Origin of the sequence: Oxynema mangrovii CENA135, assembly GCF_016632315.1 — a bacterium.
GTDB lineage: Bacteria > Cyanobacteriota > Cyanobacteriia > Cyanobacteriales > Laspinemataceae > Oxynema > Oxynema aestuarii.
Genome location: NZ_JAEOXH010000001.1, coordinates 3,123,079 through 3,180,749 on the forward strand (window position 1 = coordinate 3,123,079; position 57,671 = coordinate 3,180,749).

General features: G+C 46.0%; 46 protein-coding genes and 1 tRNA gene (1 of these 47 running past the window's edge). 6 read left to right on the forward strand and 41 right to left on the reverse strand.

All coding sequences use genetic code 11. The features are described 5' to 3' along the window. Nucleotides 1-155: 155 nt before the first annotated feature. The 3 genes from JJD41_RS12220 to JJD41_RS12230 form a co-directional block, all read right to left on the reverse strand. The gene (locus JJD41_RS12220; RefSeq protein WP_200666235.1) at nt 156-719 is read right to left on the reverse strand and encodes a Uma2 family endonuclease; all 564 of its coding nucleotides are present in this window, start codon (nt 717-719) and stop codon (nt 156-158) included. 315 nt (nt 720-1,034) lie between these two features. Continuing rightward, the gene (locus tag JJD41_RS12225) at nt 1,035-1,616 is read right to left on the reverse strand and encodes a hypothetical protein (RefSeq protein WP_234488610.1); all 582 of its coding nucleotides are present in this window, start codon (nt 1,614-1,616) and stop codon (nt 1,035-1,037) included. Between the two features lie 240 nt (nt 1,617-1,856). After that, the gene (locus JJD41_RS12230) at nt 1,857-2,117 is read right to left on the reverse strand and encodes a hypothetical protein (protein ID WP_200666239.1); all 261 of its coding nucleotides are present in this window, start codon (nt 2,115-2,117) and stop codon (nt 1,857-1,859) included. Nucleotides 2,118-2,574: 457 nt separating this feature from the next. On the opposite strand from JJD41_RS12230, the gene JJD41_RS12235 reads away from it, so the two are divergent. After that, nucleotides 2,575-2,847, forward strand: coding sequence for a hypothetical protein (locus JJD41_RS12235; RefSeq protein ID WP_200666241.1), 273 nt, complete (start codon nt 2,575-2,577; stop codon nt 2,845-2,847). A gap of 61 nt (nt 2,848-2,908) precedes the next feature. Here JJD41_RS12235 and JJD41_RS12240 read toward each other — a convergent pair whose 3' ends face one another. The 33 genes from JJD41_RS12240 to JJD41_RS12400 form a co-directional block, all read right to left on the reverse strand. Next, nucleotides 2,909-3,619 (reverse strand): phosphoribosyltransferase, encoded by a 711-nt coding sequence (locus JJD41_RS12240; protein WP_200666243.1) that lies wholly within the window; start codon nt 3,617-3,619, stop codon nt 2,909-2,911. Between the two features lie 81 nt (nt 3,620-3,700). Continuing rightward, on the reverse strand, nt 3,701-4,018 hold the full coding sequence (locus tag JJD41_RS12245; RefSeq protein ID WP_234488611.1) for a hypothetical protein: 318 nt from the start codon (nt 4,016-4,018) through the stop codon (nt 3,701-3,703). Then, nucleotides 3,963-5,135, reverse strand: coding sequence for a DegT/DnrJ/EryC1/StrS family aminotransferase (locus JJD41_RS12250; protein ID WP_200666245.1), 1,173 nt, complete (start codon nt 5,133-5,135; stop codon nt 3,963-3,965). The genes JJD41_RS12245 and JJD41_RS12250 overlap by 56 nt, the downstream gene beginning before the upstream one ends. A 25-nt stretch (nt 5,136-5,160) precedes the next feature. Then, a complete protein-coding gene (locus JJD41_RS12255) occupies nt 5,161-5,751 on the reverse strand; it encodes a sugar transferase (protein WP_200666247.1) in 591 nt (196 codons plus the stop codon). Nucleotides 5,752-5,828: 77 nt separating this feature from the next. Beyond that, nucleotides 5,829-6,704, reverse strand: a complete 876-nt coding sequence (locus JJD41_RS12260; protein WP_200666249.1) for a sulfotransferase family protein — start codon at nt 6,702-6,704, stop codon at nt 5,829-5,831. A gap of 30 nt (nt 6,705-6,734) precedes the next feature. Beyond that, entirely contained in the window at nt 6,735-7,949 is a 1,215-nt protein-coding gene (locus JJD41_RS12265; protein WP_200666251.1) for a glycosyltransferase family 4 protein, read from the reverse strand. Between the two features lie 11 nt (nt 7,950-7,960). Beyond that, nucleotides 7,961-9,019: a glycosyltransferase family 4 protein gene (locus tag JJD41_RS12270; protein ID WP_200666253.1), complete on the reverse strand. Its 1,059-nt coding sequence runs from the start codon at nt 9,017-9,019 to the stop codon at nt 7,961-7,963. An 84-nt stretch (nt 9,020-9,103) separates the two neighbouring features. Further along, a complete protein-coding gene (locus JJD41_RS12275; RefSeq protein WP_200666255.1) occupies nt 9,104-10,243 on the reverse strand; it encodes a glycosyltransferase in 1,140 nt (379 codons plus the stop codon). Nucleotides 10,244-10,295: 52 nt separating this feature from the next. After that, nucleotides 10,296-11,732 carry a hypothetical protein gene (locus JJD41_RS12280; RefSeq protein WP_200666257.1) on the reverse strand — a complete coding sequence of 479 codons (1,437 nt, stop codon included), beginning with the start codon at nt 11,730-11,732 and terminating at the stop codon, nt 10,296-10,298. Between the two features lie 59 nt (nt 11,733-11,791). Beyond that, nucleotides 11,792-12,802, reverse strand: a complete 1,011-nt coding sequence (locus JJD41_RS12285; protein WP_200666259.1) for a sulfotransferase family protein — start codon at nt 12,800-12,802, stop codon at nt 11,792-11,794. Nucleotides 12,803-12,921: 119 nt separating this feature from the next. After that, nucleotides 12,922-14,484, reverse strand: coding sequence for a hypothetical protein (locus tag JJD41_RS12290; RefSeq protein ID WP_200666261.1), 1,563 nt, complete (start codon nt 14,482-14,484; stop codon nt 12,922-12,924). Nucleotides 14,485-14,523: 39 nt separating this feature from the next. Then, nucleotides 14,524-15,582 carry a pseudaminic acid synthase gene (gene pseI / locus JJD41_RS12295; RefSeq protein ID WP_200666263.1) on the reverse strand — a complete coding sequence of 353 codons (1,059 nt, stop codon included), beginning with the start codon at nt 15,580-15,582 and terminating at the stop codon, nt 14,524-14,526. Further along, nucleotides 15,575-16,162: a formyltransferase family protein gene (locus JJD41_RS12300; protein ID WP_200666265.1), complete on the reverse strand. Its 588-nt coding sequence runs from the start codon at nt 16,160-16,162 to the stop codon at nt 15,575-15,577. Before JJD41_RS12300 ends, pseI begins: the two co-directional genes overlap by 8 nt. A gap of 51 nt (nt 16,163-16,213) precedes the next feature. Further along, complete coding sequence (gene pseG / locus JJD41_RS12305) at nt 16,214-17,239, reverse strand: UDP-2,4-diacetamido-2,4,6-trideoxy-beta-L-altropyranose hydrolase (protein ID WP_200666267.1); 1,026 nt, start codon at nt 17,237-17,239, stop codon at nt 16,214-16,216. Then, on the reverse strand, nt 17,239-17,568 hold the full coding sequence (locus tag JJD41_RS12310; protein ID WP_200666270.1) for a pseudaminic acid biosynthesis-associated methylase: 330 nt from the start codon (nt 17,566-17,568) through the stop codon (nt 17,239-17,241). Before JJD41_RS12310 ends, pseG begins: the two co-directional genes overlap by 1 nt. Before the next feature lie 20 nt (nt 17,569-17,588). Continuing rightward, nucleotides 17,589-17,897, reverse strand: coding sequence for a class I SAM-dependent methyltransferase (locus JJD41_RS12315; protein WP_200666272.1), 309 nt, complete (start codon nt 17,895-17,897; stop codon nt 17,589-17,591). Beyond that, nucleotides 17,887-18,624 carry a cytidylyltransferase domain-containing protein gene (locus JJD41_RS12320; RefSeq protein WP_255547281.1) on the reverse strand — a complete coding sequence of 246 codons (738 nt, stop codon included), beginning with the start codon at nt 18,622-18,624 and terminating at the stop codon, nt 17,887-17,889. Before JJD41_RS12320 ends, JJD41_RS12315 begins: the two co-directional genes overlap by 11 nt. Nucleotides 18,625-18,682: 58 nt before the next feature. Beyond that, on the reverse strand, nt 18,683-18,913 hold the full coding sequence (locus tag JJD41_RS12325) for a UPF0175 family protein (RefSeq protein ID WP_200666276.1): 231 nt from the start codon (nt 18,911-18,913) through the stop codon (nt 18,683-18,685). Between the two features lie 96 nt (nt 18,914-19,009). Then, nucleotides 19,010-19,903 (reverse strand): DUF4910 domain-containing protein, encoded by an 894-nt coding sequence (locus JJD41_RS12330; protein ID WP_255547311.1) that lies wholly within the window; start codon nt 19,901-19,903, stop codon nt 19,010-19,012. An 18-nt stretch (nt 19,904-19,921) separates the two neighbouring features. Continuing rightward, nucleotides 19,922-20,317 (reverse strand): DUF2172 domain-containing protein, encoded by a 396-nt coding sequence (locus JJD41_RS12335; RefSeq protein ID WP_200666280.1) that lies wholly within the window; start codon nt 20,315-20,317, stop codon nt 19,922-19,924. 146 nt (nt 20,318-20,463) lie between these two features. Further along, the gene (locus JJD41_RS12340; protein ID WP_200667279.1) at nt 20,464-21,012 is read right to left on the reverse strand and encodes an AAC(3) family N-acetyltransferase; all 549 of its coding nucleotides are present in this window, start codon (nt 21,010-21,012) and stop codon (nt 20,464-20,466) included. A gap of 70 nt (nt 21,013-21,082) precedes the next feature. Further along, complete coding sequence (gene pseC / locus JJD41_RS12345) at nt 21,083-22,285, reverse strand: UDP-4-amino-4,6-dideoxy-N-acetyl-beta-L-altrosamine transaminase (protein ID WP_200666282.1); 1,203 nt, start codon at nt 22,283-22,285, stop codon at nt 21,083-21,085. Further along, nucleotides 22,285-23,280: a UDP-N-acetylglucosamine 4,6-dehydratase (inverting) gene (pseB, locus tag JJD41_RS12350; RefSeq protein WP_234488612.1), complete on the reverse strand. Its 996-nt coding sequence runs from the start codon at nt 23,278-23,280 to the stop codon at nt 22,285-22,287. Before pseB ends, pseC begins: the two co-directional genes overlap by 1 nt. 122 nt (nt 23,281-23,402) lie before the next feature. Beyond that, nucleotides 23,403-25,502 (reverse strand): right-handed parallel beta-helix repeat-containing protein, encoded by a 2,100-nt coding sequence (locus tag JJD41_RS12355; RefSeq protein ID WP_200666284.1) that lies wholly within the window; start codon nt 25,500-25,502, stop codon nt 23,403-23,405. Nucleotides 25,503-25,606: 104 nt separating this feature from the next. Next, nucleotides 25,607-27,415 (reverse strand): ABC transporter ATP-binding protein, encoded by a 1,809-nt coding sequence (locus JJD41_RS12360; RefSeq protein ID WP_200666286.1) that lies wholly within the window; start codon nt 27,413-27,415, stop codon nt 25,607-25,609. A gap of 399 nt (nt 27,416-27,814) precedes the next feature. Then, nucleotides 27,815-28,873 (reverse strand): zinc-dependent dehydrogenase, encoded by a 1,059-nt coding sequence (locus JJD41_RS12365; protein ID WP_200666288.1) that lies wholly within the window; start codon nt 28,871-28,873, stop codon nt 27,815-27,817. Between the two features lie 49 nt (nt 28,874-28,922). Beyond that, on the reverse strand, nt 28,923-29,600 hold the full coding sequence (locus JJD41_RS12370) for a Uma2 family endonuclease (RefSeq protein WP_200666290.1): 678 nt from the start codon (nt 29,598-29,600) through the stop codon (nt 28,923-28,925). Between the two features lie 78 nt (nt 29,601-29,678). Beyond that, nucleotides 29,679-30,524, reverse strand: a complete 846-nt coding sequence (locus tag JJD41_RS12375) for a DUF2887 domain-containing protein (protein ID WP_200666293.1) — start codon at nt 30,522-30,524, stop codon at nt 29,679-29,681. A 124-nt stretch (nt 30,525-30,648) separates the two neighbouring features. After that, nucleotides 30,649-31,593: a DUF2887 domain-containing protein gene (locus tag JJD41_RS12380; protein WP_200666295.1), complete on the reverse strand. Its 945-nt coding sequence runs from the start codon at nt 31,591-31,593 to the stop codon at nt 30,649-30,651. A 51-nt stretch (nt 31,594-31,644) separates the two neighbouring features. Continuing rightward, nucleotides 31,645-32,007, reverse strand: coding sequence for a DUF1823 family protein (locus tag JJD41_RS12385; RefSeq protein ID WP_200666297.1), 363 nt, complete (start codon nt 32,005-32,007; stop codon nt 31,645-31,647). Between the two features lie 39 nt (nt 32,008-32,046). Further along, the gene (locus JJD41_RS25720) at nt 32,047-37,188 is read right to left on the reverse strand and encodes a WD40 domain-containing protein (RefSeq protein ID WP_200666299.1); all 5,142 of its coding nucleotides are present in this window, start codon (nt 37,186-37,188) and stop codon (nt 32,047-32,049) included. Next, complete coding sequence (locus JJD41_RS12395; protein ID WP_459543060.1) at nt 37,189-38,472, reverse strand: RNA-guided endonuclease InsQ/TnpB family protein; 1,284 nt, start codon at nt 38,470-38,472, stop codon at nt 37,189-37,191. It lies immediately after the preceding gene. Nucleotides 38,473-38,866: 394 nt separating this feature from the next. Continuing rightward, a complete protein-coding gene (locus JJD41_RS12400; RefSeq protein ID WP_200666303.1) occupies nt 38,867-40,240 on the reverse strand; it encodes a P-loop NTPase fold protein in 1,374 nt (457 codons plus the stop codon). 328 nt (nt 40,241-40,568) lie between these two features. Between JJD41_RS12400 and JJD41_RS12405 the strand changes: the two genes are divergently transcribed. Further along, nucleotides 40,569-40,642: transfer RNA gene (locus JJD41_RS12405), tRNA-Val, on the forward strand. A 110-nt stretch (nt 40,643-40,752) separates the two neighbouring features. Here JJD41_RS12405 and JJD41_RS12410 read toward each other — a convergent pair. Continuing rightward, entirely contained in the window at nt 40,753-42,456 is a 1,704-nt protein-coding gene (locus JJD41_RS12410; RefSeq protein WP_200666305.1) for a transglutaminase-like domain-containing protein, read from the reverse strand. Between the two features lie 68 nt (nt 42,457-42,524). On the opposite strand from JJD41_RS12410, the gene JJD41_RS12415 reads away from it, so the two are divergent. From JJD41_RS12415 to JJD41_RS12425, 3 genes are all read left to right on the forward strand, one after another. Further along, a complete protein-coding gene (locus JJD41_RS12415; RefSeq protein WP_200666307.1) occupies nt 42,525-43,025 on the forward strand; it encodes a helix-turn-helix domain-containing protein in 501 nt (166 codons plus the stop codon). Between the two features lie 337 nt (nt 43,026-43,362). Then, the gene (locus tag JJD41_RS12420; protein ID WP_200666309.1) at nt 43,363-44,178 is read left to right on the forward strand and encodes a DUF928 domain-containing protein; all 816 of its coding nucleotides are present in this window, start codon (nt 43,363-43,365) and stop codon (nt 44,176-44,178) included. Nucleotides 44,179-44,300: 122 nt separating this feature from the next. Continuing rightward, nucleotides 44,301-45,101: a DUF928 domain-containing protein gene (locus JJD41_RS12425; protein WP_200666311.1), complete on the forward strand. Its 801-nt coding sequence runs from the start codon at nt 44,301-44,303 to the stop codon at nt 45,099-45,101. Between the two features lie 58 nt (nt 45,102-45,159). Here the strand turns inward: JJD41_RS12425 and JJD41_RS12430 are convergent, their stop codons facing one another. Both JJD41_RS12430 and JJD41_RS12435 read right to left on the reverse strand, forming a co-directional pair. Then, nucleotides 45,160-46,998 (reverse strand): ShlB/FhaC/HecB family hemolysin secretion/activation protein, encoded by a 1,839-nt coding sequence (locus JJD41_RS12430; RefSeq protein WP_200666313.1) that lies wholly within the window; start codon nt 46,996-46,998, stop codon nt 45,160-45,162. Between the two features lie 72 nt (nt 46,999-47,070). Next, entirely contained in the window at nt 47,071-54,297 is a 7,227-nt protein-coding gene (locus tag JJD41_RS12435; RefSeq protein ID WP_200666315.1) for a tetratricopeptide repeat protein, read from the reverse strand. 124 nt (nt 54,298-54,421) lie between these two features. Here JJD41_RS12435 and dacB point away from each other — a divergent pair, with 124 nt between their 5' ends. Next, on the forward strand, nt 54,422-55,876 hold the full coding sequence (gene dacB / locus JJD41_RS12440) for a D-alanyl-D-alanine carboxypeptidase/D-alanyl-D-alanine endopeptidase (RefSeq protein WP_200666317.1): 1,455 nt from the start codon (nt 54,422-54,424) through the stop codon (nt 55,874-55,876). Between the two features lie 92 nt (nt 55,877-55,968). Here the strand turns inward: dacB and JJD41_RS12445 are convergent, their stop codons facing one another. Further along, a complete protein-coding gene (locus JJD41_RS12445) occupies nt 55,969-56,913 on the reverse strand; it encodes a homogentisate phytyltransferase (RefSeq protein WP_200666319.1) in 945 nt (314 codons plus the stop codon). A 90-nt stretch (nt 56,914-57,003) separates the two neighbouring features. Further along, nucleotides 57,004-57,671 carry the 3' portion of a methyltransferase domain-containing protein gene (locus JJD41_RS12450; RefSeq protein WP_200666322.1) on the reverse strand. The gene runs 196 nt beyond the window's last position, so the window shows 668 of its 864 coding nt (coding positions 197-864); the start codon falls outside the window, past its right edge — the gene reads right to left on this strand; it ends in the stop codon at nt 57,004-57,006.

A 57,671-nucleotide genomic window follows, 5' to 3' on the forward strand; every position in this document is an offset into this window, starting at 1 on the left:
GGAATGGTCGTCTCTGCCAATCTCATATTGGTGGGGTGGCCAATAATGGCTAGAGAGTCACCCCATGCCATTTCCCTAGCTTTCATCGGCATTATTCCCGATCGCGTAGGGTGTGTTGCGTTTATCAAATGAAAGCATTAGGGTGTTTAATCTGGTTAAGCCCCCATTTTTAGCCAACTAAATACCTGCTCGACGGTGAGGTTTAGCTCGATTCCTTCTAGTACGGGAAGAGTGTCGTTCTGTTCCAAGAGTCTGGGTTGGCGATCGCGGAAAAAGACCAGAATGCTGCGATCGTCTGGGTCGAGAAACCAACCGAGTTGGCTACCCCGTTCGATGCAGTACAGAATATTACCAATCACTTTGTTGGGTTTTTGTTGGGGGGAGAGAATTTCTATAATGCAATCTGGGGGGAGGTCAAAGCGATCGGGTACTTCCCCATCAGGAAGAAATGGAATCTGTTGCCACCGGAAGACGGCAATATCCGGAACGATAGAGCGATTTCCAAAACTGCACCGCAGTTCGGGAAAGGCGTAGGCTATTTTGGGAGCTTCAGCTACGAGATTAATTTCGCTACCTAGCTTGCCCTGCAAGCGGCTGTGTCTTCCTTTTGGCATGGGTTTTTGGATGATTTCTCCGTCGATGAATTCACTAGCAGGTTTGGTTTCTGGCTGTTGGAGGAATTCTTCTAGGGTAAGAGATTTTTCGGCAGTAGCAGTCATAGGCTTAAGCCAGTTGCGTGAGCTTCGTTTCTGATTTTATCAGTAGGACTTAGACCATTTTTCTTTAAGGATGATAGGGAAGCCCCCCTTTTTAAGGATGATAGGAAAGCCCCCCTTTTTAAGGGGGGTTGGGGGGATCCAACACCATCATTGACGAGTATAGGGGTAGTGGGTAGGGTGGGCAGGGTGGCTCAGGTTCTTTACGGGAAGGGACTAATTCTTACCACCCTTCCCACCCTACTGTTGCTGGCTCTAGTGGCAATGCTTTTATTGCTCTTGTAAAACCGCGATCGCCCTATTTTCTTGGGATCCCTGTCAACGTTCTCCTGGCGGTCTTCGTTCTAACTGACCTAAGACAATTAGGCTTTCCAAATCCTCTAATGCTCCAGGCAAATATTTGGAGATCGCCTGTTTAACTTCGGCAATTTCATCGGGGTTTGCCGCGCCCATCATCCGACTCACATCACTCAAATCTTGGGTTCGTGCCGATTGTAATTTCATCAGAACTAGATAGGGTAAGGCAATGATGGGCAAGCCATTTGGAGCTATGTTCGGAGTAGCGATCGCTTCGGGAAACCAATCCGCATTTGATTCGAGGACATCGAGAGAAGTTCCATCCGGTAATTCCCACTGACTCCTTGGAAGGGCTAATTCTCCAATTTTTTGACTGCCTGCTTTTGTTAGTTCTGCATACAGGGTTTTTGCATCTCGAACGCAAACTAAAATATCCAAATCTAAAGTCATTCGTTCGGGCATATAAAGCCTTGTGGCAATCCCACCCACGATCGCAAATGGAGTTTTAGTAACGATTGCTTTAATATCGGTCACGGGATAAGTCCAGGTGCGTTTGTTGAGAAAATCCAGACCGCTACCCGTCCCCGGCTGAACTCGTTTCATCACCAGAGTAATGAATTGTCTTCGCCGTTGAGCGTTTATATCAATTTGGGTGTTAAAGGTCATCAGATAGGGATGGAGATTTACATATAATCTGCATTATAGGGGTCTCTACCAAAACCCGTAGGGACACAGCAGTGCTGTATCCCGATCGCGATATTCTTTCTGTGTGCTGTCTGTCCGACTCGTTATGAGCGATCGCAATTTATGGTATTTGGTATCTAGCAAGATAGACCGCACAATTTATTGCCATTGCTGTGGGTCAATGTTGCTAAAGCAGGCGGTATTAGCCTCAAATTCCTCTGCTTCCTGTTGGCTCCAAGCACCAGCTAATTCGCTCAGGTCTTCATGTCGCTGGTAGAGGGGTTTTTCCGGGCTGACACCAACACTGCGATCGAGCAGACGCAGAACTAAGGCATTGAAGCTGGTGTTTTCTTTTTTTGCCAGTGCTTTCAGCTTAGAGAGGGTTTCCGGTTCAAGTCCTCGGATACTGATATTCGCCATGTTGGAAGCTATGCTATCATTCTGCTTTCATCTGGTGATAGCATTAAACGGCTCATAAAGCGGCTTTGCGATCTTCCAATCTTGGCTTACCTCCCGACTCAAATAAACCTCAGCTTTACTCGATCTAGGACTAGGCGATACCCTGTCCTCTGCGAGGGTGCGATCGCTTTTCATCCATAGTTTTAACCTTGGGGCGTAAACAGGCGATCTCCCATCCATACCTCTGTTTCCGACAAAAGAGGACACAGCAATGCTATGTCCCTACCAGGTATGTCGATCGATGTTTTAGAAAAACGGTATCATTTTCACAGCCTCGGAACGTTCTCGTTATAGTGCTAGAATCTAGGCGTTGTAACGAGTCCGGAGGTCGCGATGGAAGCTCTGCGAATTATTAGGGGATTGCAAAATATAAATCATTCAAACGTTCGTAGTAACCCCTTCAGGGGTTTCTTTAAAGATGACTCCTGAAGGAGTCACTACGAACGTTTTAGAGGTTTTATTTTTTTGGAGTTCCCTTACCAAACCCGTCAATGGTCAACTGGTTATCGACCTGCCACCTTCACTGACCAGCGATCGCCAATATGAAGCGATCGTCCTCCCAGTCATGTCTGAGGATGCCATTGCCACTCCACGACGTCGCCAACCTTCTCAAAAACTAGCGGGTACAATTCGCTTGCTTGACGATTTAATCGCACCGGCCACCCCTGAATCAGATTGGGAATTATTCTAAATGCTGTTAATGCTGCGTCGTTTTATTTAACTCGGAAAGCTCAATCACCCGCTTGGCGATTTCAGCTTTGCTCTGCCTGAGTAATTCTATCTCGGATTCGGTCAATTGTCGGGGTTTTGAGCAAGTAACGTGCTTCAGACTCTGTAAGGCAGTCAAAGTTGAAGCCGAATCGGTTTTGCCACCATTGTTCAAGTTCGCATCCATGTTTTAACCTCAGTGCATTCAGAGTGGGTTCTGTTAAAGCGAGATTTGCGGAATAGGGTTTGCCCGTTAGTACGGTTGCACCTATGACCCTTCCTTCACCATGAATAATATGAGAGCGGAGGTTAGCCAAGGTTCCACCTTGTCCAACAAAGTCGTCAACTAAAAGATAACATTTGCCTGGGATAACTTTTCCCTCAAACTTAGCTTGTCGGGCAAGTCGAGAAAACCCATCGGCTCCTGTATGGGCGACAATATTCGTTTGAACGATACCGCTGTCGGCTCGCCAATGTAGTTTCTGAGCTAGGCAATTGGCTAATGCTTCAGGAATCGCGTTCACACCGACATTCTCAATCGCGTGGGCTGAAACTAATGTCACCTCGGTGCCCTCAAATGTAGATGCCAACTGCTCTACTACTTGTTCTGACAGCATCTCATTCACCAACTGATAAGCAGCATCAGGGTCTCCTGATTTGGCTCCACGGTAGGCAAAATGCTTTTTGACTTCTAATTCTGGGGCATGAATCCATACCGATGGAAATTCATCCCAAGGAAATCGCACAACTGTCATTAGCAAAACAACCTCCAGTGAATAGCCCCTGAGAAAATGGCTTTCTTGTCAGAATTCTAGCCAACCACCCAATCTTTACGTCTAGAAAGCAGATTTCTGACCCGTTTCCCGTTCTCCCCTCAAATAAACCTCTCCCCCTACCATCCCTACAACTACAACGGCTAACCCTATCCAAGCGCCCATCGCACCCCAAACCAGAACACTCCCAGCAATCAACACAGTAACCCCAATATAGGTACTGGCAACTTGGGCGTGAGTCCAACCGGACTGCTGCAATCGTTGATACAAATGACTCCGATGGGCTTTGAAGATGTTTTCCCGGCGGATGAGGGTATAAATGGCGTCAGCCGTGAGGGGGAGGGTGATGGTGAGGGCGGTCCAGGAGTCTCTGTTTCTCAAGCCTTATAATTACTTCAATCACTCGCTCTAAGTCTTCTGGCGTTAAGTTAGAACCAGAGGGCAAGCATAAACCAGTTTTAAATAAGGATTCTGCAACTTCACCCCCAATACATTCACATCCAGCAAACACAGGTTGTACGTGCAGGGGTTTCCATACGGGACGGGCTTCGATTTGCTGTTCGGCGAGGGCTAGGCGGACTTGTTCGCGATCGCACCCAAATGCTTTTGGATCGATAGTCAAGCAAGTTAGCCAGTGAGTCGCTCTGCCAAAAGACGCTTCTGGCATGAATTCGATTCCAGGTAAGTTGCCTAATGCCTGTTGATAAACTTCAAAATTATGGCGTCTGGCTTCTACACGGTCTTTCAAGACCTGCAACTGACCCCGACCAATTCCAGCGAGAACATTGCTGAGGCGATAGTTATAGCCGATTTCTGAATGTTGGTAATGAGGGGCGGGGTCACGGGCTTGGGTTGCCAGGAAGCGGGCTTTAGCAACGAGGTCGGGGTCATGGGAAACTAGCATTCCCCCGCCAGAGGTGGTGATGATTTTGTTGCCGTTGAAGGAATAGATGCCAATTTTGCCAAAGGTTCCGGGGGAACGTTCTTTATAAGTTGCACCGAGGGATTCTGCTGCGTCTTCGATGAGGGGGATATTATAGTGGTTGCAGGCTTCGAGAATGGGGTCAAGGTCAGCACTTTGTCCGTAGAGATGGACGAGTACCAATGCTTTGGGGAGTTTGCCTATTTTAGCCCGTTGGTCTAAGGAGTCTCGCAGTAAGTCTGGATTCATATTCCAGGAGGTGCGATCGCTGTCGATAAAGACAGGTTTCGCACCTAAGTAGGTAATGGGGCTGGCAGTGGCAATGAAGGTGAGAGTGGAGCAAAACACTTCATCCCCAGGCTGAACACCAATCAGTTGGAGAGCAAGATGCAGGGCAGCCGTACCAGAACTGACAGCAGCAGCATGGGAGGTGCTGACGACTTGGCAGAATTCTTGCTCGAAGGCATCTACATGGGGACCGACTGGGGCGATCCAATTGGTGTCAAAGGCTTCTTTGACAAATTCCAGTTCGGAGTTGCCAATATGTGGAGTTGAGAGGAGGATTGGTTTAGCCACGAGTCGAGCCACTTATGAAATAACATCAAGAAAATATCGTTTTCCAGATGTAGTATAGGTCTTTTGAGAAGGAACAGTTTTGTATGTATTCTAAATTCAGCCGGACTTTATCGGGGTAAATGACTTCATCGTTGTATTTAACGGGGTCATCAACATTATCCAGAATTTCTTCCTCATTGCGATAAGCTAAGGTAGCTGGGCCTGTAATTCCAGGTCGCACAGATAGGATTTTACGAGCATCTCCCTCTAATTTATCCGCATAGCCTGGTACGTCCGGTCGGGGGCCTACCAAACTCATGTCACCCACTAGGACGTTCCATAACTGAGGTAGTTCGTCTAATTTCCAGCGACGTAGGTAACGACCTATAGGGGTAATACGAGCGTCTCCCGACACAGTAATCGTGCTGCTGTTAGTTTGCAGCACTCTCATGGTGCGAAATTTATTAATTTGAAATATTTTCCCATCTTTGCCAACTCGACTTTGAGTAAATAAGACTGAACTACCAGAGTCGATCAAAATTAAAATAGCAATCAGTACCATCGGAATAGTCGCAACCAGTAGTCCAAGGAAAGATACTATTAAATCAAAAAAGCGTTTCCAAACTTTTAAATACATCCAGTCACAATTCTAGCTTTATAAATTTATAAACTTTATAAGCGGCAAGTTTTCTAAAACTTAATTGGGCCTAAGCCTTATAAATATCCATGTTTTCTTAATGTATCTTCAATTATAGGGTATATAAGCTTTAAAATACTTTCGTCTAAATCATCCTGCCATTTGCCTACATTTGTTTTTGATATATCTTGCACTATTTTTGTACTAAGTTCTTCGGAAATATCAACTTGTAAAAAATTCCTGATTTTTACCAACTCAGTTGCGGGATTATAGACAAAATCTTCGTAGCGTAGATAAAGCACTCGCTCCGATTCTAACTGACTGAATTCCATATCTGCTTTTTCTACACAGCGTTGCCATTGCATAGCACAGACCTCTGGAAGAGAATATTGTTTTAAAGCTTCATCCATGTCATTAAATTTTGGTCCCCAAAAAGCCAACCGACGTTCGGAAGAAAGAAAACGATAAACTCGACTACCAAGATATTTGTAAGCATAATATGGAATATCAGCCATTGGGACAAAGCGTGCCTTTCGTAAAATATATGGAATATCTAAAGAAGCTGTCCATCGCTTTTGGGCTGAAGCAACTACATCTCTTCCATCGCGAATAATCCAGATAAATTTAGCATTTGGAAAAACTTTATTGATAAATCCCACGCGAAGGGAGTTAGCACAAGTTTTCTCCACTACATACGAAATATTTTGAGCTTTAGCCAACTCATTGAATTTTGTTTGTATAAATTTCTTTGCTCTTGGCGTTGCGAGTTCTGGACTAAATTCATCATTAACTTTTCTAGTGTTACCATGCCTCCATATGTAGTTGATTTCATCACAAGGCCAAGTGCCAAATCCAGGTAATTGTGCTAGAGTGTCTCGCAACATATTCGTACCCGATCTGCCAGCGCCTATGATTATTACAGGTTGATAGCCTTTAATTTCACCATTATTCATAAGCAATTTATTATTATTTATTTTGATATCCTAAGAACTACTGGAAAATTTATCCGTTGCTTTACCAAAGTAGATCGTAAGAGCATTTAGATATTTTTCTAAGCTTAATTCTTGTTTGTATAGAGTATTGTGTGCATTCCAGGCTCGATTTCCATCGCCAATAGTAACGGATGAATTTTCATAGTAATACAATATTTTTTCATAAAGTTGCTGGCTATTTCCTGGCTCTATTACTTCTCCACAGCCAATTTCCTGTATAGCTCGCGCTATTTCTCCGCGACTATTTCCTTCATAAAGGATTGGACGACCTGATGCCAAAGCTCCGTAAAATTTGCTGGGGACTACAATGCCTTCAAATCCATCTTTCAAGGAAATAAAGTGAACGCTTGCAGCAGATAAGGAATGTGCCAGTAAATCTTGAGGCTGGTAGTCTAACAATTGAATGTTATCAGTACCCGCAGCGATCGCTTTTTCTACTTCAGATCTTCTAGCGCCTGTTCCTATAAATACAAATACAATTTTATCGTATTTTTCTAAATTTTTAGCAACTTCTAATATCGTTTCAAATTTATGGGGTAAACCCATATTTCCAGAATACATAACAACAAACTTGTTGTATAAATCATGTTTTTTTAGAAAAATATTATCTTTGACTTCAACTGGATAGATGCTATCATCTGCCCAATTTGAAACCAGTGTAATTTTACCAGCATCAATTTCCTGATGAATGAGGTCTTCCTTCATACAGCGCCCGATCGCTATAATTCCATCTGCATTTTTCATGGAATTTATGGACATTTTAGATAAACATTTGTATAACCGGCTTTCCTGTTTAAGGATGTTTACACCAGAAAGCAATTCAGGATGTCTATCCATGATATGAATGACATAAGGAATTTTTCGACAACGAGCAATTTTTGTACCTAAAATATAAAAGAGGGGAGGTTGTGTCAAAAAAACACAACCAGACAGATTTTTTGCAAAAATTATTTCTAGAGGAGCCAATACCCAATAAAATATACTACACCATCTTTTGTTTTTTCTTAAAAAAGCAGGAATCCATACCCATTTTGTATTTTTCTTAATAATATTTGATGTATCATCAGTCTGATATTCACGATAATTACCTTGACTTTGAATAAAACATGGTTTCCAGCCTTCTAAAGGCCAATGAGAAGCTAAACCTCTATACAAGGGTATAACTGGATTAAATGTATTAATAAAAAATAAATACTTGTTTTGCATAGTTAACAAGGCTAATCTTTTTCAATCAATTTTTTATAAATTTTTAAGTGTTCTTCAGCTACCTTGTCCCAACTAAATAATTTTGAACGCTTCAATCCTTTGTTTATATAACTTTGCCTTAAATGAGGATCTAAAAATTTATTTAAAGCATCACTAATAGCATCATAATTATCTGGATGAACCATAACACCAGTATCACCGACCACTTCGGGTATTGAAGAAGTGCAAGACGCAATCACAGGACAGCCACAGCTCATCGCTTCAAGAGGAGGTAAGCCAAATCCTTCGTACAGAGACGGATAAACTAAAGCAAAAGCATTTTGGTATAAATAACTAAGTTCTTGATTGTTAGCCTTCTCTACAACAAAAATTGTATCTTTTAACCCAAGACTTGAGAACAAATCTTTTTCATCTTCTAAAAATTGATCTCCCGTACAAACCATTGAGTATCCTCGTTGAGGAAGTTGAGAACCCGCAAAACCTAGTAATGCTGACTTAAAATTTTTACGTACTGTTCGTCGTCCTACATATAAAACATAAAGATTATTGACCTGTTCAATCAGTTTCAATATCCGATGAAATTTTTTAGTTTTATTGAGCGTATTGATAGGATGTAAAGAATTCGCTAAATGAACTACATTAACTTTATTTGAATCTATATCATTTGGGTATAGTTTTAGTAAATCTTGTTTAGTGCTTTCCGAAATACAAATGATAGCATCTGCGGCTTTTACTGCTAATTTTCTTTGAAAAATATTCAGCTGGCTCCCTAAAGTTTTATAAATATCTAATTCTTCCGCGAAATCATAACAGGTAACAACGTTTTTAGTTTTTTTTGATAAAGAAAACCGATAATAACTAGAATGAAAAATTGCTTCATTAGAAATCACTGGAAAATATCTGCTACTTTTTTTTCCAGTGATATGTGAAACTCTAAAACTTCTATCAGCCAGAACTCTAGACGTTAGTTCTTGCCAATAAACAGAAATACCCCCATGACCTTGAAGTTGGTAAATTATATCATCAAATTTTAGTGAATACTTGTTATGGCTGACCATATATTGTTTCAAATTATTTATTCAAAATACTTGATTTAATTTAATTTATTGTTTATACAGATATTCACTTTTTTATTAAAAAAGCATTGAAACTCACTAAGTTTCTGAGAGCCATTTTAAATAATCTAAACATCTTTTTTCCCATGTATGAAGTGGGAGGAGAGAACTTGCATCATAACTTTCAGAATCAGATAAAGCAGACAGTACCGCTTTCTCAAAACTTTCTAGGTTATTAAAATCATAATAGTAACCATAATTACCTAAAGCTTCCTCTACCTCCCCTACTCGGTTAGTGACAATTGGTCGATTAGCTCCAATGTATTGAAAAGTTTTATTTGGACATCGGGCTTGATTTGGAATACTATTTTGAATGGGAAATAATAGTACATCTGCTGCCATTAAGTGACTATACATAATTTCATTTGGTGGTAAATACCCCACAACATAAACAAAATCTTCTAAACATTTTTCTAATACCCATTCCTTGGTCAGTTTTAATTCAGAACCTCCTCCTATTAATAAAAAAACTATTTGATCTCGCTTGGATTGCATCCGCTCCGCTAATTCTAAAACTTGATGACTTTGATATTCCTTACTTAAAGTTCCCATATAAACGAGTATTTTTCTAAATTTATATTCAGTTTTAACTTTTTGAATTTCAATTTCACCGTTGTTAAAGAAATTTTGACTATATGCATAAGGAAGATATAAAATTTTTTGACTACCTTTATGGGTTTTAGAAAAATAATTAACTAAAAACTTACTAGCACAAATGACTCTATTACTAAGCTGTAAAGCTCTATTTTCTATATATCGATATAATAACTTTTGCCAAAGTGATGATGCTTTTGCAGAATATAACTCATCAAAATCAGCAATATAAGTAGGAGAAGAGATTTTATGAGTTTTTAAAGGGATTGTAAATAAATTTTTCCAACCAATCGCCAAAAGATGCACAAAATCTGGTTGAATTGTATCAATCAATTGACGACGTTCGACTAAATAAGACTTTAAATCTTGCCAAGATGCATATCTAGACTGATAATGCTCATAAACTCCAGGAAGATTTTTAGCGACCCACTGACGATTAGCTGGGTCATCTTCTAATAAAATATGGACTTCATGCCCATACTCAACTAAATAACGAGCAAGTAAAGCTCTAAATAAAGAAGCATTTGTTTGAATGCTCGAACAGCCTAAAAATAAAAATTTATATTTTTTGTATTTTAGATTCATACCTAAAGCAATAATAGTTTTTTGATATAAATTATCGATGCCACATTAGACATTAAGTGTTGGAAAAATTTTTTTCTCTAATAAGATGACCTTTAATGGCAATCATTTTTGTTTGCTTCTGTGGACGGGCGATCGCTAAAACCGACGCTAACGATATCATTAACCCATAATCCAGCGGTTTAGCAATCAAAGGACATCCATGAATATAGGCTAATAAAGAAAACATTAAACTTCCAGAACAAATCATATAGATATTTTTTTCCCAAGGAAGCTTAATCGTAAGATATTTGTAAATTACAGATACAACAAACATTATGGCAAAGATCAAACCAACAAGACCTACTCGGTTCGCCAACATAATCCACCACTTATCAACGATCGCAGTCGCTCTTTGTGTTTGAACAAGAAGATGACCAGTCGCCAGAAAAACTCCTTGGCCAAAAAATATATCTCTTAATCCGTAACTACGGATATCTTCATAAGCCCACGCCAAAAAAGCGTTACTTAAATACGATACAATGTTAGAGTGAGTAGTTACACCTATTATTTCTAGAGGGAAAAGAAAGGCTCCTAAAATAGCTAAAACAATAAAGCTAATAATTATATTAAATTTACGTTGTATATTTTTTATCTGGGTAGTTCTTAATTTTCTAGCATAAACTGCACAGTTACCAAAAACTACGGCACCCAAAGCAGAAATTGAAACCGTCAAGGTAGAAGCAAACGCCAGAATACAGGTACTAACTAACAAAAATCTTTTTAATACTTGATTATTGCACAGATATTTAGCGCAAAAAAAACTGGTCACCGCAAGAGAAGCATTATAAACTGCTCCTCCACCTGGTGGTATGCAGTACAAAGAAATCATCCGAGGAATCGGGATTCCTAATAAAGCTCTATCACCTCGTAAGGTTACGATATTACATAAAGAAGAAAAGGGAATGATCTGAACCCCCAATAATTCCTGATAATAAATAATAATATTAAAAGTGGCAACTAATGCTCCTCCTAAGCAGAAAAAAGTTAATATCAAACCTATTAATCTATAGTTCTTTTCCAACAGAGGAATAACAAAGGGAAATAGAAACCAAACTAATAAATTTTCTCTAATGGCGAGTACTAGCTCAATAGTACTGCTAGAATTAGCGATCAGAGATATTAGACACCACAGAAAAAAATAATAAAATAAAATGGATTTGAGGCTAAAAACTTTTAACTTTTGTTTAAATAGTTTTCTCAATAAAATACAACTTATAAAAATAAAAATGATTTCCGTTCTAAATCCGGCTAAAAGAATGGTATCTGGAGATTTTATTCTAATTAAATTATAGGAACTGATAATAAATGAAAAAGGAATTAATGTTTCAGCAGGCCATTTATAGCTAGAAATTGCTAAACCCAGCCAAAGAATTAAAAGACCAATTTGATAAGGAATTCCGGGGATGAGCAATAAAAGATATGGCGTAAAAATTAAAATAAAAGGATTCATTTATGAAGTTTTGATTATATATTCATACGATTTTTAATTGTGCAAAGTTCAATATTCTATTACATATGAGGATATATAGAACTCCAATTTGAAAAACTTTTAAATTTATTTTTTATGGATTGGGGTTCTAAGGCACAGTAAAGTAAGCCGTAAGACATCCGACTTACATCCGAGTAAATATTTTTAATTCCAACGGGGATAGAATTTAGTTCTTGGAGTAATTCATCAAAATCATATCCCATAAAACTCAAATTTTCTTCTCCTATCCAATATAAATATCGCCTGTACCAAAGTTTTCGCACTGGATTAACTACACTCAATTTCCATTTATCTAAAGACGATGAATTAATTGTTGTATATTCCTTGATTCCTGTTGGATCTCCCATTTTTCCTTGGAGTTTTAATTTATTAAAACTATATACAATTTCTGGGTTAAATGGTAGCTCTAAATAATTAAAAAGATTCTGACATTCTTGTTCAGGACTTGCTAAGAGATTTTCATAGCATAAAGCGTATGATTGATTAGCATATTTTTGATAAGTGGTCAGTAAATTTAGTAATCCTTCAAAAAGATCGATTTTCCATTCATAAAGATTCCATGTGCTTTGGGTCCAAGTTTCTAAAATTGAAGAAACAACTGCCAATGGTTGACGCCACAAAAATATAAACTTAGCTTGGGGAAATAATTTAATAATATCTTCTGCTATTATACTATACCTTGGAGTTTTATCTAAAAAGTATTTAGCATCACTTTTTTGGTTGTTGACAGCAACCTTAGAATATAAACGAAGAATTAATTGTTGTATTTCTTCCAAGTAGTCATCTTGACCATTGGGCAGTTCCTTACAAAAATCTTCAATAGCCATCACACTACGCTTATGCCAATAAGCGGTGTAAACCCCTCGGCTTTTTAAGGTATATATATAAGGCAGTAAAATCCAAGGTTCTGACGTTGTAGCAATCTTCTCATCAGACCCTAAAATACGTTGCAATAAAGTAGAACCCGATCGAGGTAAGGAAAAAATAAATAATGGTTTAATGCCATTGTTCAAGTTCAAGGAATTTTTCATAGTAATAATAATTTTTTATAGTTTTATTTTTAATTAAAGTTATAAGCTTTAACTTTACAATAATTGGTTAGTAAAGAAGAGGATGAATTTTATTTAATTAAACTGGTTAGCTTCATGTGTTAATTTTGAAATAAGTAAAACTCTATACTTTCCATTATGAGTTGTTCAAAGTAGTCTTTTCCTTCTGTAAATTTATTACTTTGAGTTTTAAAAACATCTAAAACTTCATTGGACATATTTTGACATTCTAAATCAGATAGGGGATTTCTGTCAAAAGCAATCCTAAATAGTTTATCCGCATACAATGCTCCATTCGATCTCTTATTAAATTTAAGATAATAGTAATAAGCAAATTTTAGTAAAGATTCCTCACACACTTGAAATTTTAAACAGTCTTCTAAACTATTTAAAATATCAGCATAGTCGTCTTTATTCTTCCAGGTTATGAGAAAGTCATTGCAATTCTTCCAAGGTGCATGAAAAGAGGCTATTACTGGCTTACCTAAAAATGCTAGCTCTGGAGCAACGTTACCATGATGAGTAATTGCAATAAAATTTGGTAATTTTGTTAACTCTATATTTGAGGTAGATGCTGGAATAAACTTAACTTTATTATTAGACTGATGTAATTTCTCTAGATATTCATAGGTTAAATAGTCTTTTTGAAGAACAGTAGATTTAATATCTTTATTCAAAAAAATATTTGGATGAGGCTTGATTAAAATATTTATTGGCTTTTTTTGACTGTAAAAGAGAAGATTTTCAATAGTAAAGGTTAACCAATGCCAAATATCATTGAATGAATCAGGACCACAAATAAATAAAGCATCAGCAAAAGAATGTAAAAAAATACAAACGTTTATTGTATTTTTTGGATTTTTATTTAGCTCTAAAATATTTAAACTATTTTTCGTTTCTTTTGTGGATTCAATATCTACTTTCATGTACGGAAGAATATTTTTAGGAGTATCAACCCTTTGAGTTAGATAATTTTTTACCATTTCTTTTTCTTTTATTAAAAGAGAGTCAAATTTATGTAATGGTAAAATAAACGGATAATAAGGAGATGATATCTTTGAATCAACTATTACTGAAAACGGAAACTTTCCAACATATAAATACTTGGCGCCATTTTTTAAAATGACTCGACTAAAGATAGACGAACAATACATATTATGAGAAAGCATCAAAGTCTCAACCTTTTTCTCCACCATAAGCCATTCAGCGTACTTAAAAGTAAGATATCCTTGAATCAAGCTTTTAAACAAGAATTTATCAAATCTTAGTTGGCTTGGGGATTGATTAGAAACTCGAACGCTTTGAGCTACAATCGAATCTCCAATTGTTACACCTTTAATATGAAGTTCAAATATGTTTTTTGTTTTTATTAAAATTAAACAATAATTTTTTAATGTCCAAAAAAAAGATTTTATACTCCAGGCAATACACTGAAGTAGTGACGGGGAAGAGTAGGTGTTAGTATTACAAATTTTTGTTTTTTTAAATTTGTTTTTAATAAGAATAATAGGATTAGAATGAAAATATACTATAGTGCATCCTAATTTTTCAAAATAACATTTTGCTAAATAACTCAATGGTTCAAATCCCCAGTCTTTAGCATATTCAATAGCAATATTTTTTCCTAAATATGCTGTAGTAATATTTTCAGGCTTTATAATCATAAATGGCTGTTTTAATTCAATAAATTAGAATTTTTTATATTACTTCAATAATTCAAAAGACAAAGGGGTTCCCCCTTTAATATCTTTCTTAACAGTTAAACCTAGTAATGATTCTAAATACTTGGGTGGTAAACCCAACCCTGGACGAATTGCTCTAACATTTTCAGTTGTCAACACGTCCCCAGCTTTCATATCTTTAGCCACATATAAACTGCGCCTAAATATTTTAGAGACTTTCTCCGCCTCAGTCGAACCATACTGAACCTGACCCAAAGCCTGCCAAGCTCTTTCGGACTCTACAACAAGTTGCCCCATTTCTTCTGGTTCCATCGAAAAAGCGGAATCAACTCCACCATCTGCACGACGGAGGGTAAAGTGCTTTTCTATGACTGTTGCACCCAGGGCCACACTGGCAATGGCGGCTCCAATACCCATTGTGTGGTCGGAAAGACCCACTTGCACGTTAAAGAGTTCCTGCAAATGAGGAATGGTTAAGAGATTTGTATTTTCTGGAGTAGCGGGATAGGTGCTGGTGCATTTGAGCAAAATAATATCCTGACACCCTGCTTCTCTTGCAGTTCGGACGGTTTCATCTAATTCGGCAACGGTTGCCATTCCTGTAGAAATTATCAGGGGCTTGCCTGTGCTGGCAACTTTGCGAATGAGGGGCAAGTCGGTATTTTCAAAGGAGGCAATTTTGTAGCAAGGCACATCTAAGGATTCGAGAAAATCAACGGCAGTGGCGTCAAAGGGGGTGCTAAAGCCAATGATGCCGAGTTCTTGACAGCGTTTCAGGATGGGTTCATGCCATTCCCAAGGGGTATGGGCTTGTTGATATAGTTCGTAGAGGGAGTGGCCATACCATAAGCTATTGGAGTCATCAATAAAAAACTCCCCTTGCTTAATGTCTAAGGTCATGGTATCGGCAGTGTAGGTTTGCAGCTTGAGTCCATGTGCGCCTGTTTTGGCTGCCGCTTCTACAATTTCTAAGGCTCTTTCTAAAGATTGATTGTGATTGCCGGACATTTCGGCAATAATGAAGGGTGGGTGATTAATACCAATCTGGCGATCGCTAATAAAAATACTGCTCTTATTCATAAGTTTTTTCCTCTATTGCCTTACCTATTAAATTACGAACTGGAGTATCCCATCCCTGAGTCAATAAGTGTTCGTAGGACTGGCGATCTCGTAAGCGATGATACGAGCCACCAGAAGGTTGTACACTTGGCTGTATTTTAGCCTCACGGATATCTGGCCAATATTTTTTTAATAAATTTTCTGCTATATTAGACAGTTTTTCATAACTTGTTCTTAATGTCTCTTCTGGGGTAAAGCTAACCTCCTCTTGAACCAGAATATCTCCCGTATCAATTCCCGGATCTAAATAATGAATTGTAACCCCTTTGGGAGTATTTTCTAAAAAACTCCACAGATTAGGATCGGCTCCTTTATTCCAAGGTAATAACGAAATATGAATATTAATTGCCTTTTTAAAAAATCTTTCTAGAACTTCTTTTTTTAAAATATGTCTATAGCCGTAGCTAATGATAAACTCAACTTTTTGAAATAAATCACTATCTACTGGGATTTTTTCTTCAGTGTATTTCACTTGCTCGCCATAGGTTTCTAAAAAATCGACTAACTCTGGGCGATTTGGTCCTAACAACAATACATTCATATTTGACTTTAAGTAAGGTTTTTATCTTTTGACTGGTTTTAAATTCAAGCGTTAACTCAACAAACTCACTACTTTAAATGATCCTTGACCATCTACTATTTGCTGACTCACTTCTATCATATTTGTTCGTTCTTCTTCCGATTGCAATAGTGTAGAAAGTGTATCAGCCATGTTTTGGGCTTTGACATCTTGATGCCACCCTAGATTAACTACTTGGTTAAGAATTGCTAGTTTTTGCGCGATAGCCCTCTGATTCTCCGCCAAAATCAACAAAATACTCGGCAGACCCATAAAAGCTAGTTCCCAGCAAGTGCTACCCCCAGCAGAAATTGCCACATCTGCCCAAGCCATCAACTCTGGCATATTGGGTACATTCCGTTGTAACTGGATAGGATAACGTGAATCCTGCATAGCCATTTTGAGATTTTCATAATGGGGATTACTTCCTCCCACCACTACTACTGCCTCTAGTTCCTCAACTTCCACAAGCTGTAAAGCTTGAATCACTTTTAGGGTCACATTGTCAGGGTCAGCACCTCCTAAAGTCACTAAAACTTTTTTAGCTATGGGTGGTATGGTTCGCTGCAATCCTCGCCATTGCCAAAACTCCCGCCGCAACAGGGCGTAACGAGTGCCCAGTAATAGCTGAGTATTAGGATCGCGATGCTGATACCATTGCTCATTAGCCGAAATATTTTGATTTAGGACAAAATCAGCATAATAATGTTCCGTGTGTCCGTAATCATCGATAAATAATAGACGTAATCCAGAAGATTTTATAATTTTTTGATAATCGGCACTGAAATGATACCCATCCACCACAAGCCAACTTGCCTCAAACTGATGAGCTAGTGCAGTAGTTTCCTGGGCATCCTCTAAACTCCCTAGTGCTGTTGTCAAGAGGACAACTTCCATTCCTTCTGATTTAAGGCGTTTCTCTAAGGCTGGGACAAAATTTGCCATGATAAAAATAGGCTGTCCTTGGGTGTCTTGCCATGCTTGAGCTAATGCCAAGCAACGCATGACGTGACCTGACCCTATTTGAATAGAAGCATCTACTCGAATTACTAAATTCATTATTCGGTAGTTTTTTCTAGCAAAAACCACGTTAGATCGTCTTGTGAAAAATGGCGATCGCGATGATAAACAAACCCATAATCTATTAGTTGTAAATCTTTAAACCGATCGAGAATTTCTCCAGCAAAATCTCGCTTAAATAATTTACCTTGATGACCTCTGTAAGTCACTTCAACAGGAGTGGGGTTATAATACTCTACCAGACAAATATAGCGATCGCTACTTTGGTAGAGGCAATCGTAAACTTGCTCTAAATAATCAGGATTAATATGGATCAAAACTCCTTTAATTAAAACAAAATCCCATTTGCGTGTAGGGGTAAAATTCAAAATTGATTGATGATAGATTTCTATCTCACCCCCCCCATTTTTTGCAGTTCTTCAACAGCTACATGGTTAATTTCAATCGCAGATACTTTCACTTCTGGTAGGAGTTGTTTTATGGCTTCTATATTTAAGCCTCTATTTGCTCCAAATTCAATCAATGAATTAAATTTTTTGGTTCTAGAAAAAATCTGGGAAAATAAAGCTAAATTACCAGCAATTGAATTCTTCCCTTGATTGCGGTGAGTATATTCATCCCCAAATTCTTGGAGCCAAAATTTTTCTTGTTCCGTCTGAAACTCTGGATTGTGGGGATTCATGGTTTTACTGTCCATAATTTTTCTGTTCTATATGACTATTAATAAAGTACCAGTCTGGATGTTGTTGCAGCAATCCCAAGCAATCTTCTAATGTAAAATACGGTTCGTTAGGATAAACAGTTTCAATTATTTTTTTAATTAACTCAAAATCTTCAGGAGTATCTACTGTCCATCGATGGTGACTACAATCTTCAGAGTAAGTCACATGACCCAAACGATATCGTTGTGGTTGTCGATAAATAAAAGGTGTAACGTGCTCGCGGTCTGGTTGTGCTGTGGCTTCTAAAAAAGCTTGTTCTAATACTGAATAAGAAAACACTTCAGTATCCATCCCTCTAGGATAGGTTCGCTTTATAGAATTTGAGACATAATCATAGTTTGATTGACTTTGCAGATAATAATCAATCACCTGATTTATAACCTGCGGGTCAATTAAGGGACAATCAGAAGTGACTCGAATCACAACATCTGCTTTATGTGCTGTAGCAGCTTGATAATATCTCTCTAAAACATCTTGTTCAGAACCGCGAAAGTAAGCGACTGAGAGACGATCGCATAAATTAACAATTGGATCGTCAGTTTGATTAGTTGTCGTAGCGATGACGATTTCATCGGCTAGTTTAACCCGTCGCAATCTTTCAATTTGGTATTCCAGCAAGGGTTTCCCCAATACCTGCTTTAGTACCTTTCCAGGTAAGCGGGTAGAGGTCATTCTGGCTTGAACAATTATCACGATTCGCATTTAATAATATCCCTTACTTTTCTCCATATCTTGATAACAAAGCTCAGAAATGACAACTTTAGGCATTTTTAATGTCCGATTCTAAATCTTCCACTAATCCACTAAAAACTGAAACATTATAATTGCCAATGACTTCAATAAATTCTCTTTTACTTAAACTTGCTAATTCCGCAGCTTGTCCTGATGTTAAGGTGCCCTTTTCATATAATTTAGCAGCTATCAATAACCGCAATTCCTCGTCGCTTTGTTCAATGTTAGGAAAATTTAGTTGTAAAGTTCGCCGATTCATGGTCATATTTTACTCCCGTATATGACCCATCATCACCTTTCCAGGTAAGAGGGTAGAGGTCATTCTGGCTTGAACAATTACAGGTTTTATGAAGTATTACTGCTCAATCTGCATATCAATTACTTCTAACAGATCTGCATCTATAAGTTTTTGAACAATTGGGATTAGTTGTATAGCTGAAACTCCAATGATTTCAGCAACTTGAATCAGATCGTGTTCTCCATCAGCATAAGCAATTAAATTCATCATATCCCTAACTTGCTTGCCACTTTCTTTGGTTGAAAGAGTTGGATAAAGACCCCGCTTACCTAGTTGTGGTTCACACAATACCTTGATTTTGTATTTAAGATTATATTCCAAAAGTAAAATACATTGTTGTAAAACTTTATAAGCTCCTTGTAATCCTTCTGGACTTATCAGGCTTAAATCATCCAAAGATGTATGATACTCTGTGTATTCTCCGTATTTAGAACGACATATAGAACAAACGGATAAATCAATTCCTGGACTGCAATATTGACGCTCATCACTTCCTCTGTCCAGAAAAGAGTATTGTTTAAAACTAGGAACTTGATGATTAAGAGTATGTAAAGCTACTCTATCTGCCAAAGTGTTTCCTAAACGGGAAGGAATATAAGAATAAGTGCGATCATTCCCAACACAAGTAACCACAAAACCAGCGATCGTGTTCTGTTTCAGATATTCCCAATGTTTACTCAAATAAACAATGGAACCAATGGTTTCTGGTATAAACACAATCCGATAAGTGTAGCGGTTAGAGCTTTGGTTTAAAAGATATTCAGCTAAAGCTGTTGTCACTACAGGACCAGATAATTCATTATTCGCCTTTGAGGGATGACAAATATAGGTAGATAAAAGAATTTCTTGTTCTGTTTCTCCAGGAATAATCAATTCGCCATAAGTTAAATTACCAGGCTGGAGGCTGGAATCAATTTTGACATAATATTTAGCTTGGGGATTTTGACGCAGTTCATTACGCTGATTTTCTCACACACAAAACCCCCAACGCCGTTTATAGTAAGAAGTAATGTAGGGAATCGCTGTAGGCTGTTCAGGAAGAGAGAATAAATGTCGATCCAGTTCTTCAAAAGTTATCCAGCAATCTACCGGATCTGAATAACCAACAACATGAAGGTTATTTTGAGAAAAATCAACTATTTTCAGACCCTGATCATCAGAAATAAAAGCATCTTTAATATTCCATTCATCCGGTACAGTCCAGTCAAAGGCTTTTGTACCGGATGGAACTTCATGAATCTTAAGAGTTGGCAACAGATTTTGGAAATAATTTAGAGTTTGACGCACTCCATTTCCTGTGATGCTACGGCATATTGGAAATAAATCAGTTGCCCACTGATACATTTTTAAGCCCAATTCGTTCATTTATCTTCACCTTCTATGCGATACAGCAACCCCTTAGCTTTTCCCGATGCTATGATTTCTGAAACAAAGTCAAACATTTTTTGTGCAGATACTACTCTTAATCCACAATCTTCGCTAGGTCTATAGCCAGAGTATAAACCTTTTTTCTACATTAATTCTCCCGCTGGATTTACATGAGTTATTACACCAGCTTCAATATTCCTGACAAATAATCCATACATTCTGAGTTCCTTACATCCATTTAAATCTGTGTATTCTCCAGTAAAAGTTTTATGATATCTGTAAGAAACACAGTTCATTTCCTCAATGTGATGATAGAAAGTCATGCTGTTTTGATCGGGTAAATCCAAAACTGCTATTTTTCCATTCATTTCGCGAAGAATTGCAAAAGGTGAATCCTCACCATAGCCACTAAAGTTATTAATTTCTCTAAATTTTTCAGATTGATTTCCTATAACTGCAAATGAGTAAATCGGATGACCTGTCCTGATTGCATTGGGATGCTTTCTCGCTACTTCCGTAAGAATTCCCATTTGAGAAGGTGTATTTTTGTAGTCAAAAGGAATACCCTTGGTAAAGTCAAAATTAAATAAAGGCAACAATAATGTTCCTGATGAACCAACAGCTTCAAGAAAAGAATCAAGAATCGTATCAGGACTAATTTTTACCCCTTGTTTTATGAGTTTTTTTTTAATGTTCTTTTTAAACTGCTATGAATTAATACTGTATGGCCTGGGTTAATCCCAGCTTTCTGCCATTCGTTTGCTAACTGTTTGACAACCATGTTTTACCTACAATTTGTTTTTTTATAACAGCATTTAAAGCTAAAATCACTGCCTTCTGGTCTGCTTCCGTTAAGTCGTAGTACAAAGGAAGACTGATGGCTTCCTGATAGTATTGTTCTGCTTGAGGAAAATCACCCAATTTAAAACCTAATTTTTCATAATAGGGCTGAGTATGAACAGGAATATAGTGCAAATTAACGCCTATCCCAGCCTGTCGTAATTCCTCAAATACTTGTCGATGAGTTTTAGCAATTTTATCCAGTTGCAGGCGAATGACATAAAGATGCCAGCTAGATTCCGTATCAGAATGTTGCCACGGTAAAGTCACAGGTAAATTGGCCAACATCTGATTATAGCGATCGCTCAAAAGACGACGACGGGACACAAACTTATCTAAACGCTGCATTTGACTCGCACCCAATGCCGCTTGAATGTCTGTGATGCGGTAGTTAAACCCCAACTCTAGCTGCTGGTAATACCACAACCCCTGCGACTCCCCCTGCATTAGATCAGGATTGCGCGTAATCCCGTGAGTTCGCAAGCGAATCAGCTTCTCATACAAGTCCGAGCGATTTGTCACCACCATGCCCCCTTCTCCAGTAGTGATAATCTTCACCGGATGAAAGCTAAACACGGCCATGTCTGAAAACTGACAATTCCCTACCGGACTGCCTTGATATTTCGCCCCGATCGCATGAGAAGCATCTTCTAAAACTGTACAACCATACTTTCGCGATAAAGCCCCTATCTTTTCCATCTCACAAGATTGTCCTGCCAGATGAACGGGGACAACCACCTTGGGCAGTTTCCCTTCCCGTTCAGCCTGAGTGAGTTTCTGTTCTAAGGCTGCCACACTCAGATTGTAAGTCTGGGGGTCAATGTCCACAAAATCGACATTTGCACCACAATATAACCCACAATTTGCTGAAGCGACAAAAGTATTGGGAGAAGTCCACAGAATATCTCCTGCACCTAAACCTGCGGCTAAACAAGCAATATGTAATGCGGCGGTGGCACTGGAAACAGCCACAGCATACTTGACCCCGCAATACTCAGCCACAGACTGCTCAAATCCTTCTATAGCAGGCCCTTGAGTTAGCCAATCTGATCGCAGCACTTCGATTACAGCATCGATATCTTGCTGATTGATGTTTTGCCGTCCGTAGGGAATAAACTTACTCATTATTGTTTAAGCATCTCAAGTAGTTGCACAGGAGATAGCCATTCTGTATTGTTATCAGAACTGTACTCAAATTCTTCTGGCACGGGAACGCCTTTTTCTCCCAAAGCATTCGAGCTAAAATCTACCTTACTGCTAAATTGGATAGTCGGAGTAATCACATAATGGTCAGAAAACTCCCAAGTTAAATGATAGTCATCTTTAGGACACATCACCTCATGGAGTTTTTCCCCAGGACGAATACCTATAACTTTGGTGGGAATTCCTGGGGCTAGGGCTTCGGCTAAATCAGTAATCTTCATGGATGGAATTTTGGGAACAAATATTTCTCCACCCTGCATCCTCTGAAGATTTTTAATTACAAAATCTACACCCTGTGGCAGCGTAATCCAAAATCGAGTCATGCGGGGATCGGTAATCGGAATTTCCGTTGCTCTTTCCCGTACCAACCTCTGAAAGAATGGCACTACCGAACCCCTAGAACCAACCACATTGCCATATCGCACTACCGCAAAGCGAGTTTTCAGTTCCCCAACTACATTATTAGCAGCAACAAATAATTTATCCGATGCCAACTTAGTTGCCCCATAAAGGTTAATGGGATTGGCAGCCTTATCAGTGGAAAGGGCAATGACTTTTTCTACCCCACAAGCCATTGCTGCATCAATGACATTGCTGGCTCCATTAATATTGGTTTTAATACATTCCATCGGGTTATATTCAGCGATGGGAACGTGCTTTAAGGCAGCCGCATGAATGACATAATCTACATTTCGCATCGCGAGGGTAAGGCGATCTCTGTCTCGCACATCCCCGATAAAAAAGCGCATACAATCTTGGGGAAAAGCCTGCGCCATTTCATACTGCTTTAACTCATCCCGTGAATAGACAATGATTTTTTTAGGCTGATAGTTGGCCAATAACGTAGAGACACAGTGCTTCCCAAATGAACCGGTACCGCCTGTAATTAAAATAGATTTATTGTTAAATTCCATCATAGAAAATATTGCTACAAATTATGACAATTTTATTTAGTTTTTATCAAGTTGATTGAAAATTTATTTTGATTTTTGAAAAACAACTTTTTTTATATACACTGATATTATCCTACATTTTTAAACTAAATAGGCTGAAAACCTAGCTTAAATGCTGGTGATTGTAAACTTAAAGTAAAATTATCTTTGTCAATGTCTACAAAGAGTGGATCCTTAATTAATGAGTGGTTATCCATTCCTTTTTTTTGCCAATCATTCCAATCCATCCCATTAGGCTGAATTATTCCATTTTCATTCCAGTAAAGATTGTAGTCAAATACAAATCCATCATTTCCGTGAGGAGATACAAATAAATCTCCTTCAGACCAATACACAATATTCCGCTCAAAAGTAAAACTTAAATGATTTTCTTCTTTTAGGCGTCGAAGCTGGAATACTCGACCCAAACAAAAAATATTGTTGCGAATAATATTTTCTCTTCCATAGTGTAAATTCAAACCCGCATAGGTTCGATAAACCAAGTTGTTTTCTATAAGGATTTGAGAACTCCCTTGATCCAAGTGAATTCCGAACCCACCATTACGCAAACCATCCACATCATGTATTAGATTAGAAATAATTTGAGTGCCTGGCTGTACGCCTAAAACATAAATAGCTCCAAAATCTTTTAGAATTGGACCGTCACCATTTAAAAGCTTTCCTATATGATGAATGTGATTTTTCTTGATTATATTATCTCTTACTTTCGTATTCTGATAATGCCAATTCCAACCTACACTCACTCCCGTATAGTAGAAATTGTAAATGTGATTACCAGCGATCAAATTTCGATAACTTTGTCCAACCCAAATTCCTACAGCACTATGAAAAATTTTACCTCCATCATATATGTGGCATTCAGTTACTTGATTATCATAGGTGTCTGGACTTTCAGTATTATAAGCAATTGATTCACCAATTTTAACTCCACCTGCTCCTAAGTCAAAAAGTTCGCATCGAATAACCTGATTAGAGTAACACCCACGAGACAACTCAATTGCATAGTTGCTGATATGTGATATTTTGCATTCTTCTATATTGCAATAACGAATACCTTCGCCCTGTAATGCTCCAGGAACATTATTCGCTGATTGGATAGATCCGAGGACATCAGGATGAGGCCAAGGTCCGACTCTGGGGTAAGGAGCTACTTGAAAATTATCAGAATAATACCATTCAGCATGGTTGAAATTTAATTGTCTAAAGGTCAGATATTCAATAAATTTATTTTGATCGGGTTTTCCTTCAAATTTAATAATAAAATCATGTAGAGGAGCAATAAACTCTGCATTCTCTATATTTTCACCATCTCTCGGTAAATAGTAAATTTTTCCACTTTTTTGATTTAAATACCATTCACCAGGATTTTCTAAAATTTCTAAACAATTTTCAATATAGTAGGGATCTTTTCTATCGATCTGAAATACACTACGATTACTGAAATTAATAAGCTGTTTTTCTTCATCCACAGTGGTAATAGGTAAGCGAGATTCTACCCAGCGAGTCATAATGACTACTTCAGCATCAGAGATCGATGCCCACGCTTTCACATCGCCCCTATGAAAACGAAAGCGCGTTTGTCCTTCGTGCCATTTTGTTTGAGATGTAACATCAGGTACGTTGGCTACTTGTAAATAACCATGTTTTGGGTAGCGGGATCGAATACATCTTTCTCCATTGACCCAAAGTTGTCGAAAAAACCACTTTCCTTCTCTAACCTGCGAAATGTCGGAAACCCAAAGTATTCTTCCATTAACTGATTCTTGTCTAAAGTCTACAATTCTTCGCCCCCCACTAATAATTACATTTTCATTTGGATAACATAGATAAACAATAGGGCAGTTTTCCGTACCCGAATCTTCAGGCGTAAAAACCCAAGGTTCAGTTAAAAAATAAATTCCCTCCCGGATAAAAACGGTAACTTCATTTGTAAGATTGCCATTTTGCCGGTACTTGATCTCACGAATAGCATCCCTTGCTCTTTGAATTGTTGCAAATGGTCCATCGCTATTCATCCTATTGGGGTTGGCTAATGTTCCCGACCAAGCATCATTGCCATCAAGCGCTACATAAAAAACTATTTTATCCCCATTCGAGGACAGGGTTGATTTGGTTAATTTTATATGAAAATTATCTCTCAATATCGCAGCATTCACTTTATGTGAAACACTTGCTAACCAAGCCAAAGTTATCCAGCTTATAAAAGTTCGACGATCCATAACTAAACTGATTTTATGAATGAAAACCTCAGCTTACTTCATTAGATATATATAGATATGCACTAATTGAGTTAATTGATTGAATTAACCACCTGAGCCATACGCTGAAATTCTTGATTACGTTGACAGAGTTCATCATAAGTGCCTGAATCTACAATTTCCCCCTGATTCATAAAATAAAGGCGATCGCAATTTTTCACTGTACTCAAACGGTGAGCGATCATAATTAGAGTTTTCTCCCCGCTTAACTTCTCCACAGCTTCCATGACCCCAGCTTCAGTTTGGTTATCTAAAGCTGCTGTTGCCTCATCCATAACCAAAACCTCTGGATTATGATACAAAGCTCTGGCAATACCAACCCGTTGCCTCTGCCCCCCTGACAACCTCACCCCTCGTTCCCCTACCAAGGTATCCAACCCTTGAGGTAAACTTTTAATCAATTCAGTTAACTTAGCTGACTTAATTGCAGACTCAATCGAAGCTTCATTAATCTCATGTGCGGGAATGCCAAAAGCAATATTATTTCTCAAAGTGTCATCACACAAATAAATACTTTGGGGAATATAACCGATCGACATCTGCCACGCAGATAAATCATCATGAATATCGCGATTATCCACTAAAACTTGCCCCTGAGTGGGTGGCAATAGCCCCAGAATCACATCTATAATCGTTGTCTTTCCCGCACCCGAAGACCCTACAAACCCTACTGATGTTCCTTTAGGAATGGTCAGAGAAATGCCTCGAAGTGAAGCATCACTAGCACCTGGGTACTGATAAACAACATTTCGTAAGGCGACCGTGGTTTCCAGTCCCTGCCGCCTTACCTTTGTTTTGCTCCAACTTACCCTGTTCTCTTCAACAGCTTTTAGTTCCATGAAATCATGGCAAAGAACATAAACGCTATGAGCGCTAAAACGTATTTGAGTAAGTGCCCTCAAAATCCGATTGATTGACGGCATCAAGCGAAAAGCTGCTGCCGCAAATAAAGATAGGGTTGGAAGTACTGCACTTAAACTTCTCCCTTGAGTCAAAACTGACACCACAATTAACATCAAGCCCACAATGGCGATCGATTCAACAAAAAATCGAGGCAATTGACTTATTACTTGAGAAAACTGTAAAGCCCGACTAAAAGACACATTATGCCTTTGAAACTCATCAATAAACAATTGCTCTCGCCCTAAAACTTTCGCTTCTTTTACCCCTCCCAATCCTTGATTAATCGTTTGAATTACCTGTCCCTGATGATATTGACGCTGCTTACCCAAATGACTTAACTTTAAGCGAACCACGCGATAAAAAATCATCGTTGCTATACCAATTCCTCCTGCTGCTGCTAAAGAAGTCACAGGATCGACAACCAATAAAAATAAAGCAATGCAAGCCAGAATAGTCACTTCAGTCAGTGCCAATAATCCTGGTGTTAGAACAGTAGTAAAAAATTGTGCAGTTTCAGTCGTTAAATTCCGAATTAATTGGGCAGTGTTACGCTGTAAGTGAAAAGTATAGGGACTATATAAATAAGATCGAAATAATCGCGAACACAATTCAACCTGCTTATCATAAATAAAGCGACATTGTACATAGGTCAACCCCGTTAAATAAGCATTTTTAATTAAATAAATTCCAATAAATCCTAAAACAGACCCAATTAAAAACTGTTGCAGTTCAGGTTCGCCAACTACTTGATAAACCCATCGCAACAGTCCTGCTTCTTGAACCCGTTGCGGACTTTCCAGCAGAGATATAAAGGGAAGAACTAAGCCTACTCCTAAAGTCTCAAAGCCAGCCCCAATCAGAATCAGGATAAAAAGCCCTACGATTTGCCATCGTTCTCTAGTGGTGAATAAATAGAGTAATCTACTTAAAAAAATCATTAATTGCTATGAGGAATAGTTAACTTGATTTATATTGAACTCACTTAACTTTTGGATAAATTATCATGACTCCGAAAAGTAGGATTTAGCTTCAATTATGATATTTTAGCTATGATATTTTAATGTTGAAAAGCCAATCTATTAACTGTCAACTTAAAAAAACTAATAACTCTACAAATCCTAAGTTATTTGTAACAGTAAGTAAATAGAATTTGCATTTGGTTCTAAAGTTTTTCGATTAAGAAATCTATGGGGGATGATCACTCCCACGGAAATAAAAAGTTGAGTGAGTCCGTTAAATAAAAGCATCGACCTTTATTAATCATTCGCTATGTTGTGTTTGTCGTTCTCGACCGACTCAATTTTTTCTGATATTTAATCTGTAAAAGCAAGCTATTCTCAGTCCTTGCCGCCAGCTTCCAGTAAAATCTTATAAGTTTCTGGATTGGGCTGAATCGCCCGGGCTACGGCGCCCGAAAGTTGACTCAGATCGTACTTATCGCTGACCAACTTATCTACATCGATGCGCTTCTCAAACACAATTTGTGCGGCCAAATTTTGCAAACGATAGGAAGAACTGTAGCTCCCCATCAAATCAATTTCACGACGATAGAGAACGTTCGGGTTGAGAGGAATCTCGACTTCATTGGGAAACTCTGCAAAAAATAGGATTTTACCTCCTTTTTTCGTGCAATCCAGTCCTTGGAAAAATGCTTTTTCGCTCGGAACGGCCAAGAGCGTGAGATCGACTCCTAAGCCTCCAGTCAGCTTTTGAACTTTTTGAGGTAAATCGGGGTCTCGGGCGTCTAAAGCCGCTTGGGCGCCCACTTCCAAGGCTTTTTCGATACGGGAGGGTATTAGATCGGTGGCGATCGCCCGCGCCCCAAAATAGCGCAGTAACATCACGAACATCAAGCCAATCGGCCCTGCACCCGTGACCAACACCGTATCCCCTGCTTGCACCCCCGCCTTCTTGATCGCCTTCAAACAGCAATTGGTGGGTTCGACAAAACTCGCTTGCTCGAACGTCACCCCGTCGGGAATCGGAATCAAACCGCCATTGCGGACGATATGACCCGGAACCTTGACATATTCGGCAAAACCGCCCCCACTGGGAGCAAACCCCGCCGTTGTCGTGACATTTTTGTAGGTGTCACACATCGAGAAATTGTCGTTGAGGCAGTAAGCGCAACGCATACAAGGAATGTGATGCATGACGGCAACGCGCTGACCGAGTTCCCATCCTTCCACCTCGTCGCCCATTTTGGCAATCACCCCAGCCATTTCATGTCCGAAGATGCGCGGGGGGTCGTAAAGCGGATAGCAAATTTTTTTAATATCCGACTGACACAATCCCACGACCCTGACGCGGACTAAAACCTCGTCCGCTTCGAGTTCGGGAATGGGGACTTCTTCGTAACTGAGTTGATTGACGCCTCGGAAGACTTGGGCTTTCATCGGCTACAGGGTTAGGCTGGATTCGACGGTTTTTAGGTCTTGGGTTGGGTTAGCCACGGTTCAGACGGGCGACAAACTCCTGATGTTCTGGCGAACTAAGCCCTTGCTGCAGTGCGGCTAACACTTGCTGCATGTTGCCTGTCAGCAAGGCTCGGACATCCAGGCGCAATCCGGGAAAAAACGGACTGGCGCACAGACCCGCCGCATCGGGTTGCTGTTGTCGGTAGGTTCCCTCATCGAGAATATACCAGCGAAACTCGCTTTCTTGCACCACCCAGACCAGATATTCGCGAACGCCATTGCGGCGATAAGCCTGGAGTTTATCATAAAGGTCGTAGGATGCACTACTGCTCGCGACTTCGACGATGAACTCGGGGGCGCCTTCGATGTAGTCGTCTTCACTAATGCGCGATTGTCCGCCGCACGCTTCATCGAGGCGCAGGAGGGCGTCGGGTTGAGGTTCGTTATCGAAATCGAGGCGGACGGTAGCGTTATCGGCGAGCATTACCCCTGGGGTCGCCACTTTATAAGTTCCCAACCAAATCATGAGATTGGCATGAGGTTCGGCATGAGATTTAAGTCTGACAGGAGAGGCCACGTAAACGGTTCCTTCGATTAATTCGGCTTTTTTAAGATGGGGCATGAGGTGATAACGCCGCTCGAATTCGCTGCGCGTGAGGCGATCGCCGTTCTCAAAAGCTGGAATGAATTGACGAGCCGCATTCATAAAATTATCCCTCGCTCGGCTTTCTATATGGGTTGAGGTGGGTTAGGGTGGGCTAAGTTGTACCTACCGACATTTTGCCTACCCTTGATGCGCTTGCAACCAAGCCTCTAAATCTTCAATTCCTTGAAAATCTAACAGCGCTTCCCCCAGAGACTCTAATTGCGGAATCGAAAGACCCCGCACGGTATCGATGCGATCGGGCGTTACTTCTCCAAATCGGCGATCGAGCAGCCGCAAAATCAGATTCGCTCTTCCAAGTTGCTCTCCTTCTTGGCGTCCAATTTCGCGAACTTCCTGATAAAAACGAGTTTGGGTGACATCTGCAGTTTTGAGATCCAACATATTGCGTATCTCCTCAATGCTTAAAGTGGTAAACTTGTTTACCAGTATAGCTTCCACCACATCTAGGTATTTCTCAAACTCTTCGGGCGTTTGGGCGCGGTTTAAAATCGATCGCGCTAATGCAGAAGCTTCCCCATCGGGAACCACCACTAATTTGAGTAGGGATAAATTTGGACTGAGATCTTCTCGGGAAACTAAATCTTCTAAATACAACCGCGTTACTGAACTGGATAACAAGTTTTGATAAGGAACTGGCGAGCCTAAGTTCACTGTTCGATTTCGTAGGATTAGAAACCCTTGCCAAGGCCGGGTAATGTCGTATTGCAGAAAATAGCCAAAGATGCTGGCAAAATACCGGGCGTAAAATCGGCGATCGCTTTCCATTTGCGCTTCGAGAAACACCAATGGCAAATTCAGATCTTCCGAGACCGGGGTCAGTAACCCATCGAGTCGCAGTTCTTTTTTTTGAAACACTGGAACACTATAGTCAAATTCGCAGTCCCGAAGAATCCCTTCTAAGAGTTCAAAAATTAGACTGGGTTGCGTCAAGAAAACCCGATAAAATAGTTTGTCGGTTTTCATTTAACTAATTTTTTCTAAATCATTTGTTCGGTCTTCCAGCATAATTATAGTCCGGTGAGCCAAGCTGCCGGACGATTAGATAACTTTAAAAACGTAGAGTCAGGACACTATCTTGTCCTGACAATTAGGATTCTCCGTTCTCTTGCAACCAGGTGTTAAAATCGCCAATTTCTTGAAAATCTAACAGCGCTTCCCCCAGAGACTCTAATTGGGGAATAGAGAGTTGCCGCACTACAGCAATTTGCTCGGGCGTTACTTCTCCAAATCGGCGAGAGAGCAGCCGTAAAATCAGATTCGCTCTTCCAAGTTGCTCTCCTTCTTGACGTCCTTCTTGGCGTCCTTCCTGGCGTCCTTCTTGGCGTCCTTCTTGGCGTCCTTCTTGACGTCCTTCCTGGCGTCCTTCCTGGCGTCCTTCTTGACGTCCAATCTCGTGAACTTCCTGATAAAAACGAGTTTGGGTGACATCTGCAGTTTTGAGATCCAACATATTGCGTATCTCCTCAATGCTTAAAGTGGTAAACTTATTTACTAGTATAGCTTCCACCACATCTAGGTATTTCTCAAACTCTTCGGGGGTTTGGGCGCGGTTTAAAATCGATCGCGCTAATCCAGAAGCTTCCCCATCGGGAACCACCACTAATTTGAGTAGGGATAAATTCGGACTGAGATTTTCTTGAGAGAGTAAATCTTCTAAATACAACCGCCCCACTGAACTAGATAACAAGTTTTGATAAGGAAGTGGGGAACCTAAGTTCACTGTTCGATTTCGCAGAATTAACAACCCTTGCCAGGGTCGGGTAATGTCGTATTGTAGAAGGTAGCCAAAGATGCTGGAAAAATACCGGGCGTAAAATCGGCGATCGCTTTCCATTTGCGCTTCGAGAAACACCAATGGCAAATTCAGATCTTCCGATACCGGGGTCAGTAACCCATCGAGTCGCAGTTCTTTTTCTTTCACCACTGGAGCGCTATAGTCAAATTCGCAGTCCGGAGGAATGTCTGGCAATAATTCAGCCATTAGACTGGGCTGATTTAAAAAAATTCGATAAAATAACTTATCAGTTTTCATTTTATAAGCCACAAGTAGGGTGGGCAAGATTTTGCCCACCTTACCCTATTTTCAAGCAGATTCCATATAACTGAGGAGCCAGTTAGTCATGGTGGCACGGCGGGTGAGGCGGGGAATCAGTTCGCCGACTTTATAGCCTTTAAACCCGAGTTTTTCTTTTAGTAATTGTTTGTGCTCTTTGGGAATAGAACGGGTTAATTTGACGGTGGCGGGACGACTGGCGATAAAATCTGGAGGTTCGGGATAGTTTTCTTGCCAAAGGGGATCGGTTTGGCTGGCGTCCCAGGTTTGAGTGGTTTCGTCGTAGCGGTAGCCTAAGTAGTACCAAACGAGACGATTGACGGTTTCGTCGTCGAGGTTGTCGTTGAGGATATCCCAGAGTGTTTCTTCGGTTAAGGGGGGAAGTTCGGACATGGTGGAGAATTTTAGAGTTTAGAGTTGAGATGGAAGAGTTCAGGGAATCTCTCGAATAGGGATTCCTTCACAAAGATTGCGGTCTTCTTCACTGATGTTGGTGGAATGTTCTAAATAGTCATTTAACCAACTACAGGCGCGAATCACCAGATCGTCTAAGTCGAGGTTCCAGACGATGATGTGGTTGTCGGCGCCTGCGGAGGCGATCGCCATTTCCCCCGCCGGACTGAAGGCGACATCTAACACGCCGGAGGTATGACCTTGGAGGGTTTTGATCAAATTCCCATTGTTCAAACTCCAGAGTTTGACGGTGGTATCCCAACTGGCGGAGGCGAGGATTTCGCCGTTGGGGGAAAAACTGACACTTTCGACACTATCGCTATATCCCTGTAGTAGGGTGCGCGGTTCGCCGCCTTCCAAGGGCCACAGTTTGACGGTATTGTCCCAACTGGCGGAGGCGATCGTTTTGCCGTCGGGAGAGAAGCTAACGTCGGTTACGTAAGAGTCGTGACCTGCTCTTCCGGACAAGGTACGCACTAACTTTGTCTGGCGGGTATCCCAGAGTTTAATGGTTTTATCGTCGCTTCCAGAGGCGAGATAGCGTCCGTTGGGAGAGAAGCTGACGCTGTTGACCCGATCGCCGTGACCTTCCAATGTCGCCAGCAAACTCCCATCGACTCCCCAGAGTTTCACGGTACGATCGCGACTTCCGGAGGCGATTGTTTGACCGTCTGGCGAAAAACTCACCGCATAGACGCGATCGCCGTGACTGGAAGCCCCGTTACAATCCTCATTCCCTTCATCCTCCATACTCGTCACGGGGGATAACGAGACTTCTACCCTTTCCAACTTCGGATCCACCAAGGTCGTTAACAACTCCCCCTGACGATTCCAAATTTTGACCGTGCAGTCTTGCGAAGCGGTTGCAATCGACTCTCCATCGGGGGAAAACGAGACCCCAAACACCCGTTTTTGATGCCCTTGCGCCTCGTCGAGAGTCGTCAGCAAATTCCCCTGTCGATCCCATAGCTTTGCCGTATTATCCCAACTCGCCGAGGCGATCGTTTCGCCATCGGGGGCAAAACTGACACTAGAAACGCGACTGTCATGACCTTTCAAAACCGTCAACAAACTTCGTCGGTACCGCCACAAGCGCACGGTTTTATCGAAACTTCCCGAGGCGAGGGTTTCGCCGTCGGGGGCAAAACTGACGCTGGTCACGCGACCGCTATGACCTTTGAGAGTACGAACTAAGGTCCCGTCCAGTTCCCACAGTTTGATCGTGTTGTCGTCGGACGAGGAAGCGAACAGATTACTATTCGGGGCGAAAGCGAGGCTGAAAATCTCGCCCTCGTGGGCTTTCCAAATTCTCGGCGGGCGCCCGTCTAGGTGCCAGACCCGAATCATCTTATCGATCCCCGCAGAAACGATACTTTTGCCATCCTTAGAAAAAGCAACGGCGATCGCCCAATCGTTATGGGGGGGTAAAGTCGTCATCAGCTTACCGTTGCGGCGCCAGACTTTCACTGTTTTATCGTCGGACGCCGACGCAATCAGTTGACCGTCCGGAGAAAACGTCACCCAGGTAACCGGACCGTCGTGACCGCGAATTGTTTTGACCAATTGACCGTCAGAACGGCGCCACAGTTTGATCGTGCGATCGTGACTGGCGGTGGCGACCAGTTCCCCATCCGGAGAAAAGGTAACGCAGTAAACACTATCGTCGTGACCGTCGAGAATCGCCAGCAACCTGCCATCTTCAGCATTCCAGAGTTTGACCGTGCGATCGCGACTCGCAGAAGCGATCGTCTTCCCATCCGGGGAAAAACTGACGCTGGTGAGGGCTTCGAGATGTCCGGGTAAAAGCAGATAGAGACTCCCGTCCGGCTTCCAAACTCTGATCTCGCCGTCATTCCCTGCAGAAGCAATTAAATCCCCCCGTGGGGAATAACTCACACTCCAAACTTCGGCGCCGTGACCTTCGAGACGGTTGCGTTCTCGCACGCCGTAAACCGCTTGTTGCAATGCCGTCGCCACCCGCATTTTAGTTTCCACATCCGGCTGTTTTGCCTGTTTGAATTCCCCCCACGCCCTCAAACTTTCCATGAGCGCATCAAATTCCCGATTTAAAACGAAAAGCGCCTCGTTGGCGGCACTCATGGCGATAATTTGCGCCCGTTCTTTTTGAACTTCTAGGAACCGTTTTTGTACTTCTGCTTGCTGCCAATTGCGGAAAGCAAACAAGCTGACAATTCCCAAACCCACCGCTAACACCATCAATCCCTGGCGTTGTTGTTTGAGTTTTTGATTGCTCTGTTCGAGTTTGACTTGAGATTGCTTTTTTTCTTCTTCTAAAGCTTTCGCCAAACTGGCTTGAACGCCGAAATCTTTTTCATATTTCTGGCGGACGGGATTGACGAGATAATCGTGAACTAACTGATAGCGTTCGGCAGGTTCTTCGTGGTGAAGAAACACCAAACCGGAACCGACTAAAATTTCGAGAATGAGGTTGAGCCGTTCTTCTCCCGGCGCCGCTTCGCCGACGATTTCCCCGGAACAAACTTGGAGGAATTCTTGTTTAGTTTTGAGGGGGCGGGTGTTTTTGCGATCGGTGAGGTTGTAAAGAATTTCCCAAGCAATGCGCTCGTTTTGCGGGCCGCAATCGCGCACGACTTGGACGAGCGATCGCTCGATCAAGGTCGATTTCGGCGCGCTTCCCAGTTGTCGATAGGCTTTGAGCGTGGTGATTTTATCGTCTTGCAATTGAGCGCCGACCAGTTGCAATTCAATCGGGCGAACTTCTCCGGTATCGTCGGCGAGATCGTTGACGAGGGCATCGATCAACTCGGGTTCTAAATAAAACTGCGATCGCCCGCTCAACCCTTCAAAAACTTCGATCGCTTTTTGACGGGAAAAGTCCCCGAGATAGTAGCGATTTTCTTTATTGAGAATATCGTTATTGACGATACCGAATTTTTGCGATCGCTCTAACTCCAATAAATAATGTAAAAAATCGATTCTCAACGAGAGAATCACTTTCACAAAAGGAACGTCGAGAGCTGTTTTTAAAAAGTCGTAAAATTGCTCGCGAGTTTCGCGGGATTTGATCGCGAAAAAAAACTCTTCAAATTGATCGAAAATGAGAATCGTCAGCAAGTTGCGTTCTGCATTTTCGCGCAACTGCCGGACGATCGCCTGTGCTGTCGCGACGGGTTCGCCCGTACTGGCGGCGATCGCGATCGCCCCGTCCTCGGAACCGGACCGGTCCCCCGCAGAAGCGTCCCGACCGAATGCCTCGCCGAGGGTGCGCGCCAAGGTGCCGACCCAATCGAGATAGGCGGACACGATCGCGGTCAGGGCCAAGCGATCGCCCACCGGACGCTGTTCGAGGGCCGGAACCAATCCCGCTTTGACCAACGACGATTTGCCGACCCCGGACTGACCGTAAAGAATCGTTAACTTGCGATCGGCCCGGCTCATCCGTTCGCACAGCCGTTCGACATCCTGCTGGCGTCCGGCGGCGGCAATTTCTTGAGAAGGCAATCGAAACTCATGGCCGTGCGACGAGGCCCAGGACGGGCGAGAACCGCCAGCCGTCCCGGTTTGGGAGGGTTGGAGTTGTCCGGCGCCGATAAAGGCGCGAAACCCGTAGAGGGTCTCGATCGCCCGTTGTTCTTGTTTGATCCGAAAAGCTTGCAAATACTGACCGCGTTGGAAATAGAGCGATCGCAATTCGTTCAAAATCTCCACGTGCAAGCCCGGATCTTCCGACGGAACGCTCACCTGACGGGCGAGTTTCAAATGACGCAAGGCTTCGGCTTGGCGAATGCGGAAAAAGCGCACCAAGGCGTTACTATCGCCAGAAATCGGCGATTTTTGTAAAGCCTGCCCCAGCAAAAACAAATACAGCCCCCGTTCGCTGCCGATCGCCTCGACAACGGGCGCCAGGGTATCGATCGCGCTAGCCGCTTGCAGGCGGCAGATTTCCCAATCGCCGCGAACCCGGGCGACTTGCGCCAAAAAACCGTAATCGCGCGCCAGTTGCACGGGATCGTTGGCGTGCAGGTCGAGGGCATATTGCGCCAACTGTTCCAACTCGTCCCACGCTTCCAACTCCCGCAAAACTTGTCCCAACGGGGTTAAATATTGCGCCACTAAATCGAGACGTTCGCCCTCGTGAAAGACCAATAAGGCTTCTTGGAAATAATCCCGGGCGCTTTCCCAGTCTTGGCGTTCTCGGGCGCGATTCTCCTCCGGAGATGCTCCGCGAACGAGTTCGGCGCGACGGGCGCATAACAAACCCAAATAAAATAAAACCGTACCGTGACATTCCGGCGTTCCCGGCGGCGACAGCCCCCGATCGCCTTCCCGGTAGTTTCCACTGGGTCGTTCTCCCGCCTCGCAGATCGCCAAACTCTTCTGATAGGCGATCTGTGCCGTGTCGAGGCGGTCTTGGCAAAAGTCGTCAAACCCTCGCAGAAACTCGACTTGAGCGCGTAAATCCGTTTCTAAGTCGATCCCGCGCCATTCTAAATCTTTGAGGGCAAATTCGACCTCCCGACGGGCGATCGCGTCGATCGGTCGGGCGATCGTCCAATTTCTGCCGAAATCCGCACCGCCAATTTTTAGAATTTTTCCGAGGCGATCGCGGGTTTCGCGGCGCAAAAAGTCGAGTAATTCCGCACTGGAGAGTTCAAATTTAATCGAGGTCGCCGCCCAACTTTTAAAATCCGGGGCGAAGCGGATCGCCGTCGCTAACAGATCTTCGTTCACCCACAAAATCAGAGGAAAGGGGAAGTTTTTGCGAAATTCTTCCCGCATCTGATTGGTGGAAATCAGCAACGATTCGAGGGCGATCGCCGACTCCAACCCCAAAATCATTAAGCCGAGGGGCCGGCGATCGCCCAGGAACTCGGCGATTGTCGTGTAGAGGGTGGTAACGGTATTCGGTAAAACTAAGCTCTCAAGGGGTTTGTCCGGAATCTGCGGATCGTCGCGACACAGTGTTTCTAATTGGGCGATCGCGCGCGATCGCAAAAAGCTGTAGTTACAGCGCATCAAAATCAAGGCAAACTGCCCTTGAGACAGGGCGATCGCCCGAACGGACGTGTGTAAAGAACGCTCGTTATAAGCGTCGCTCTCAAGAGCGTATGGCGAATTGGTCTTGACACCCTCTCCCACTTAAGCCATCTCGCTACGCTTAATGTCTTTCAAGTGGGCGATTCCAGTGCCTCGCGACACTGGTTTTCTGCTTCGTCCCGTGCCAACTAGAGCATCGTGACCGACACTCCCCGTCGCTTCCAGTCCACAGACATTTTCAACCACGCTATGCCCTAGCGCAGAGACTCCACGATTTCTAATTCCCTGACTTGCTGCTACATCTCTGGTAGTGGTATATCCACATTCACTGCAGCAGTGAACTCGCAGATCCAGGGGTTTCTTCCCCGTATATCCGCCACAGTTAGGACAAGTCTGACTCGTCCCATTTCGATCCACTTTGGCAAAATACACACCCCGTTTCCAACACACCCACTCTAAGATCTCCACGAACTGACCAAAGCCAGTATCGGCACTGTGTTTTGATAGCATCCCTCTCTGCCACGAGACCCAGTTGATATCTTCGACAAACAACATACCTACCCCATCACACAGATGATGAGCCAGCTTAAAGTGCCAGTCTTTACGAGTGTCGGAGATCTTCTGATGCAACCTAGCGATTTTCTGGTTTAACTTGTGGCGATTATTTGACCCTTTTTGCTTGTTCTTTAGCCTGCGTTGTAGCAATTTAAGCTGACGCTGCAAGGTTTTTAAGAACCTGGGTTGTTTAATCTCTTCCCCGTCACTGGTGGCTACAAACTTGTCATATCCCCAGTCCAACCCTCTGGGATGTCCGTGAGGCATCGGATTGGGAACATTGACATTTAGCTGCAATGACAGCATCACAAAATAGCCAGATGCTTTTCTGACGATCTTTGCTTGCTTGACTTCAACCCCTTCTGGAATCGGCCTTGACTGTCGCCATCGAACCCATCCTAGTTTGGGAAACTTAATCGCATGATCCCCGATCGGGTCTTTTCCTAACTGAGGAAAGACAAACGAACGCATCCGATACTTACTTTTAAAGCGTGGGAAACCAAAGCCTCTGGCTTTCATGTCATCCCAAGCTCTATCTAAAGTTCTTAAAACCTGTTGTAAAACTTGGGAGTGAACTGTTTTTAGTCGAGGGTATTGCTTTTTGGCGTTTGTTAATTGCTTGGCTTGTCTATGGTAATTAGGAAAAGGCTCGTCAGCCGCAATGATGTATTCAGATTGAATCGAGCAAACGTTAATAGGAGACTTACGAGAGTTACACCAATCTTTACGTTGTCTCAGCGCAAAGTTCCAAACCGAACGGCACACCTCTAGGGTTTGCTCGATCGCGGCCATCTGTTCGGCGGTGGGCTGTAACTTGTATTCGTAAGTCATGGTTAGCATCAAGAGATTATAGCTTACATGAGCTTCATTGTTGTGTAAAAACTTGAAGCATTTGCCAACGATCGCGGCATCGAAGCCCTGAATTAGCTTGAGGGAGGGCGGGGATACACGCCCTCCAACATTTCTCGTCTGGACGACTAGCTCTTTGTTGAGGATGGAGTTTTATACCTCCCTGAAATCTCCCTGGTTCGGATAAAGATGCATCTCTTGGCTGGGTAGAGAGGAAAAACAAACTGGCTCTGGAGTTGTTCCCTCCAGAAGATCGGGGGATCCCAGCTCGATCGCTATTCTGGCCGATGCCGATCCCCCCTCCTACGATCGCGATCGCAATCCCGGCGATTCTCCATTGCGGTTCGACCGATCCTTCAAAGCTTCGCCATCGTTCCTAACGGCTCATTTGCCAATTTTTAAACTTGGGCGCTTCCGCTAACGCCGGATTGATCCAATACCAACGCCCCTCGGGGTCGCGATATTCAAATAAAAACATACTGCGTAACAAGATTTGATAATGTTCGTCCCCCTGAACGCTGCGATTTTCCAATGCTTCAAATAACAACGCCCACTCGTCATCGCTAATCGCCGCGATCAAATCGTCGCGATGTTCTTTGATCACGTTTTCCAAACACATCCGCGAAATCGGCGGGTCTTGTTGTTGCAAACAGCTATATAAAAACCCGAGCAGGTTGCGCGGATGACCGCCACTGACCCGACAGAGGCGATCGAGAGTGTCCGAAGAATCGAAGACTTCGTCGATAAACTCTAAATGCCGTTCCGGGGCAATTTCTGGAAACGCCCGAGCCAGCACCATGTGGCGCAGCAAGTTCATCCCCTTCTGAAAATCTTGACCCTCGCGCGACTGCACCGGAACCATCGGCAATACTTTCGGTTTGACTCCGAAACGACTGGTTAGCCGACCGAAATCGTTGGAGAAAATTAACGATAGTGGAATCGTGTAGACCACGTGACAGTTGAGGCGCCGGAGCTGTTCGCCGCGATCGACAAATAAGTATTCCGGCTGAGTTCGTCCGGAGGGTTTCGGCGAACTGTCTACCCGATCTAAGTTATCGACAATCACGACTAATCCTTTTTTCCCTTGCCCTTTGAGTAAGGCATTGGCCGGATCGAGTAGTTCGCTATTAATCGCTTCGAGAATATTATTGGTACGCGGTTCTAAATACTGGCGCAATTGATGGCGGATTTTGGGACTGTGACGGGCTCGAGCCGTAATCGAACCGATGCCCCCCGGCAAGGAAAAGCCGACTTCGCCTTCGCTCGTGGCGCTGAAGGTTCCGACGCCGGGAATGGCGGCTTCGCCTTTGAGCTCGATGGGAGTTTGTAAAAACTGGGCGGCTTCCTGGAGTAGGGTTTTAAAGCCGCGCGGTTGCACGGAAATATGGATTTTTTCTAAGCTTTCCGAGACTTGGCGGGCGATACTGAGCAAAATTTCGGTGATATCGACATCGGCCATATCGAGGTCTTGGGAGGACTCGAAATAGACGACGTGGAATCCTTGTTGTTGCAGTTCGTTTTTCAGTCGGAAGAGTTCGGTGGATTTCCCGCAACCGATATGTCCGGTAAACAGTTGACAGGTGGGGTCGTCACCGGAGAGTAGGGAAATGGTGCGACCCAATTCGCGAATGATATTCCCCCCCCGAACGGAAGAAAAATCGATGTAGTATTTGCGATCTTCCTCGTTGGTCATGTCGAGGGTTTTGCTGGGATTGCAGGCTTTGAAAAATCTCGGTAAATCTAAGTTCATCTCAATGTTGACGGCTGATCTGGAGATCGGGGTAGACCCGGGACAGGATGCTTTTACTTTTCTTTGTCGATGGTTTCAGGATACCGAAATGGCCGCGATCGCCGCTCGTGTGTCGGTTTCATTGGAGGTTTGGGGGAAAGAGCCTCGAACTTCCATTTTCGCTCGGGCTCCTTGAGATCGAACAGTTGGTGGAACCCCCTATCCAAGCTACGAATTGTCCGGGGTGACGGGCTTTTCGAGGGATTTGCGACCGGGAGCTAAAATTTTTTGGATTGACCCCTTGCATCTTTCGAGATGCCTGTGCTAAGGTTATAAACGCATTGGGCGAGGACGCATAGCTCAGTTGGTTAGAGCACCACGTTGACATCGTGGGGGTCACTGGTTCGAGTCCAGTTGTGTCCATTCCTAAAAACCCGCTTTCGGAGCGGGTTTTTGCATGTTTAGGCGCGTAGAAGAGGGGAGGAGATCGCCCCGGGTCCCAGTGCGGGCGATCGCCTCCCACGGTTGCGCGCTTATCCCGCCGGATTCGGGGGCGGCAGTTCGTCGAGAATGGTAAAGCGAACGTGGTTGAGCGCGAGATCGCCGAGGGGAATTTCACTTTTATGAATGGGAACCCCATCGAGGCGAAGACTTTCAAAGCGGATCCCTTTCCCCAGCTCGATGTGATGCCACGCCAATCCCATAAAAAAGCGCATCGGGTGCAATCCCCCCTCTTCGTTGTCGTCCGGGTTGGACTCCATCGGAATCCAGCCGATCCCGGGGACGTAAAATTCCAACCAGACGTGATTGTAATCCGGTTGCAGGGGAACGCCCTTGCGTTCGGGATGGGGGGGACATTTGTAGCGACCGACGGTTCGACAGGCAATCCCGTTCAAGCGCAGTAAGGCGAGTAAGACGCCGACATATTCGCCGCACGAACCGACACCGCGTTCTAACACCACGTCGGGGGGGTCGATGTAGGGTTTGATGCCGTAGTCGAGTTTGTCGTAGACGTAATCGCGGATACTGAGGATTTTACGCAACAAGTTGGTTTCGTTGCCGATCGCCTCCCTAGCGGCTTGGCGAACGATGTCGCTATCCATCGCCAGTTGGTCGTTATCGACCAAATAGAGCTGTTTGAACTCCTCGGGAAGTTCGGGGAGGTCTTCGACGTCGCGCGGGGTCAGGTGATATTTGATGCTGTAGAGTTCGACGAGGGCTTTCCAGCCGAAAATCCGGGCTTCGTCCTGTTTGAGGCTATCGAATTTAAACACCGCAAAGCGCTGTCCCCGTTCGCTTTCTTCTTCAAAGGGCATTCCGATCGCGCGAACCTCTTTGAGCCGTTGGCGCGCGGTATCTGCAGGTAAGGCGATCCGCCAGTCGAGCTTTTCAAACTGCACGGGTTCGAGGGGGGAAAGTTCCTCGACGTAGGACATCTCGACCAGGTAGCCGTTGGACAGAGTGTAGTGCTGTTGGGGATGGTACTGGAAGCAAACGGGATGGATGAAGGTGCGATCGCGGAAACTGACTTGATGGGGATTGCTGGCGTTAGGATCGTCGCGGATATAAATTTCTTCTTCGGCGTAGGCGACGTGCAGCAGGCGGTGGGCCGAGACTTGCCGGGGGTCGAAGGCGATCGCCGTGGGATGGGAATAGGGAGTCAGCAGGTTGTAGCGCAAATCCCCGGTGGCGCGGTCCATGCAATAAATCGTCTGCTCTTCGCTATCGCAAATCCACAAGTCTTCTTCGCTGACCGCCAAGTTTTCCTCGCCGATTCCGGGGGCGTAAAACTGGGTGATGATCTCGCCACTGTTGCGGTTGAGAATGTAAATATAACCCGCACGCTGACAACTGACGTAAACCGCCGATTCCCAGACCGCCACCCCGCTTAAGCGATCGCCCAATCGAGCAAATTCCTCAAATTTTAACGGTTCGCGACCGAGGCGATCGCGCGCGTCGGGACAACAATACACCGTATCCTCGCGGGTCAGCCACAAGCTCTCTTGCCAAAAGGCCAAACCGCGAACGTCTAAAAAATCCGAAACTTGGTAGGGATTGAGAATGGTGGTGTTCTCGGTGGTCAGGTCGATTTCTAACAAATGTCCGCGTACCGAATCGACGGCGATCGCGCGATCGCCGAGAAACGCCAACCCGTGCAGGCGATAAACGCCAAACGGTCTGACCGTTCGCAAATCGGCACGAGTCTGAGGGGGTAGCACAGGTGAATCCGAACTCATCAAAACTCCTGGGTCTGAAACCCCGCCCTTTGAGGGCGGCTTTACATTTTACGCGCTATAACGGGAGGATGACTCAAAAGGCATTCCCATATCGTTTCTATCCAACCCCGCAGCCAGCAAATTTGCTTCGGAGCACGTTGGGTTGTACCCGTCTTCTCTATAACCGAGCTTTGGCCGCCCGGACTGAAGGTTGGTATCAAAGCCAAGAGCGAATCGGGTACAAAGAAACATCGGCCACGATCGCCGATTGGAAAAAAGAAGACGAGCTTAGCTTTCTGGTCGAACGACTGCCTTTGAAGATCCGGGAATGGGAATGTCCTGAATGTGTGCATGAACATGACCGGGATGTCAATGCTGCTATCAATGTTTTGGCCGCCGGGCAAGCGGTGTCAGTCTGGGTCGCGACCGTAAGACCCGAAGAGAGTCAATCTCGCTTATGCTGGGGCTACGAAGCAGAAACTCAGATCGTGAGGTCTGGGAATCTGGGCGACTTGAGGCCGGAGAGGATGTCAAATCCGGGTATCGACAAACTAGCCAGTCACGCTGCACTCCCTCAAGGCGCAAGGTAAGATCGAGGGGTCTTCTTCAGAATAAGGCCAACCCGAACGGGTGCAAACCCAAAGCGATGAAGCCTATCCCAAGGGACGCAACTCCCTACTTTCGCCCTGCGCGAAACTCACCGCTTGCTCGTTACGTCTACCGTCCCATAGAGAAATGGGTCAAACAGCATGGCAGGGTGTCCGCACCAAACCGCAGCTCGTCGATTGCCCGCTCGATAATTTATCAAGTTTGTCGGGGGGCGATCTGTTCGGGAAGAGCGTTTCGACCATTTTCTCTGAAACAAACACTGGCTATAGCGTCCCTCTCGAAGCAGTATAAGGAAATTCACCTAAAGGCTACACGATCGTGACTTGGAGAAAATCCCCCCTAAACTTGTTTTCCCTCGCGGCGCTGTTGTCGCTTTCCCTATGGGGTACGCTTGCCTTCCCCACCCGCAGCCGCGCCAATACCGCTCCCCCTTCGGGGGCGATCGCCCAAGAGTTACCCACGGACTGGAATGCCGCCCCCTTCGACCCTCCCCAAAGTGGGGCGCCGGGACGGCGTATCGGTGGCGCCACGCGGGGTCTGTGTCCGGAAAGCGCCCAAAATATCGTGGCTTTAATTCCGCCGACGAACCAAGGGCAAACCCTCTCCCAATATCCGACATTCTTCTTTTACGTTCCCGAGATCGTCCCGGCTCAGGACATGCAAATCGAGTTTCTCCTCGAAGACCAATCGAACTGGCAAGACGTCAAAACCGTTTATAAAACTACGATGCCGATTCCCAAACAATCGGGGATCGTGGCGATCGCCCTGCCGGATAATGGAGAAAGCGAGGGCTTGGCCGTGGATAAAATTTACAATTGGTATTTCTCGGTGATCTGCGACTATAAAAGCTCCGAACCCCACACCCTCTCTACGGGAGGATGGATCGAGCGCGTCGCCACCCCCAACCCGCTCGCTCGGGAACTAGAAATGGCTTCGGCTACCGAAAAAGTCGAAATTTACCAAAGAGAACGGCTTTGGTACGATTTGCTCGGTACCCTCGCCCAACTCCAAAGCGAAAGCGCCGATAACTCCTCTTGGTCCGCTCAATGGCAGCAGTTGCTCGATGCGGTCGAACTCGAGGATATCGCTAACGCGCCGTTGGTCGAATTGAGTTTCGAGCCAGTGACTCCCTAAATCGAGTCCTTTGGGGAACACTTCGGGCGATCGGTATTTCGGAAAGATCGGAACTCAGGGGCTTTCGTTCGCAAGGCGACGCCAGAAGCGTATCGCCCCTCCTGCATTCAAAGGCATAGATCATGGCTTGGAAATTTTTCCACATTTTTGCGACTTGGATTTTTCTTTCGACAGCATTCGGTCTCTCGACCCTCTCCCTCGATTCCCGACCCGTTCGCGCTCAAGGGACGGTGACGGCGGAGTCGTCAGGGTTGACGACGGAATGGAATTCGTTTGAACCCCCGGATCGCGGTACCCCCGGTCGCCGTGTCGGCGGTGGAACGCGCAGTCGCTGTCCGCGAGCGGCATTGGAGTTGACCGCTCTGGTTCCCGAAACCAATTTAGGACGAACGGTCGCCGCCTATCCCACGTTATTTTTCTACGTCCCCGGGATTCCGAACTCTTCGGAAAAAGTCGAGTTCGAGCTGGTCGATGCCAACGATCCCGATCTCGTGTTGTACCAAACCCTGGTTTCGATTCCGGAACGAGGCGGCACGATCGCCATTTCGGTTCCCGATGACGGCAGCGCTACTCCTTTAGAACCGGATACCTATTACAACTGGTATTTATCCTTCGAGTGCGATCCCAACATGCTCGTGGGAGGGTGGATCGAGCGCGTGGAACTCGCCACCCCCCTCCAAGACGAACTCGAAGCCGCTTCGCCGGGCGATCGCCTCGCCATTTACGAACGCGAAGGGCTCTGGTACGACCTGTTGGCCGAACTGTTCCAACTGCGACAAGATCGACCCGCCGATACTCTCCTAGAGGCACGCTGGCAGCAACTGCTCGCGACGGTCAAACTCGACGATCGCGCCGAGGAACCCCTACTCGACCTGCCGATGATGCCCTTAGAGGAGCCTAACGCTCCGAACGACGAGTTTTAAGGGGGAGCGAGTCCAAATCGCGCGATCGCCTCGTGGCGCCTGCCCGTCGAGCCTGTCGTCAAAATTGATAGTTGACATTAAAATAAAACCCTTCATCCTGTGCGTTCTCGCCTTTGTCGTCAATCTCGAAAATGGGACGGGCATAGTCGAGGCGCAGGTTGAAGCCGGGAAAGAGTTGCCACAGCACCCCGACGCCGACCCCCGCTAAAAACGTTTCCCGGGGCAAGCGGTTGGGGTTGTCGTCGTGGTTCCAGACCGTGCCGACATCGAAAAAGGGCGCCACTTGAAAAATCGGAATTCCGGAGGCATCCCGGGCGATCGCGATCCGGTTTTCTACGGAAAAACGAAACCCATTATCCCCCGATCGCACGTTTTGGCGATAACCGCGCAAGGATTGCCCGCCGCCGATGACGAACTGCTGAGATGACAGTAACGGATCGGGGGAAAGCTGCACGTCCCCTTGAAAAATTAACAATTGCGCACTGCCCAAACGCTGGACGCGCTGCACTTGACCGATCCAACTGAAAAAGCGCCCGTCCGGAATCGGATCGTCATTGGTCGTGGCGTCGAAAAGCCCAGTCCCCACATTGAACAGCGATCGCACCGACCAGGCCCCACTGACATCCCGCCGCAGGTAGTCGAGACCGAATTTCACCACACTGGTGCGGCTAATCCCGTCCTCGTCGGGTCCGGTTCCGAAAGGAAACGGTTCCCCGTCCACAAAGGTTTGACTTTCCTGGTGCGTAAACCCTAACGAAAGGGCAAATTCCTGCCGGGGCGATCGCACGAACGGTTGCCGAAAACTAACTTCATATAAATCCGATTCCCCTTCGATATTAAATTCGTCGAACGGTTCCTGGACGATCCCATTCTGATTGGGTGCCACCCGAAGGGCGATCGTGCCGTTCATCGCATTCACTGGAATCCGATAACTGAAATCGAAGGACTGAGAATCGCCCAATCCAAGATAAGACGTGGCCGAAATTTCATCGCCAAACCCGGTTAAATTGCGAAACCGCAAATTCGCCCCCAACCGTTCCGACCCCACACTCGGCGGCGAGTAGTTATCGACGCTGAAGCCCCCACTCCAGGGACTTGCTTCTTGTACCCTAACGGTGAGAATACTCTTCCCTAACTCACTTCCCGCCCGCAAACTCGCTTCGATATTCTCGAATAACGGATCGATTCGCAACAAGCGCAATCGATCTTCCAAACGCGCCGTATTTAACGGTTGGGTCGCCCCCAACGCCACCCGCGAACGAATGTAACTCTCGCGAACGCGGTTATTTCCCTCGACTTCGATCTTCTCCAAACTGCCTTCGACGATCGTAATCTCGACGACGCCATCTTCAATGGTTTGATCCGCTAAAATCGCGCGGGAGGTAATATAACCGCGATCCAGATATAACTGGGTGATGCGATCGGCTACTTCCCTCAATTCTTCTAACGTCACCGATCGCCCCTCCACGGAAGCCGCGATTTCGTCAATTTCCGACGCTTCTAACACCGTCGATCCACTGACGCGGACGTCGCGGATTTCGATCTGAATCCCACTCTCGGGAGGTTCGCCCTCCGGGGTCGGCGGTTCGAGGACGGGTTCTTCTTCCTCCGGGGTCGTCGGTTCCGCCTCCGGTAGGGGTTCGATCGGTTGCTGGGTCGGCGGTTCGGGGGGCGGCGTCTGGGCGAGAGTCCCGGAGATCCCCAGTTCGCCTCGATGGGATGGCGCGGGAAACGGCGAAGACAATGAGGCGGCGTTTGCTGCCCCCCAGAACGGCACGATCGCACAGGTTAAGGCGATCGCGCCCAACCGGATCCGACCATTCCAACCGGAAACAACAGGGGAGTCAGTGGTGTTGCGATTCTCCTTTGGAGACGCTACGCGAACGAGGGAAGTCATAGTTACAGCTTGTAACGGCGTAGGTTAATCAGCGCGTCGGACAGTGAAGCATGGATCGAGGTGGGCAATCTTTCAACATCCCATCACTCGCATCAGGATCCCTAAAAAACGGTTGACCTGTTTTTCCCAACTCCACTCGCCCATCACCTCGGCGGCGGCGCGTCCGCGTTGTCGGGCCGTTTCGCGATCTTGCCAGACCCGTTCGAGGGTTTCGACCACTTCTTCGACCTCGGACTCGCCCCAGTCGCGCACCCCGGGGAAACGTTCGGTGGGTTTGACCCGTCCTTGCGATCGCAACGGATAACACCAGTCTTCCCCAATTAAATCCAAATGGCCCGTATTCGCCGAGAGAATCACGGGTAAACCACACGCCATCGTCTCCATCGCCACTAAATTCGTTCCTCCTTCGCAACGATTGGTAAACACCGCCACATCTGCCTCGCGCATGATTGGCGGCATGAGATAGTTGGGAATCGCCCCTAAATCGATAAACGACCCTTCCGGTAAGCCGTTGGCAACTAACCACGCGCCAATTTGCACTCGGCCATCCCTCCCCACTGCAGGCAATCCGGCGACATGTCCGGTGCGATCGAGTCCCGCCATGAATTGGGGCCAGAAGTTGTGCCACGCGGTCACTAACAGCGCTTCCGGATGGCGCTGCCGAAAGGCTTTAAACGCCGCCACGACAATATCCTGACCTTTGCGATATTCCAACTTGCCGCCGCTAAAAATAACGAAGCGATCGCCGAATAAATTCGCCTTGGGCGCCGGGTGAAATAAGGTGGGGTCGATCCCTTGCTGGACCGTCACCGCGCGATCGAGGCCGTAACTTTGCAAAACTTGGGTATTCCAGCTCGATCCGGCAACAATGGCGTGATACTGCCGCCCCCGTTCCACCATTTCCGGGGTTAACTCCGTATTTTCAAAGAAAATCGTCCCAATCTGATATTTTCCACTCATCGGTTGATGGGTGGCCAGACTCGACAAGTTATTCCCCAAGGCATGAACGATGGGAAAATCGCACCACAAGGATTTCCCCGGATGGGTCGCCAATAACTGCTGTACCTCCTGATAGCGCTCTAATGCGGGTTGCAGTAGATGACGGTGTAAGGGATTGTCTATTCCGGTGCGATCGGGCCGCATCAATAACATCGGCTGGAAATTGGGGTTTTTTTCCAGTTGCAAGGTTAAATTTAAGCCGTAAATCCCCCATCCGGTGATTCCACTCAGTTGCCAAGTGATGCCGAGGCGCAGGGGTCGAGTCGGAACCGGGGGGGTGAGATGGCCTGTCATCTCTATTTCGCTGTGAGATGGTTGTTCTGTGGCTTGTTCTAATAACGCCGTTAACGCCGCCCCCAGGGCTGCGCAGGCGCCGGGCCAATCGCCGAGGTGGGGTTGACGGAAGAGGCGCGCCGTCGGATACCAGGGACTATCGGGGCGATCGAGGAACCAGCGCGCGTCCGGCACGAAGGGGAGTAAGATCCAGGTGGGTTTTCCTAATGCCCCGGCTAAATGGGCGACGGCGGTATCGACGGTGACGATTAAATCGAGGTGGGCGATCGCGGCTGCCGTATCGGCGAAATCGTGCAAGTTTGGCGCTAAATCGATCGGACGATCGCTGGAAGGTTCGACCCCTTTCTGCAAGCTGTACAGTTGCACGCCGGGGCGATCGAGCTGTCCGAGTACGAGATCCAAATCGCACGATCGCCCCCGTCGGTCGCCGTAGCGATCGCTCCCCGCCCACACGATGCCAATATTGATACAGTCGGGTTTTGGGGGTCGGCGATCGGGAAACTCGCCCCCGGCAGATAAATAAGGAACCTCTGCGGGAATCGTCCCGAGGTCGGTGCCGCACAAGTGGGGCAAACTCATGAACGAGGCGTGGCAGTCGCAGGGGGGGAAGGGGTCGTCTTCTGAAATAATTTGTGTTGTATTTGCACGATTTAATCCAGTTTGAAACAGGCGGACGAGAGGCTGCGGACAGCGCACGATCGCCCGTCCCCCCTGTTGTTCGACGAAAGATAAATAACGAATATATTGCAAGCTGTCGCCGAATCCCATTTCCGCATGAAGCAGAATCGTTTTACCATGCAAGGGCGACCCGTCCCACCGGGGGCAATCGAACGGGGGAACTTGGGCATCGGACTGCTGCAAGCGCCATTCGTATTCGGCGAAGCCGCGCCGTAAATCCCCCGCCAGCATGAGGGCAAAGCCGAGATTGGCGTGGAGGTCCGCGCGGTCGGGGGCGAGGGAAATCCCCCGTTCGTAAACGGCGATCGCCTCGGAGACTTTATTTTGTTCGAGCAAGGTATTGCCCAAGTTGTGATACGCCTTGAGATAGTCGGGGGCGATCGCGATCGCCTGTCGGTAATGGGCGATCGCCTCGTCCCAATCCCCTCTTTTTTTCAGCGCATTGCCGAGGTTGTAATAGGGCGCCGGGCGGTCGGGAACTAAGGTGATAATTTGGCGCCATTGGGCGATCGCCGCGTCCAGATTCCCCGCATTTTGGAACATATTCGCCTGTTGAATTAACCCATTCACCCGTTCTGTCAGATCCGGCTGTTGCTGCAGTTGTCGCAATGCGGCGACGACGCGATCGAGGGTTTCCGTCCAGTTTCCCGGTTCTCTCTGGCGGAATAAGCGCGCGGTCGGATACCAGGGACTCTCGTCGCGATCGCCCAACCAGCGCCAATCGGGGGCGAGTCCCAAGACGATCCAGACGGGTTTACCCAAGGCCCCGGCTAAATGGGCGACGGCGGTATCGACGGTGACGACTAAATCGAGTTGGGCGATCGCGGTGGCCGTATCGGTAAAATCGTGCAAGTCTGGCGCTAAATTATGAATGAGTTCGGGGAAGCTTTCTAAATCTTTTTCCCGTTCTCCCTTCTGTAAGCTGTAAATTTCGCAATGGGGGATACTCCACAATTTGCGAAAGTCTGCCAGTTTTGCCGAACGGTGGCGGTCGTGGGAATGTTGGGGATTTCCCGCCCAGACGAGGCCGATTTTGAAAGCCTCGGATCGGGGAAGTTGTAACCCAGTCGGCGAGGGATGCAGGTAGGGAATATTGGCGGGAATGCGATCCGCCGTCGTTCCCAAAATGCGGGGCAAACTCATCAAGGGGGCGCGAAAGTCGCACTGGGGGAGGGGGTCGCCAAAGGCGATCGCGCGATCGACCCCATCGGCAGTTTGACACAATTTCACCAACGGTTTGGGAACCAAAACGATCGCCCGTCCCCCGTGGGTCGCGACGAGGGAGGCGTAGCGGACGAACTGAATCGCGTCACCCATCCCCTGTTCGGCGTACAGCAATACGGTTTCTCCCTGTAAAGGCGAACCGTCCCAGAGGGGCAAGCTTTGGGGGGCGCGATCGATCGCCCCGTCCAACCGCCAACGCCACTCGTACTCGGCGAAACCGCGCCGGAAGTCCCCGGAAACGAGCAAACTCATGGCGAGGTTAACGTGGGCGTCGGTAAAGTTGGGGTCGATTTTTAGGGCGTTTTGATAGCAGGCGATCGCCGCGTCGGTTTGGTTGAGGGCTTGGTAAACGTTGCCTAAATTAATGTAAGGGTCGAGATAGTCGGCGCGACCGTCGATTGCGGCGCGGTAGGCGGCGATCGCGCGGTCGAATTCGTACTCGTCGGCGAGGGTATTACCTAAATTGTTATAGGCTTCGCCGTAATCGGGCTGGAGGGCGATCGCCCGTTCGTAGGCGGCGATCGCTTCTCGGGAATCCCCCTGATGCTGCAAGGCATTGCCCAAGTTGTAATACGCTTGCGGGTGATGGGGTTCGGCGGCGATCGCCCCCCGGTACGCCGCGATCGCCTCTGACCAGCGTTCGGCGTCGAAAAGGGCGTTCCCTAAGTTGTAATGGGCGGCGGCGAGGTCGGGTTGCAGGTTTACCGCTTTTTCTAACAGGGCGATCGCCCGTTTGTGTTGCCCTTTTTGTCGCAACAACGATCCTAAATTGATATAGGGAAGGGCGAAGGTTTCATCGGCGGCGATCGCTTGTTCGTAATAGGCGATCGCCCGATCTCCTTGTCCCCGGTAATGGGCGATCGTTCCTAAGAGTTGCCAGGCTTGGGGATAGTTAGAATTCGCTTCCAAGACTTGCTGACAAAGGGTTTCGGCGCGATCGTAGTCCCGATTTTGGCAGGCTTGGCGGGCGTCGGCGATCGCCCGTTCGACGTCGGAGGCGGGCGCCGTCGGCGTCGGGGAGATCGCCGAGATATCCTGGGGACGGGCGGCGAATGCACCCAGTTCGTCGATGGCGCGATCGAGAACGTCGTCCCATTCGTTTAACCGCTTTTGACGAAATATCCGCATGGTTGGATACCAGGGCGTGGTCTCCCCGCAGCGCAACCAGCGCCAATCGGGAGACAGACCGAGTAACAACCACACGGGTTTTCCGAGGGATCCGGCGACGTGGGCGACGGCGGTATCGATGGTAATCACGAGGTCGAGGTGGGCGATCGCGGCGGCGGTCCTGTCGAAATCGTGCAAGTCCGGCGCTAAATCGATAATATTTTCAAAGTTTGCCCAGCGATCGCCGAGTTCGTCGGATCCTTTTTGCAAACTAAAATAAGTGATTCCGGGAACCTGTAAGAGGCGCGAAAATGCCTCGAACGACAGGGAACGATAGCGATCGCTGGGATGGTTCGGGTTCCCCGCCCAGACGAGTCCGACGTTAAGTGTATTTGGTTTGGGGAGTTTGGGGTGAGAAAACCGGGTTTGTGGCTTTAAATAGGGGATTTTTGCCGGAATAGTCGTTAAATCGGTTTGAAATAAGCGCGGCAAACTCATTAAGGGCGCCCAAAGGTCGAATTCCGGCAAGCGATCGCCGTAAGCATAGAGGCGATCGATGCCTTCGACCGATTGAAGTAAACGCCGTAAGGGCGGCTGAACGAGGGCGATCGCCCGGGCGCCCCTACGCGCAACTAAGGGCGCGTAGCGGATGAATTGAACCGTATCGCCGAGTCCTTGTTCGGCAAATAAGAGAATGGTTTTACCCTGGATGTCGGATCCGTCCCAGAGGGGAACTTTGAAATCGGGCAGTTGGGGACCGTCCTTGACCCGCCAACGCCATTCGTACTCGTCCCACCCGGGGTTGAATTCTCCCTGGAGTAACAAGGCGACGCCGAGGTTATTGTGGGCTTCGCCGTAGTCGGGATCGAGGCGCAAGGCTTGGCGGTAGCAGGCGATCGCCCCGTCGATGTCGCCGGAATCTTGCAGGGCAAAGCCGCGATTGTTGTAGGCTTTGGCGTAGTGGGGATCGGCGGCGATCGCGCGGTCGTAGCAGGCGATCGCCCCGTCTAAATCGCCATTTTTCTGCAATAACAAGCCCCAATTGTTATAAGCTTCTGCATGGTCGGGCTTGCGGTCGATAACTTCTCGATACGCCGCGATCGCCCCGTCGCGATCGCCCGCTTCGGCGAGGGCGTTGGCGAAATTGTAGTAAAGAGGGACGGCAATCGGGTCTTTTTCTCTCAACCCGGCGATTCCCTGGCGGTAACAGGCGATCGCTTCCGCCAGTTTCCCTGTTTCTTTTAACAACATTCCCAAATTGGTCAACGCGGTGAGGTGGTGGGGATGGTGTTGCAAAATTTGGCGGTAGAGGGTCGCCGCTTCGTCGAGAAATCCCCCTTGATGGCGCGCGATCGCCCCTTCTAAGGAGTTTTGGAGGGAAATAGACGGTTCGGCTTCTCGGTTCACAGGTTGACTCGCGCGATCGACGGCGCCAGGGTGAAAAACTTCGGGGGGGAACGGTTGACGTAACGCTACTTTAACTCGGTCGAACAAGTCGCGCCAATCCCCCGGTTGAGATTGACGAAAAAGGCGCGCGGTCGGATACCAGGGGCTATCGTCGCGATCGCGCAACCAGCGCCAATCGGCAGCAAACGGCAGTAAAATCCAGACGGGTTTGGCCAAGGCCCCGGCTAAATGGGCGACGGCGGTATCGACGGTAATGACTAAATCTAGGGCTCGGACGATCGCCGCCGTATCGACAAAATCGTTCAGTTGAGGGGCTAAATCGATAAATCGGGGGTTTTCTAAGGCCCAATCGGGGAGAGTTGCCCCTTTTTGCAAACTATATAAATAGATATTCGAGGAATTGGGAGGATCTAACAGTTTGAAAACGTCGGCGAGATCGGCGGATCGGGCGATCGCCGTCGGACTGTCGGAGTGGGTGGCCCAGACGACCCCAATTTTAAAAGCGTCGGCGGGTTGCAGTTCGGGGACGGGTTCGGTGGGGTGTAAATAGGGAACCTCGGCGGGAACGGTTTGCAGGGTCGTTGCCAAAATCCGGGGCAAACTCATCAAGGGGGCGTAAACGTCGAATTCCGGCAAGGGATCCCCGGCGGGGACGAGGCGATCGATGGCGGAAACGCTTTGAAATAAACGGATGAGAGGGGGATGAGCTTCGACGACGACCCGCCCGCCTTTAGCGGCGACGAGGGGAACGTAGCGGATGAATTGGAGGGCGTCGCCGAGTCCTTGTTCGGCGTGGAGAAGGAGGGTTTTCCCCTGGAGGGGGGCCCCGTCCCACAAGGGCTGAGGAAAGGATCGGGGAGTTTTTCCGGGCAGTTTCCAGCGCCATTCGTACTCGACGAAGCCGCGTTGCCAGTCTCCGGCGAGGAGGAGGTTGAGGGCGCGATTCCAGTGGGCGAAGTGATGGCGGGGGTTGAGGGCGATCGCGCGATCGTAGTGAAATTGGGCAGATTTTACTTTTCCCAAGGCTTGCAAAGCGTTAGCGAAATTGTAGTGAATTTCGGCATCGTCGGGACAAAGGTCAATCAGTTGGCTGAACTGAGCGATCGCGCCGCAAAAATCTCCAGAATTTTGCAGCAAAATGGCCAAATTGTTGTAAGCTTTAGCATATTGGGGATCGAGGGCGATCGCTTGTTGATAATAAGCGATCGCCACTTTTTTTTCGCCTCGGTCTTGGTAGAGGTTGCCCAAGTTGTAGAAGGCTTGCGGGTAGTGGGGACGCAGGGCGATCGCTTGTCGGTAATGGGCGATCGCGCGGTCGCACTCTCCGGAGTTTGAGAAAGTATTGGCTAAATTGTAGTGAATTTGGGCAGAATCCGGCTCAAGTTCGAGGGCTTTTCGGTAATAGGCGATCGCGCGCTGCCAATCTCGTTCGTCCGAGGCGATCGTTCCCAGGAGTCCGAGAACCTCTACGGCGTCCGGGGTCTCCGCTAGCAGTTCTTCCGCGATCTGACGCGCTGCCGCGAGGGACCGTGCCTGGTAAAATTGTGCTGCCTTAACGAACCGCTTTGGATCCGGTCGTCCCCGATTCATCTTGCCATCCCCGTGAGTCTGGATTCTCAGTTTATCAAGGGTTTGGCGGTTTTTTTCGCGAAGTTTTTCGGATGCGATTCCGGGAAACGCGAATTTTACTCCCGATTCCCGATTTCCCGAACTTATGAAACTGCAACACGCCGCTATTTTATTTTCCCTGGTTGTTTTCAAACCCGATTTAGCCCTCTCCGCGTCTTCGGAGGGGATTTGCGAGTCGCAACTTCCCCAGGCGATCGCCGACATTACCGAAAGACCCGAGTTAAGGCGATCGCGGTGGGGAATCGCGATCGAACCGTTGGCGGCGAAGGGCGATCGCCCGCTTTACGATCGCGAAGGCAATCGCTATTTTATTCCCGCGTCTAATGCAAAATTGTTGACTACCGCCGCCGCGTTGCAAACATTAGGCGCAAATTTTCGCATAACAACGTCGGTCTACGGTCCCGAGTCTGCCGATCCCGACGGCGTTTTATCTTATATCCGCATTGTCGGACGGGGGGATCCGAGTTTCGGCGAAGCCCAAATGCGATCGCTGGCGTCCCAGTTGCGCGATCGCGGCGTCCGCCAAATTACCCAGGCGATCGCCCACGACGGCTATTTCCCCGGGTCTCCCATCCATCCGAATTGGGAATGGGAGGACATTCAGGCGGGTTACGGCGCCCCGGTCACCAGCCTGATTTATCGGCAAAATGCCGTTGAATTGAGGGTATACCCGCAAGCTGTCGGCCAACCGTTACGCCTCGCGTGGACGAATCCCGCAGAAGCCGGAAACTGGCAGGTTGAGAACCGCACGACCACCGTGGAAACCGACGGCAAAGAATGGCTGCAACTGAGCAGGGATTTCGCAAAACAGACGGTGATTCTCTCGGGACAACTGCGCGCCGGGTCGCCACTGGAGGACGTGGCGATCGCCGTTGGCGATCCGACAGAGCATTTTTTAGAAAACTTGCAAAGAATTTTTGCCGAGGAAGGGATTCGAGTGTTGCGCGTCACTTCTAGTGCGGAGGAGATTACAGGAGAAACAGAAATCGCAAAAACCGTCTCGCCAAACCTTGCCCAGTTAGTGCAAGAAGTCAATGAAGACAGTAACAACCTCTATGCGGAAGTGTTGTTGCGATCGCTCGGCGTCGCTACAAATGAGGCTACAAATAGCGCGATCGCTGCCGGATTAAACCGTTTGAAAACTAGCTTAACTCAGTTAGGAGTCGATCCGGACACCTATCAATTAGGCGACGGTTCCGGGTTGTCGCGTCAGAGTTTGGTCAGTCCCCAAGCATTCGTGCAAACCTTACGCGCAATGGCGTTATCTCCGAATGGGACATTATACCGAGAATCCTTACCCCTAGGGGGGAGTAGCGGCACGTTGAAATGGCGATTTCGCGAAACACCTGCATTCGGTCGCGTCCGCGCCAAAACGGGAACTTTGACGGGAGTATCGAGTTTATCCGGTTATGTGGACAATGAAGAATACGATACGTTGCTATTTAGTATTATGGTCAATCAATCGGAACGATCTGCGTCTGTTTTACGGGGGGCGATCGATGAAATTGTGGTGTTATTAAGTACGTTGAAACGGTGTTGAAATTTTAGGGGTTGTAGGAACACGGTATTGCCGTGTTCCTCCGGGGATTTGGCGACTCGATTTAAGCATTTGTTCTGGATAGGTCTATGTTTTTAAAACCAACAAGCGGCGGGAAAAATCAGATACTCTAGAAAAAAGAGTTTCCAGATAAATTGATAACAACTGGCAATTTGCGATCGCTCTTTCAAATCCACTTTTTGGGTTCGCCACCACAGTAAACTGAGGGCGACAAGATGGGAAGCGATTAGAAAAATGGGATTGACAGTGACAAATAAAAATAAACCGCCTAACAAGATGGCGAGGTAAGCCACCGTTATCGTCCATCGGGCAAGGTTGAAGACGGCGGGGGCGCCGAGGCGAATCGTAAATGTGGTGATATTATATTGTTTGTCGCCTTCAATGTCCGGGATATCTTTGAAAATGGCGATCGCAAATGTAAAAATTAAAATAAATAGGGTTAACGTCCACACTGCGAGAGGAATATCGAAAACTTCTCCGGTTACGTTTTCCGGATGAGTCAGTAGCCAGTGATGGTGTAAAAACAGCCCTAAATTAACAATAATCCCGCGAACGGTGTAAATACAGAAAGATGCCCAAAACGGGAACCGTTTTAAGCGAATTGGCGGTAAAGAATACGCCGTACCGAGGGCAATGCTAATTCCGACCGTAGCGAATAACCAAGGACCTTGAAGTAAGGAAATCGCGATCGCACTAACCCCAGTGATGGCAACAATTGCCCGTCCTCGATTGACCGTAAATTCTCCGGAGGCGATCGGTAAATGGGGCTTATTGATGCGATCGATTTCGATATCTTCGAGTTGATTTAAGCCGACAATGTAGATATTGCCACACAAACACGCCAGCCAAGTTAAGCTAGCATAAAACAAGTTTTCAGGGGCGATCGAACTCCCGGTGAGGGCGATCGCGATCGCGTACAATCCCCATACACTTAATGTCGTTCCGATAATTGTATGCGGACGAGAAAACTTCCAAAAAGCATACAAATTTCCATTCAACGATAATAAAGAACCATTCATATCCAAACAATTTTTTTGTTGACAAAAACAGGATCTATATAGATTTTATAGTGCGGGCATTTTACCCGCTATCGACAAAATCAAAACAATTTACTTACTTCCATATAATACCCCATAGCGCACTAAACCGCGTTTATAGCCATCACGCATCAAACCCAAAGCTAACGCCCCCTGAATCGTTTTCCACCCAGAAAATAACAATTCTAATAAAATTTGAGGTTCTAAAGCCGACTCGATGACTCGATCCCAAAAGGGGGCAACATTTGCCGACCAATCCTCGGTGTGAATCTGGCAAAATCCGATCGCCTCGGCTATTTGTTCGTATTCGTTCAAGGCAATTACGTAGGGCAAATAATAAACACGATAAATATTGGCGAGATGGCGGCGTTCGGACTCAGTTAACGGGGGTTCGGGAGGGGCAACATTGCGGTGACACCAGGTAGCAAAAATAAACGTCCCGCCGGGTTTGAGGACGCGGTAACATTCTTGTAAAAACTGCTTTTTATTCGGCATGTGTTCGCCACTTTCCAAAGACCACACCAAGTCAAAAGAATTATTTTCAAAGGGCATTTCTAAAGCATTGGCGACCTGAAAATTGCAATCCAATCCCGCAGCTTCTGCCCGTTCGTTAGCGCGTTGTGCTTGAACCGGACTGAGGGTAATTCCGGTGACGGTAGCATCGAATTTTTCTGCTAAATAAAGGCTACTGCCGCCGATTCCACATCCGACATCTAAAATCGAGTGGGTTAGGGTGTTTA

What these genes read in the sequence shown, in the direction of transcription:
- JJD41_RS12220 (WP_200666235.1), bottom strand. Translation starts at nt 719, where the DNA reads ATGACTGCTACTGCCGAAAAATCTCTTACCCTAGAAGAATTCCTCCAA.
- JJD41_RS12225 (WP_234488610.1), bottom strand. Translation starts at nt 1,616, where the DNA reads ATGAAACGAGTTCAGCCGGGGACGGGTAGCGGTCTGGATTTTCTCAAC.
- JJD41_RS12230 (WP_200666239.1), bottom strand. Translation starts at nt 2,117, where the DNA reads ATGGCGAATATCAGTATCCGAGGACTTGAACCGGAAACCCTCTCTAAG.
- JJD41_RS12235 (WP_200666241.1), top strand. Translation starts at nt 2,575, where the DNA reads ATGACTCCTGAAGGAGTCACTACGAACGTTTTAGAGGTTTTATTTTTT.
- JJD41_RS12240 (WP_200666243.1), bottom strand. Translation starts at nt 3,619, where the DNA reads ATGACAGTTGTGCGATTTCCTTGGGATGAATTTCCATCGGTATGGATT.
- JJD41_RS12255 (WP_200666247.1), bottom strand. Translation starts at nt 5,751, where the DNA reads ATGTATTTAAAAGTTTGGAAACGCTTTTTTGATTTAATAGTATCTTTC.
- JJD41_RS12260 (WP_200666249.1), bottom strand. Translation starts at nt 6,704, where the DNA reads ATGAATAATGGTGAAATTAAAGGCTATCAACCTGTAATAATCATAGGC.
- JJD41_RS12265 (WP_200666251.1), bottom strand. Translation starts at nt 7,949, where the DNA reads ATGCAAAACAAGTATTTATTTTTTATTAATACATTTAATCCAGTTATA.
- JJD41_RS12275 (WP_200666255.1), bottom strand. Translation starts at nt 10,243, where the DNA reads ATGAATCTAAAATACAAAAAATATAAATTTTTATTTTTAGGCTGTTCG.
- JJD41_RS12280 (WP_200666257.1), bottom strand. Translation starts at nt 11,732, where the DNA reads ATGAATCCTTTTATTTTAATTTTTACGCCATATCTTTTATTGCTCATC.
- JJD41_RS12285 (WP_200666259.1), bottom strand. Translation starts at nt 12,802, where the DNA reads ATGAAAAATTCCTTGAACTTGAACAATGGCATTAAACCATTATTTATT.
- JJD41_RS12290 (WP_200666261.1), bottom strand. Translation starts at nt 14,484, where the DNA reads ATGATTATAAAGCCTGAAAATATTACTACAGCATATTTAGGAAAAAAT.
- pseI (WP_200666263.1), bottom strand. Translation starts at nt 15,582, where the DNA reads ATGAATAAGAGCAGTATTTTTATTAGCGATCGCCAGATTGGTATTAAT.
- JJD41_RS12300 (WP_200666265.1), bottom strand. Translation starts at nt 16,162, where the DNA reads ATGAATGTATTGTTGTTAGGACCAAATCGCCCAGAGTTAGTCGATTTT.
- pseG (WP_200666267.1), bottom strand. Translation starts at nt 17,239, where the DNA reads ATGAATTTAGTAATTCGAGTAGATGCTTCTATTCAAATAGGGTCAGGT.
- JJD41_RS12315 (WP_200666272.1), bottom strand. Translation starts at nt 17,897, where the DNA reads ATGGACAGTAAAACCATGAATCCCCACAATCCAGAGTTTCAGACGGAA.
- JJD41_RS12320 (WP_255547281.1), bottom strand. Translation starts at nt 18,624, where the DNA reads ATGCGAATCGTGATAATTGTTCAAGCCAGAATGACCTCTACCCGCTTA.
- JJD41_RS12325 (WP_200666276.1), bottom strand. Translation starts at nt 18,913, where the DNA reads ATGAATCGGCGAACTTTACAACTAAATTTTCCTAACATTGAACAAAGC.
- JJD41_RS12335 (WP_200666280.1), bottom strand. Translation starts at nt 20,317, where the DNA reads ATGAACGAATTGGGCTTAAAAATGTATCAGTGGGCAACTGATTTATTT.
- pseC (WP_200666282.1), bottom strand. Translation starts at nt 22,285, where the DNA reads ATGAGTAAGTTTATTCCCTACGGACGGCAAAACATCAATCAGCAAGAT.
- pseB (WP_234488612.1), bottom strand. Translation starts at nt 23,280, where the DNA reads ATGATGGAATTTAACAATAAATCTATTTTAATTACAGGCGGTACCGGT.
- JJD41_RS12360 (WP_200666286.1), bottom strand. Translation starts at nt 27,415, where the DNA reads ATGATTTTTTTAAGTAGATTACTCTATTTATTCACCACTAGAGAACGA.
- JJD41_RS12365 (WP_200666288.1), bottom strand. Translation starts at nt 28,873, where the DNA reads ATGAAAGCCCAAGTCTTCCGAGGCGTCAATCAACTCAGTTACGAAGAA.
- JJD41_RS12370 (WP_200666290.1), bottom strand. Translation starts at nt 29,600, where the DNA reads ATGAATGCGGCTCGTCAATTCATTCCAGCTTTTGAGAACGGCGATCGC.
- JJD41_RS12375 (WP_200666293.1), bottom strand. Translation starts at nt 30,524, where the DNA reads ATGAAAACCGACAAACTATTTTATCGGGTTTTCTTGACGCAACCCAGT.
- JJD41_RS12380 (WP_200666295.1), bottom strand. Translation starts at nt 31,593, where the DNA reads ATGAAAACTGATAAGTTATTTTATCGAATTTTTTTAAATCAGCCCAGT.
- JJD41_RS12385 (WP_200666297.1), bottom strand. Translation starts at nt 32,007, where the DNA reads ATGTCCGAACTTCCCCCCTTAACCGAAGAAACACTCTGGGATATCCTC.
- JJD41_RS12395 (WP_459543060.1), bottom strand. Translation starts at nt 38,472, where the DNA reads ATGACTTACGAATACAAGTTACAGCCCACCGCCGAACAGATGGCCGCG.
- JJD41_RS12400 (WP_200666303.1), bottom strand. Translation starts at nt 40,240, where the DNA reads ATGAACTTAGATTTACCGAGATTTTTCAAAGCCTGCAATCCCAGCAAA.
- JJD41_RS12410 (WP_200666305.1), bottom strand. Translation starts at nt 42,456, where the DNA reads ATGAGTTCGGATTCACCTGTGCTACCCCCTCAGACTCGTGCCGATTTG.
- JJD41_RS12415 (WP_200666307.1), top strand. Translation starts at nt 42,525, where the DNA reads ATGACTCAAAAGGCATTCCCATATCGTTTCTATCCAACCCCGCAGCCA.
- JJD41_RS12425 (WP_200666311.1), top strand. Translation starts at nt 44,301, where the DNA reads ATGGCTTGGAAATTTTTCCACATTTTTGCGACTTGGATTTTTCTTTCG.
- JJD41_RS12430 (WP_200666313.1), bottom strand. Translation starts at nt 46,998, where the DNA reads ATGACTTCCCTCGTTCGCGTAGCGTCTCCAAAGGAGAATCGCAACACC.
- JJD41_RS12435 (WP_200666315.1), bottom strand. Translation starts at nt 54,297, where the DNA reads ATGAATCGGGGACGACCGGATCCAAAGCGGTTCGTTAAGGCAGCACAA.
- dacB (WP_200666317.1), top strand. Translation starts at nt 54,422, where the DNA reads ATGAAACTGCAACACGCCGCTATTTTATTTTCCCTGGTTGTTTTCAAA.
- JJD41_RS12445 (WP_200666319.1), bottom strand. Translation starts at nt 56,913, where the DNA reads ATGAATGGTTCTTTATTATCGTTGAATGGAAATTTGTATGCTTTTTGG.